Source organism: Streptomyces sp. NPDC037083 (assembly GCF_055606485.1).
The window spans coordinates 56,534-99,744 of record NZ_JBVJSQ010000020.1; the positions used below are offsets into that span (position 1 = coordinate 56,534).

The following is a 43,211-nucleotide window of genomic DNA, read 5'->3' on the forward strand; positions in this document are numbered from 1 at the left end:
GTCGCCGTCAGTGGCCGCGAGAGCCTTGTCATCGCCGCCCTGGGGGGAGTCGATCCAGTAGCCGGGAGGCACGAGGTCGCTCATCAGTGAGCCCTTCTCTTAGTCGTGGTGGGCGGCGGCCGACGTGTACTTCAGGCCCGCGTCTTCCTTCGCGGCCATGTCCTGGCCGTACACGCGGGCGACCATCGCGGCCGCGAGCTTGGCTGCCTCCAGGGCCAGACCGCACTCGGACGCGCACCGTTCGGCCAGCTGCTTCAGCCTGGCCGCGGAGTCGGCCAAGTCCGAGATCAGCTCGGTGACCTCGGTGCTGACGTTGTGGTCGCCGATCAAGTCGGCGGCCATGTCCCGCAGGGCATCGGCCACCTTGTCCAGGGCCTCTGCGAGAGCTTCGGCCCGCTCCTGGTCGAAGGCCGCCTGGATGGCGATGGTCGCCATCTCCATCAGGTACTGGTCGAACGTGATGTCCGTACGGTGCCGGGTGGCCAAATTGCCCCCGCCGGACGGCCTACTGACCTGCGAACTGCTCACGCTGCTCCCTTCGGTGCTGGTGGGTCGGCTAGTGGCAGCCGGTCGGCCGACGGCCTGATCGCTCTGATCGGGTGCGTCGGTCGCGTCCGGCCGACTGGTGCCAGGGCGTTTGATGACCCCCCGCCTGACGCGGGGTTGCCTGGGCGCGCGAGGCAGGCTGGCACGGCGGGCGGCATACCAGCCGAACGGGTCGGCTTCGTCGTCGACGATCACGGCGTCCGGGATGTTCTTGCTGGTGCCCGGCTGCGCCGGCGGGTGCGGGTTGCGTCGGTTCGAGCGGCCGTCGACCCACTCCACCGTCGGGGCGTCCGGCGCGCCGAACCGACTGCCCGCCGCGCGCGCACGCGCACGCTGCCCTGCTCGGTCGGTGCCCCAGGTGCCGCCGTTCCCGGTGCCGGCAGCACCAGAAGGCTGCCCGCGCCGGAACCAGCGGCGGCCCTTCGAGTCGTCCTTGGAGCCGCCATGCGGACCCTCACCGACGTCTTCCGCCTTGCCGCGTCCGTCAGCCGGATCATCCTTTCCAGCACCAGAGGCGCCAGGGGAGCCCTTGCCCTCGGCACCCTTCGGCTCGGCCCCCTTGTCGTTGGCGTCCTTGTTCTCGGCGTCTTTGTCCTTGGTCGGTTCTTCTTTCTCTGTGCCGCTCTTGTCACGCTTCGCGGCCTCGTCCTTCTCGGTGCGGCGCTTGTCCCAGCGGCGCTGCGCTTCCTCTCCCAGGGCCGCGCCCAGGGTGGTGTGGTCCTCAGCGGCCTTGGCGGCTCCCCGCTTCGCCTTTCTCGTGGCCCTGCGGTCGGCTTTCGCCTTGCGGTGTTCCTCCCGCTCCGTCTGTCGGTTGGCGCGGTCTTGGTCGCGGTCCTTGCTGCGGTCGGCGAGGCGGGCGGCTTGGTCGGCGCCGCGCCGTTGCTGGCGCGCGGTCTGGCGGGCGGCGGCACGCTCTTGCCGGCCGCGGACCCGTTCTGCTCGGGGAGTGGCGGCCGGATCCTTCGGCTTGCGGCCGTCCCCCTTCGATCCGCCCCCGGAGCCCGCGTTGTCCTTGCCGGAACCGCCTGAGTTGCCCTTGCCTGACCCGGGGCTTCCAGCACCGTTCTGGCGGCCTTTTCCGCCCCCCGGCGACTCGTTGCCCTTAGCCCCGCCCCCACGGCGGTTAGCAGCCCGATCAGGACCCTTCCCGGCGCTCTTGGGGGAGTTGCCGCCCCCGCCACCGCGCCGGGTGCCCCCGGATCCACTCGGTCCCGGGCCCCGGCCGCCGCCGGTGCCGCGGCCTGAGTCGCCGGAACTGCCGCCGCCTCCGCGAGAGCCGCCCCCACCGCCGGCCTTCGAGCGACCGCCCTTGTCGGCGCCCAGGCCGGAGCCGGACGCTTTCGTGTGGTCGGCTCCGGCTTTTCCGTGCGCCGCCGCCTTGTCACCCTTCGCTTTCATCATCGCCGCGTGGAATTTTCCGTTCTGCTCCATCATCGCGACTTCCTGCGCGGTGCGACCCTCCAGCAGCGCGGCCTTCCGCGCTATTTCCGCCTCACGGAAAGGCGCTTCACTTTCGTGATTGGCCCGCGCTCTTTCCAGTCGGAATTCGAGCCAGTCACCGAGACGGTCTGCGAGCGAACGAGGCTGCTCGTACTCACTCTCTTCATATTCGCCGTCGTCTTCACCGGATTCCGGCGCAGCGATTCCTTCCGACCGCAGCGCCGCCGACGGGTTAGGGGCAGCCGGAATCGTCGGCAGCTGCATCGCCGTCTCTTCCGGCCACTCCGGCGGCGCTGGGGGAATGTCTTCCGGTGGCGGAATGGTGTCGCCGTAATCCGGGATCGGCGGTGGCACGTACGTGGAATCACCGCTCCAGGGGCCCTGGACCAGGGTCCCGGTGCCGTCCTCATCGGACACGGTGCGCCTCCCTCCTGGGACTTGACAGAGCGTGGGGTTTTGTGTGCACGCGTGTGCACGTGCACGTGTGCACGCTTTACGCGCGCGAGGCCCCGCCGGAGCCCGGCGGGGCCTTCGTGGGTGACGTTCAGTGACGCGGGGGGTGCTTCGCCACGACCTGCTCCGCGTACTGCAGCAGGTCGTTCCAGATCCGTCCGTCGCCCTCTACGCGCTGGTCCAGCGCCGTGATGAACAGGCGGCAGATCAAAGCGAATCCGGAGTAGACGTCACCGCGACCAGCTTTGACGTCTTTTGCGATCCGGGATCGTGCCAGGCGGAGCCAGAATTCCATCAGCCCTGCCTCGCCGCGAGATTCGCGGGCTTTCGTCGCCTCTTCCTTCAGCCAGTTCTGACGCCGCTGAGCGGATCGTTCGACGCTGCTGAGGGGGCGGTTCACGCCGACTCCCCCTTACTGAGGTCGTAAATCGACGTAGGACCACCATAGCCGGAATTTGCGCTCTGCGCACCCTGCTGCGGCGGGTGGGGTGCGGCCTGGAGCGTCGGCGGATTCTTCTTCCGCTGCCTTTCGATCTCCTTTTCCTTCCTTCCCTTGAGCGTATTCACGACGGCTTCGTCGTGGGCGCGGCGCTTATAGGCGCTCTTTTCCAGTCCCTCGGTGAGGTTGTGCAGGTTCTTGAGCACGTTTCCGAGGGCTTTTTCGACGGGCATCGCACGCAGTCGGGCGTGGTACCAGCGGTCGCCCTCCACATTCGTGCCACGCAGGTGCACGCGGGTCTCGATCGCGAGGGTCTCCAGGTTCTTGCCGATGTCCAGCAGGACCCGCTGAACGTCGGCCAGGTACCGGGCGGTTGCCTCCGGGTTCTGCGCGACGTCGCGCAGAGGGGAGTGGTTCGGGTCGTTGGTGCTGTTCACGGCGGGGTTCCCTCCTGGTGTACTGGTGGGGCTGTCGACTGCTTCCGGCAGTCGCGGCGAGGGCCAGCCCGATTAGCGCGGGCTGGCCCTCACTGGTGTGTGCCGGACGGCGGATCACTTCAGGTACTTGTCGGCGTCCTCGGGACGCAGCAGGCCGGCCTGGGAGAGCAGCCGTACCGCGCGGGCCTGATTGACGGAGAGCTTGGTGCGGGCCTGGTAGAGGGTGACGAAGCCGTCCGCGTCACGCGGCAGGTTCTGTACGAGCGGCAGGAGTTCAGCGTCCGTCCGTACAGGCGTACCGGTACGGTCCGCTCCGGCCGTTGTGGTGGTTCCGGTTGCAGGAGAGGACGCTGTGGCCGTACCTGTACGGGCAGCTGGTACGCCGTCGTCGGGCTGTGTACGGACGCTGACCGTGCCGGTGCGTCCCTGTACGGCCGCGCTGGCCGTACCGGTACGCCCGGCCACCGCCGTACCTGTACGCGCCGCCCCCTCCAGGGTGGTGTGTACGCCGTCTGTACGGTGGCTGTACGCCCTGTTCAGCACCGCTTTGGTTCCGTCATCGTGCGGCGTGTGGGCCACGGTGTGTACAGGGTCCGTACCGTCCCGTCCGGGGCCCGCAGCGTCCGGCCGTACAGAGCCGTGAGCGGCGTACGGGTCGCGACTGGCTGCCCCTGTACGGCTGGACGGCACGGTGTCCGTACCGTCTGTACGCCGGTGTGTACCTGTACGGGCGGGCGTTCCGTTTCCGCTGTCCGTACCGGTACGGCCGCCCGCAGCGGCCGTACCGCCGTGGCTGTCCGTACCGTCGTTGTGCATGAGGGTGTGGACGCGCCAGATGACGGCCACGAAGATCAGCACGACGAACGTCGTCAGCTGCCACGGGGCCGACTGGCCCTCCTTGACGATGTGGGCCTGCTCGGACAGGTGGTAGGTCACGTTCGCCGACGCCATCAGCAGCAGCGCGTAGGGGATGTCCTTCTTGGCGCGGAACGCGGTGACGCAGTAGACATCGATGCTGACCGGCAGCAGCGGGGCGACGTACTGGTTGATGCCGACCATGCGGGCCAGCTCGTACTCGCCGGAGGCGGCGAGCCCGACGCCGGCGGCGAGCGCGATCCACGGGGCGGTCTTCCACGCCTTGCGGCTGAGGTTCTGCTGCCAGCCGCGCCAGCGGGAGTTGGCCCGCTTGGCCTCGCGGGCCTCATCGAGCAGCCGGCGGGCGCGGGCCTCATCGGCCTGCGCCCGGTCGGTGATGCCCTTCGCCTTGCGCTCCGCCTCGGTGGTGATGCGGCTCGCTTCCTTCTGGGCGGCCTCGCGCAGCTGCGCCGCGACGGTCTTGGCTTCCTCCCGCAGCCGCTCGCGCTGCTTGTCGCAAGCGGCCTTGAGCCCGGCGAGTTCGTCGGCGAGGGCCTTGCGCTTGGCGGCGGCCTCCGTGTCGAACTGGTCGGTGAGCTCGCGCAGCTTCTCGCGAAGCTCGGTGCGGGTCTGCTCCGCCTCGGTGTGCGCGGCAGCGACGTGAGCATCGGCCTCGCGGCGCCGTTCGGCGGCGGCCTCGACCGCGTCCGCGTACAGCGCCTCCGCCTCCGCCCGGCGGCCGTCGTACTGCTCAGCCGCCTTCGCTGCGAGCTGGGCGAACCGCTCGCGGGCCTGGTCGACCTCCCGCTGCGCCGCGGCGACCAGTTCGTCGGCCTGCTCCTGGGCGCGGGTCAGGATCTGGCCGGCCTCGATGCGGCGCTGGTCGACCAGGGCGCCGATCTCGGCGAGGTCGGCCTCCGCCAGACGGCGCAGCTCGGCAACCGCCTTGCCGGTCGCTTCGCGGTCGGTGGCGGCCAGTTCGGTCAGGTCGGCGACCTGCGCGCGGGCCTCCGTCACCAGCCTCTCGGCATGGTCGCGGGCTTCCGCCAGGAGCCGGTCGGCCTCGCCGCGCGCCGCCTCCAGGTCGCTCGATGCCACCGCGCGCTGGGCGGTGGCCGCCTGGTCGGCGTCGGCGGTGATGCCCGCGGCGCGGGTCTGCGCCGCGGTCATCAGCACGGTGACCTGCTCGTGGGTGTCGGCGACGGTGCGCGCGGCCGCCCTCTCGGCTTCCGCCTGGAGGGCGGCGGCCTGCTCGCGCGCGGTGTCGATGACGTCGGCGGCCCGGTCCCGGGCGTCCGCGACGCGGGCCAGCGCCTCGAAGTCGACGGCCTCCGTCTCCGTCTTCGTGGTCCCGGCCGGGGCCGGGGAGGCGTCGGGGGTGGGAGAGGCGGTGGGCTGCGAAGCTGGACGGGTCGCCGCCGGCTTCTTGCGGGCGGGGCTCCTCTTGCGGGCGGTTCGTGTGGCGGCCACGCCGCCTCCTTCCAGATCGGGTGCCGCCCGGGTGGGCGGCGGTTCACGGGTGGTTCGGTCAGTCGCGCTGGGCGAGCAGCTCCGGCCGCTAGTTGGCGGTCGCATGCTGCTGGGTGAGCCAGGCAAGGGCGGCCGCGGTCATGTCGTCGGCCGCGCCAGCGGTGTTGGTGTGGCCGGCCTGCCCGGTCCAGAACAGCTCCGGGTCGCGGTACAGGACGAACTGGCCCCGTTGGAACTTGATCGCGGGGGTGGTGCTCTGGGCGCTGTAGCGCACGGCAACTCCTTGGCGGCTCACGTGGGCCGGACTGTCCGGCTCCCCGTCACCGCCCGACCGGCCGCCACGGTGGTGGGCGGTCGGTGCGGGCGGATCAGGCAGCCGTCAGGCCGTGGCCATGAGAGGCCGGCGCGGGGCGATATCCCGGCCGTCGGGGAGCAGCTCGCCGGTGTCCTCGAAGAGCAGGAGGCCGTTGCACAGCAGGCTCCAGCCCTGCTCCGGGTGGCTGGCCACGACGTGCGCGGCCTCGCGGTCCGAGCTGGTGGCCGACGGGCACTTCGGGGTGTGCTTGCACAGCGAGTCCGGCAGCCGGGTGGAGCCGGTGGCGGTCGTCGCGGTGTTGAGCTGGGTGCTGCGCTGCATGAGCTCTCCTGGCGGGTGAAGCGGGGCCCGGGACTTTCCCGGGCCGGAGGCGTGCGAAAGGCCAGCCGCCCGTCGTGCGGGCGGCCTGGTCGAACAGCGCGGTGTAGCGCGAAGTTGGATTCAGGTCCCGCGCTGCGGGTCAGCCTCGCGTCTTCTTCTGCTGAGCGAGGTAGGCGTCCTGGAGCCGTTCGAGCGACTCGGACAGGCGCTGGCCGGTGCCGCATCGCGCGTCCGGCGAGCACCCGGTGCAGGTGTCGCCGTGCGCGCGGTTGGCGGCCGCGGCCTTCATGTAGCGGTCGTACAGGGATTCAGCCATGGGTGCCGCGGCCGAAGTCGTGCTGCTCGTTGGTCCGGCGGACCGGGCCCTCCAGCCGCTTCTGGTCGGCGTCCGTCATGCCGTCGCCGCCTTACTGGCCTGGAGCCGGCTACGGGCGGCGCGGCGCTTCATCGAGCGCCGTTCGTCCTCGGACAGTCCGCCCCAGACGCCCTCGCTCTCCCCGGACTCCAGCGCCCACTGCAGGCACTGCTCCATGACCGGGCAGCGTCGGCAGACCGCCTTGGCCTCCTCGATCTGCAGCAGCGCCGGACCGGTGTTGCCGATCGGGAAGAACAACTCGGGGTCTTCCTCCCGGCAAACGGCGCGGTGCCGCCAGTCGACGCCGGCCTCGGAGGCGGCCATGTGGGCAGCGGAGAGGCTGACGAGGTCCTGAATGTCCTGCATGGGGTCCTCCGTTGAGATCGCAGATGCGGGCAGCCCCAGGAACGCGGAGTCCCTGGGGCTGCGGGGGGATGGGGGCGGCTGGGCGCGGTGATCTCCGGCTCCGCCTGGGGCGGTGGTGCTGCAGTGGCAGAAGCTGACCTTCCGACCGTCCGCCCCGTAAGACAGCTGGTGTTACTCAGCCCGGAGGCGGCACCTGATCTGCTTGCCGAACGGCGACGGCTCGACCGTCCAGTGATCGGTCAGCAGGTCGAGCAGGTGCAGACCGCGTCCGGACATCGCCTCGGCGCTGTCTAAGGCGACGTCGCGGCGGTCCGGCTGACCCGGCACGGCGTCGTGAACGATCACCTCGACGCCGGACGGGACGGCGTACACCTCGGCGATCAGCAGGACGGGCTCGTTCTCCGAACTGGCCCGCAGCACGTTGCCCATCAGCTCGGACACCACGAGTTCGGCGGAATCAGCGAGGCCCGGGTCAGCGCCGTACGTCGTCGCCACCGCGCGGGTCAGCACGCGAACAGCGCTGAAGGCCTCCGGGGAGGCCGTCATCTCAGCGCAGAAGCCGCGCCGCTGCTCGGTCAACATCAGACCCGGCACCGGGTCGGGAACCACGAGTCGTTCGTCCACGGCCGCGGCGTGCAGAGTGCCGGTACCGAAGACCGTGACCGTCACCGGGTCCCACCCCTCTGGTCGTGCTCCCTGGCCCGGCGCAGCGCCTCGTCTTCCTGGCTCGGGTGCTCGTCCCCCTGCGCACCAAGCGGCGCGCGGGATGTCATCATGTTCCTCAGCAAGGTCGTGTTCCTCTCACGCGATGAACTCAGCGACCGACAACGGCCCCGGGGCGCAATCCCGGGGCCGTCATCGTTTTGCGGGCGATCCTGCTGCCCTCCGCCATCGCCGCTCGTCACACGGGCGGCGATCACGGGTAACGCAGGATCGGGTTCAGGTCTGCGGGACCTGCGCCCTGCGCTGGGTGTCCGTACGGGTCACAGCCCGCTGCACCTGGCGCCACTGCGCAGCACGCTGGCGGGCCTCAAGTCGCTCCGCCTGCTGCTCCTTCTGCTGCCTCTGCTCCAGTTCAAAGCGGGAGGAGGCCTGCGTCTCACCAAGCCAAACCTCCAGTTCGCGACCCGTCTCGCACCGGCCGCCGCTCTGGCACTTCGCGCAGGCATCGCGGTGAAGCGCAACGGCGGTGCGGGCCCGTTCCAGTACGGCGGGCATTCGCAGCGTCGGTTCCTTGGGAGCCGTCGCCAGACGGCTGACGGCCGGCGGGGTCGCGGTCCGCGGCTTCCGGTTGACCCGGTTCGAGCGGCGCCCGGTCACAGTGGCGTCCGCTTCCGCAACCTTGCGGCCCCATTCAGCGAGGTCCACGTCGATCTCGACTCGGCGGGCGCTGCCCGGGCAGCGACGTCCGTTCTTGCCGCGCTCGGTGCGCTCCAGATGGTGGGGCCAGATGACGTTGCGGCGCAGCGGGTGCCACTCGTTGCAGTCCGGGCAGACGATGGAGCGGCGCTCGCCTTCGCGTAACTGGACGTTGAACACGGGGATCGTGCTGATTTTCAGGGCAGGGCGGGACGTATCGGGCTTCACGCAGACTCCCACGGGCAACGGCTTCGGAATGAGGGGAAGCGGGTGCAGTCTCCGCAGCTCAGGGCGCATATCCAGTCCTGAGCACGTGGACACCGCATCGCGTGCGTTGGGGTGGTGCTCCCGCTCGGTGAGGGATCTCGTGGTTCGTCACCTCGGACACGAGCGAGCTATTCAGATGTGAGCCCGGCGGTCCGGGCAGCTCAACGCCACATCGCATCGACAGAGCGTTATGGCTATCGCTATTTGACCCCGCCCTCTTGTGCGATGTCAATAGCGATAGCTATAACTCGGTGCACATGCTTGATGTCGCACGAGGGCCGGTTGATATGGCTAGCTCTAGACTTGGCCACGTCAACTCAGGGGAAAGGTGACCTCGATGCCCGTCTCGTACCGCGATATCGCCGCTGAACTGCGGCAACAGATCATCGAGGGGCGGTACCAGCCGGGCGAGAAACTGCCGATGTTGACGGAGCTTCAAGAGCAGTACGGCGCTGGCTACCAGACTGTGCGTAGCGCGATCGCGCTGTTGGAGCAGGAAGGCCTGGTCGTCGCGATCCGCCGACGCGGGACGATCGTGCGGGAGCGCCCCGAGAGACGAAGGATTACCAGGTCGCGGCAGGTCTACCGCGACCAGCTGGGCTACTACTTCGATCCCACGGCCCAGAGCTGGGCTGCTGTCCAGACCCCAACCGTTCGTTGGGGAACGGTTCCTGTCGACCTGGCCCCGGTCCTGGGGGTGGACGTGGGCGCCGAAGTCCTTATCCGCAACCGCGTCATGGGCGACCCGGAGACGAAGAGGGCCAAGCAGTTGGCCACTAGCTACCTCCCGGCAGACATCGCCCGGGGAACCCAACTGGCCGAGCGCGACACAGGTCCTGGTGGCATCTACGACCGGCTGGAGGAAATGGGCCACGGCCCTTTGCAGTGGGCAGAGTCGGTGAGCGCGCGCATGCCCTCTCCGGAAGAGGTCCAGCTGCTCGGCCTGCCCGCGGATGTGGGTGTTCCCCTGCTTCGCGTTGTAAGAGTGACCACCTCCCCCCGGGGGCGGGTAGTCGAAGTCAACGACACCGCCATGTCCGCTGAAGAGTTCGAGATCGGCTACTCCATCAGCCGCAGCCCCAGCGCCGAACTGAGCGAGGACGACCGTGAGCCGATCTGACAGCCGTATGGCGTTCCGCATGAGCTTCTCCGACCAGCGAGTTGGGTGGCGGGATCAACGAACACCAGCTTCCGGGTCTATGCCGTTGAGTGAGATGCCCCTGTGTGGAAGCGGTGTCGACTCACCGTCGCAATACGCGCCAGGTCGCCTGGTCAGGAACCGTTCGGGAGGTGTGTAGTGATCGCCGTGGAACAGTGGACAGGTGAGGAAGCGCTCCTCCTACGGTCGGTGATGCGCCTGTCCGTCCGCGCGTTCGCTCAGCGACTTGGGATCAGCCCTCGCACGGTCTCGCACTGGACAGAGAACCCGTCTGGCGTTTGCCGGCCGAGCATGGCTCAGATCCTGGACACGGCTCTCTCCCAGTGCACCCCGGAGGAGAAGGAAGCGTTCCGTGTCCGGCTTGCGGCACTGCGAGGGGACCATATTGGCGCAGCGACGGACGCGCGGCCGGCGCCTTGCACGGTGATTTCACACAAGTTCCTGCCCGTGTACTTAGGGGAGCCACTCAGTTCACTGTACGCAGCAGGAACCCCCCGCCCGACAGGACCCGGGGGGCTTGACCAGCGCGTTTTGCCAGCTGCTCACCCGTCTGCGCGAACGTCGACGGTCCACGTCTACGCCTGCGGAATCGCCCTCGTGCACTTGGAGGAACACCAACCCGTTGCTTCCCTCACCGAGTTGGCCGTTTGGCGCTACCGGTCTTACTTGACGGACCGATCTTGGGTGGGGCAACGCTTGGCTCACTTGCTGGAACAGCACCGGGCCAACGGACAGCCCAACTTGCCGTCGTCGGACCCGCAGTACGTGCTGTCCGTCTACGAGCTACGTGAACACTCCTGGACGGGGGCCGGGCTCGACACGGCGTTGCAGTTGCTGACCACGCCCTCCGTGCTCGTCAATCGCCAGGACCCAGAGAACATCACGCCCCTAGGCGCAGGCGTTGAGGACGCCAAATTCCGCGACGGCTGGGCGCACCCAGAAGCTGTAGCGTTCGACGGCGGCGCGTCGCGCGGAGTGTCTGGCTGGTCTGGGGTGGCCTACCACCCGCAGCCGGACGAGCGTGCTCTGACAACGAGCCAGATCGTTGCCCTAGAGCTGGACGTTCAAGCGCTGTGGGCCTTGTCCTCGCACATCCTGCACATGATCGAGGAAGGCAAGGACCCGGTAATGCCTGCGGAGTACGGGTGGCGCTTCCTGCGCGGCGCGTACGTCCGGCTTACTACGGCCCGGCCGACCGAGACGGCCCAGCACCGGGTGATGCGGGAGGCGATCCTCGCCACTAGCGAACTTCCTGATCGGCTGCGTGCCGCCCAGGATGCCCTTCGGGACAGCATTCAATGACGGTCATGGGAAGGCGGACTGGGTGGAACCTCGTTCGACGGCGCTGCTGGTCATCGACGTGCAGCAGGGCTTCGTCAACCGGCACAGTAGTGGCGTTCTCCCTGCGATCGTGCGGCTCGCTGAGGGTTGGCGGGCTGCTGGCGCTCCCGTGGTGTTGACGCGGTTCCACAACGAACTTGGCTCGCCGTACGAGACGATCACTGGCTGGACGAGGCTGCGCACGGCCGAGGAGCAGGCGCTCGTCGCTGAGCTCGCTCCCTTCATCAATGACGCCGCCGCAGTCATCGAAAAGGCCCAGTCCTCCGTCTTCACATCCGAGGGTGCCGAGATCATCCGGAATTCAGGGTGGACCGATCTCGTGCTGTGCGGCATCGACACGGATGCATGCGTGTACGACTCCGCGGTGGCTGCTTACCAGAGCGGCTATCGACCGTGGATCGTGATCGACGCCTGCGCCTCCAGCGGCGGAGCTCAGTACCACGACGCCGCGCTGCTACTCGCGGCGCGGAACATTGGAACCTCCCAGCTCATCACTAGCGAAATCGTCCTATCTCGAATCAGTGGAGCCCAGGGGGCACAGACGTGAACGCATCGCCGTACGACGCGGACATACTTGTGGTCGGCGCCGGGCCGGCCGGGGTGGCAGCCGCGCTCATGGCGGCCAGCCTGAACCTGCGGGCCCTTGTGGTGGAATCCGGCCCAGTGGGCGGCAAGCTGCACAGGGTTAGCGCCTTGGAGAACGTATCGGGCAACTGGTCGACCGGCCCTCAGCTGGCTGAGGCCCTGGCCGCAGATCTTCAGCGCCTACAGAAGGCCGGCCGATGCAGGGTCGTGCAGGGGCACGCGGTGAAAGCCAGCGGGCATGACGACCGAGCCGAACTCGCCCTTGCCGACGGACGCGTCCTCACTTCAGCGTGCATCGTGGTAGCCACTGGTGTGACCGAGTTGGCTCCGTCCGACCTGCAGTGGATAAGCGCTCCCGCCGACTTCTCGACTTCCCCCCTCTGGCGAGTCTCTCCGCAGGAGCTCACGGGTCGTACGTACGTCCTCGGTGCAGATCGTCCACTCGGGACCTGGCTGCGAGCGCACCCGGATTCGACGCCGACGCTGCATGTGCTGTGCCCACCGGCCGACGGATACAAGGCAGCCGAGGTCGAGAACGACGGTCGTGTACGACTGGTCCCTGTGTCGCACGCAGCGATCTCCCGGCCCCCGTACGGCGATGGCTGGACGATCGAGGTCAAGGGCCACGACGGGATCAAGACCGTCTACGCCGCTACGGCGGTGCTCAACAACCTCGGGAGCAAGCCAGCTGGTTTGGCCGGGCTGGTCTGTGGTGAGGACGGATACTGCCCGCCCAATCCGCAGCACCGGCGAATCCGAGTCGCGGGGGACCTGCGGTCTGCGCGCTTCCAGCGCATTGCAACCGCCCAGGGGTCAGGGGCCGAGGCCGTACTCGGTTACTACTACGAGATGGCGCTACGGACGACGAACGGAGCCGCCAGGTGATCCGCTCTGTCTCGGTGCGCTTCCGGTCCGTGGCCGTTGTGGTCGGCCGGCCTGAGAGCGTCCAGGGCGGCCAGGAGCGTGGCCGAGTCGCGGCTCCAGCGCTTGGGGGCGATCAGCTTCAGCCGCGGTGCCTCTGGCGGCGCCAAGACCTGGCTCTTGCAGTCGACGACGGGGACGAGGCCGAGATTGTGGGTGAAGAGCAGAACGGGCTTTTGCGCGACCAGCGAGCGGAGTTCGAGGCGAGCAACGGGTCCGAGGACGTGGACACGGCTGCCGAGCCGCTTGGGCCTTCCGATGACGACGAGTCCGTCGAGCTGGTCGACGAGCGTGTCCCAGGCGTAAGGCCGTCCCTCGAAGCTGGAACCGTAGTGAAGGAGCTCAACGCCGTCGGGCAGGTCCTCGGTGATGCGCTTGAGCCAGCGCTGCCAGTTAGCGTCGTTAACGGTCTTGGGTGCGGCGCTGACATAGACGCGGACCGGATCGCCGCTGCGACGCTGTGCGGCGAGGCGGTACATGGCCGCGACGTAGCGGCGCTGCTGCTCAGGGCGGGCGAAGGTCTCCACATCGAGGGGATCGTCATGCCTGGGCTTCTGCTTCGCGTGCATACCCTCATCATGCCCGGGCGGTGCCTGGGATGCGGAACGGGGCAGCTGACCGAAGGCTCTGGCGCTCCGTCAAGAGGCTCTCGATCACTGGCGACACGAGGGGTTCCGGGGTGTCGCTGGGGGATCTCAGAGGGGTACCGTGTCCCCTGAATAAGATCCATATGAACATGGTTAAGCCCCGCGAGGTGGAGCTCCGGGGCACGGCCGCAGACCTGTCTAGGGAAGGTCTCGACATGAAGCAGGGTACCCGTACCCTCCAACAGGCACACATCAAGGCACTCGCCGTGGCAGCGATGACTCGTACGTCGCTCCGGCTGGGTGCCTTCGATGTCTTCCCGCGCCGATCCGGCTGCGGGTGCACCTCTGCCCCGGAAGGGGGCGAGATGTCGTAGTCGTTTGCGGCGGCGCCCGTTGAACGGGTCTTCGAGCCGTCGGGACGCCTCGGCCACCTCGGTGATTAGCAGTCACCTCGGCTGATGGCGTCCCATCTGCCACCGGGTGGGCTTAGCAGGCCCTCCCGAAGGAGTCGACCAGGCAGTTAGCAGCTGTCCGGTCGGGTCGAACTCGGTTCTCCCCAGAACCAGCGCCAAAGGCGCCTTTTTCATGCCTCCAGAACCATCCAGGAAGGCACGACCTATGTTGCAGCATGCTGCTGCCCTTTGTCAGCCCACCCATGCCCGGTTGGCGCACTTTGTGCCGTCTATCCGATCACAGTTGCCCCTTCGGCCGGCCACTTCGCCGTTCCAGCGGACTAGTGCCGCCACCTGTGCGCGGTTCGCCGGGGCGTCCAAGTGAGCGCCACGGCTGTACCCGCCACCCGCCAACGATCACCGCGACGTCGTTGGCTGCACTCGGTACCGGAGATGGCAGAGCCGGCTGCGAAGCGCGGTCCAGGGCATTCCATGGCGCTCGGCCAAGAGGCTCGTTCCCGCTTGGTGACCGCCGTGCGGACGCTGCTGGACAGTCCGGGCCTTGAGGAAGCGTCGGACCCGGTGCGGCTGGCGGTGGTGGTGCTGGCTTCCCGTACGCCGTCCGAGACCGGTGTGGTGGAGATCCGGGCTCGTGAGCTGGGCCGGTGGCTGGGGCTGTCGGTGTCCAGGGTTCGGCATGCGGTCGTGCCGGGCCTGCGCCGTTCCGGTGTGGTGGATGTCGACACGCTGCCGGGCGAGTTCGGCGAGGACTGGGGTCTGACTTGCCGTGTCCTTCCGATGTGGGAGGCCCAGACCAAGGTCGGGCATCCGTTGCGGTTGACGAAGCCGGAGCTCGCCACCCTGCTGCGGCTGATGGAGGCCCTGATGGCACCGGGATGGGCGCACCGGGATGGGCGGGTGACACCGGCCGGGCTGCTGGGTGCCCGTACGGGGCATGGTGCTGCGACGGACCGGCTCGCTTTGCTGCTGCTGGTGCTGGAGGCGGGGGAGACGGGGCGGGTGCGGCTGTGCGGTGGCCGGGTCGATAAGCGCTACGGCCGACCGGTAGCGACTTTGGCCCGGCTGCTGGGGCGCTCGTTGTCGCAGGCGGAGCGGGTGTTGGAGAGGCTGGAGGGCGCCGGGCTGGTGAAGCGCCCGCGGCGGCAGACTGTGTCCGGCATGCGGCAGGCGGCGCGCCTGGTGGTGCCGGCGGTTGCGGCCGCGCACGGCGGACGCCAGGGAAGCGCGGGTGCTGCTGATGGCCTCGTTGGAGACCTCGCAGGTACGGCATGGCCTAGTGAGGACCTCCTTCCGCCGACAAAACCGCAGATCAGCGGTGCGCGTGAGCGGTACGGGGCTGACGAGGGAGACCTCGCGAATTCAGCATCCCTTCACACTGATCACTCTTCTGTGGCTGATGTGTCTTCTGAGGTAGCTGATGGTCTTGGGTTTTCCGGCTACGCCGATCCGGGGTTCTGTGGTCAGCCGGAGAGCGCGTACGCGCACGAGGGCCAGGCTGCGATGGCTGCGGATGCCTCGTCCCAGCGCGCGATCGGTGGGGATGGCCCGCTGCGCGGGGAAAACCAGGGAGAGTGCCCAGGTGGGGGATTGCCGACGGCGGGTTCCGGGAGCCGTTCGCGGCTGACGGTCGTGGGTGGTGCTCATGGACAGCAGCAACAGCGGGTTGACGACCTTGGCGATCTTCGTTTGCAGGTTGCTTTGGCTCCGGTGGCCCACCTGTGGAGGCAGCTCCGTCGCGGCCAGCAGACCGTTGCCGTTCGCGCTGCTGAGCAGGCCCTTGGGGCCCTGTCCGGGATCGTGGACCCGATGGCAGCACCGCGCGTGCTCGCGGCCCGGCTCACCGACCGGCTGGAGGAAGCCGGGGGAGAGGCCCTGGTACGCGATCCGATGGGCTGGCTGCTCGGTCGGGGCCTGGTCCAGCGCCCTGCCTGCCCAGACCTGAGGTGCGACGACGGCATCCGCCTGGACACCGGCACCGACTGCCCGACCTGTGGAAACATCGTCCACACACGGCGCGCGCTGCGGGCCCGGGTTGCAGCCGCGGTCGAGGCCGAGATGCCGTGCAGTGATCCGGCCTCGCGCCGTGCCGAGACCGAGCGGCGCCTGCGCGAGGAAACCGCCCTCGAGGAACAGCGGGCGCAGATTCGCCGGGCCCGGGCCGAGCGCGAGGTTGAGCAACGTCAGCAGGCGATCGCGCGGCGCCGTGCCCTCGAGGAAGACGCGGAACTGGCCCGGAGGCAAGCGCCGTGCGCGGACTGCGGGCTGCCCGAATCCGCAGGCCTGTGCCCGATGTGCTCCTACCGGCGGCGCACCGAGGAACTAGTGCGGGAGGCGGTCGACCTCGCAGTCGCCGTGCGGGCTGACCTCCTGGACGCGGCCGCGGTCGACGAGCTCACCCAGCAGTGCGAGACGGACACCCGTAGGCTCCTGACCTTGGCGTGCGAGCGAGCCTGCGGCCCGGACGCCGATCCGGCTTGGGCAGCGTTCACGTCGCCGCAGGTGGCGCAGCAGATCCTGGACGAGCGGCGCGCGGCCGCGCTGCGTCGACTGCTCGGTTCGCAGGAGGCGGTGACGGAGGCCGACGCGGCGTACGAGGCGTGCCTTCGGCGCCAGGGCCGAGGCCGAGGCCGAGGCGCCGAGGCTGCTGCCGAGGAGGCCGCGGACGCGGCGGGCCGCCGCACCGCCGAATTCCTCCTCCGCCAGCGCCTGGGCCAACTGCACGCTGCCCGCCAGCACGTGGCCGTGGCACCTTCCCCCGCGGGCGCGGTGCTGGTGGATGCGGCGGCGTAACTATGGTGGCTCAGCCGGCGACGTCCCGGTCGCTGCCGCCTCGCCACTGGTGCAGCACAGGGGCCGGTGGGTGCCTGCTAGGCACCCACCGGCCCCTGGCCTGGATCGCCGAGAGGACCGGGCCGAAGGGCGGCCGCAACTACAAACGCTGCCAGCGGTGCGCCTCGGCCGTGTATGCCCGAGGGGCCCGGCACCGATGCCCGGCTGGTGACGGCAGCACATCGGCGGGCCGGTTGAGCTGTCCGCCGCGGCGAAGGCCGCCGCCGGCCGCGCGGCCGAGCTGCTGGACGCCGTACCCGTCGCCGCCGACGTCCCAGCGCCGCTGCTGACCGAGTGGCGGTGGTGGGCAGCCAAGTACCTCCAAGGCGCCATCGCCGCCGAGGAGATCATGGGAAAGGACGGTGAACCTGACCGGGTGCTCGCAATGGTGACGGCCGCCGCCGCGACACTGCTGCCGACGAAGGAGACCGCCGGCCGCGCAGCGGCGGCCGAGGGCGTGCTGCGGCTGGTCGACCAGGCGCACTGGGCCGAGGGCTGGCTCCACCAGCTCACCGGACGCCTCCCCCGACCCGTGCCCGCCGACGACCTGGAGAACATCGCGTTCCTGCTGGGAGAGGTCCTCGCCGACTGGGCCCAAGGCACCGCGCAGGCAGTGGCCGAGAACCGGGGCAACGGCCACCCGGCCCCCACGACCGCCGAGATCACCCGCAGCCTCACCCGGGCCGTGCTGTCCATGACCGACGACGAGGTGTTCGCGCCGATCGCCCCATACACGCGCACCTACCGAGAGCTGAGGGTGCCCGTAGTGCCGGCTGGCAAGAGCCGGTATGGGCGGCTCGACGTGGTGATCTGGATGCCCGGCATCCCGGACATCGTCTTGGAGATCGACTCCGCCCCGAACGCGGCCTCCGCACAGAAGCTCGCCTTCGCCCGCGACGCCGGCGCCCACCCGCTCTGGGTCCGCTTCGGATCCGGCGGGATCGAGAAGATCGACGGGGTGACGGTCCTCGACATTCGCGACGCCGTCCGGGGCGTGTGCGAGGCAGGACGCGGCGGCGGGACGACCTGAACTAAGCAGGCATGGCCCCTACGGCCTGCCCGCTGATCAGGCCGGGGCATGCGACGACAGGCGGCGGTACACGGCGGCGCGCGCGGCAGGACGCCCTCGGAGGCGAGCTGGTACCTGACCTGCCGCCGGGCGATTTTGAGCGGCGCGTACCTCTTCACGATCTGTCGCGCCCGGTCCACCACGCCGGCCACCGCACCAGCCTGCTCGCCATGCGGTACATGCACCCCAATGACGATCATGCACGAGGGAGGTATCCACTTCCGGCCGAAGCGACTGCGGGACCTACTCCGGCGTGCCGGTTCGCCACGCATGGAGCGTAGCTCCTGCCTGCTCGCGGTCCCCTCGGGCGAACAGATCCCATCCCCCCACGAGCTGCAGAGACTCCTTGACACGTGCCGCGGGGTGGCCAGTCACGCTCTAGTGGTCGAGCGACCACTTCAGCGCTTGGCTCAACCAAGACGCGTATCGCCGCGGACTGAGATACCTGGCGATGGAAGGCTTGCACCCATCGGGCCTGCTCGGTGCACTCTCCGCACGCCCGAAAGGGCATCACTCCAGCCCGCTCGCGTCGAAGAGCAAGATCAGCGCCTAGCAACCGTCCGTGAGGAATCTGGCCCCGTGCCGATGTTGGGGCCACAACGCTGTCGCTTCTTGCCGAACGCCCCACTCCGCTCATCCCTCCCCGTCGGAGCCTGGGGACGGCTACCTTGGTGGGCATGGCCAGGGAAATCCGCATCGAGATCGATGAAGAGCAGTACGAGCAGCTGAAGCGCGAGGCGCACCAGCGGCACGAGGATCCGGATGTGTACGCCAGCCGCGTCCTGGCCGACGGCCTGAACAAGGCGCGGTTCCTTCAGGGCTGCGCCGAGTTCCTGGCCACGCCGGGAATGCGCGAGGAGTTCGCCAGCCGGTTCGGCCCGCAGCCCGGGCCCAGCGCTACCGCTGCGTGAGGATGGACCTGCCGCAGTGGACCTGACCATTGATCTTCCATGGCTGCTGGAGCTTGCCCGTACTCAGCTGGGCGACCCGGACGTGACGGATTGGGGAGCCCTCGAGGCTGCCCGCGCCCGGCACTGTTTCCGTGTGATGGACGGCCTTGTCTACGACCAGCCCCACCATCGCGCCGCCGCGCTGTTCCACTCGCTGTGCCGCGTCCCGGCGCTGCAGCACAGCAACGCCCTGTTCGGCATCACCGTCGCGGCTGGCTACCTGCACGCCAGCGGCCGGCCGGCCCGGTTTGCGGCCAAGGAGGCAGCTGACCTGGCCGAGCAGGTGACGGCCGGGGACGTTGACATACGGGCCCTCGCCGACACGCTCAGGGAGTGGACCGAGCGGGCCTGAACCCAGGCTCGGTACGGGAGAGACCATGGGATCTCCGCCCGGGGCAGGAGTCATGCCACCGCTTCGCGCAGCTGGCCCGGCTTGGTCTCCACGATCTGCACGTCACTGCATCCAGCGTCTTCGAGTCCTCGCTTACGTCTCCCGGCGCTCGGCTGGTCATAGGCGACGGCGGAGGAGTGCGGGGTGCCGTCCGGGTCGATCCAGGTGAGCGTGAAGTTCTGCATCGTGATCGTCATGCGGTCATCATCGCCGTCGGCACTGACAACGCCCCGCTCGCGCTCTCTTCCATGCCGATTGTGGGGCCTGAACTCGGCGCAACGTCCGGCACTTACCTATCGGCCTCCACGCTTTGCCCCAAGCGAGGCCGGCCAGACCCACGCGCACACGAAGCGGAGCTTAGGCTCCGTCCGGTGGAGACGTTCTGGATCACCGTGATAGCCGTCCTGTGGGGTGCTGGCGCGGGCCTGCTCATACCCCGCGCCGCGTACCGGCTCTCCGTGCCGCCCGAGGAGCCGTGGCGGGCAATGTGTCCTGACGGACACCCCCTCACCGGGATCACCGGCGGTTGGCTGGGGCGGGCCCGGTGCACCGGTGGCGACTCCTACGGCCCGGGCACTTCCCCCGTCGCCGCCGTCTCCGCCGTCGTCTGCGCTGTTCTGGCGGCGGCCACCGGGGCCCGTCCCGAGCTGGTGGTCTGGCTGCTGCTCGCCCCGGCCTGCGTACTGCTCGCCGTCGTCGACTTCGCGTCACACCGGCTGCCCGACGTACTCACCCTGCCACTTGCCGCGGCAGCGCTCGTGCTCCTCGGTGTTGCCGCGGTGCTGCCCGACGCTGGCGGCAGCTGGACGTCTGCGACGCTCGGCTCCCTCATTCTGGGGGCCTGCTACTTCCTGCTCTTCCTCATCAGCAAGGGCTTCGGGTTCGGCGACGTGAAACTCGCCCTCGTACTGGGCACTGTCCTGGGCTGGTACGGCTGGGCCATCGTCCTGATCGGAACCTTCGTGGGGTACCTGCTCGGCGCGCTGTACGGCACCAGCCTGATGCTTGCGGGCCGCGCCGACCGTACGAGCAGGATCCCGCTCGGCCCGTTCCTGCTCGCCGGGACGTTGGCCGGCGTACTTCTGGGGTCACGTGCCTGCTGAACCCAGGGTTCCCGGAGCACAAGGGCCGCTGGATCGGGTGCCCGCCCGTTCCAGCTATGCGGCGGTGAGCTGGAGGAGTTCCGGCACCCCCTGGGCGGCCCGGTAGGGCTGGAAGCGGGGGAGAAGGTCGTCGACGAGCTGCACGCAGCGGGGTGCTCCGATGCGACGTGCCAGGATCAGGGATTCGGTGGCGGCGGCCGCGGCGGGTTCGGGTTCCTTCAGATCGAGGTAGCTCGCGGCACGGTAGGCAAGGAATACACCACGGGTTTTATCGCGGGCTGGGGGCAGCAGGCCTTCGCCTTCGGTGATGAGCTGGTGGGCGCGACCGATGTCGCCGAGGTCGAGGAGGGTTTGGCCGGAGTCCACGGCGAGGTCGGCGTCTGATACCCAAGCGCACCAGGCGGGCCGGTCGGTGCCGGCGTCGCCCAGGTGTTTCTCCGCCGCGGCAAGGGCGCGCAGCGCGGCACGTCGTTCGCCCTGGGCGGCGAGAGTGCGGGCGAGGCGTAGCTGGAGGAGGCTACGGGCGGCGGGGTTCTGGGCGCGGGTGAGGGCGTGTTGGAGGATGTGGGCTGCCGTGGCGTGCTGGCTGCGCCAGGCGGCCTGGTAGGCGAGGTCGCTCAGGAGGCCGGCGCCCATGTCCCGGTCGCCGACGGCATGGGCGTTGTGCAGGCCGGCGATCCAGTGCTGGCTGGCGTGTGTGTGGTGGCCCAGGTCGAAGCGGTGCCAGGCGACCGTTTGGGCCAGGGAGGCCGCGAGGGTGTGCAGGCGCCGCTTGATGCCCGGCGTGCAGCGGCCGCCTTCGAGGAGGTCGGTGACGGTGGCCAGGTGGGCGTCCAGCAGGGCCGGGGTGTGCTGCCGTTGTTCGGTGGGGAGAGCGGCCAGGTGCCGTGTGGAGGTCTCCAGGAAGGCGACGAGGTCCTCGCCGACCGGTTTACCGTCCTGGGTCTGAGCGAGCGTGTCGTGGGAGCCGCTGGCCCAGTCTGCTGCCAGGGCGGACAACGCGGTGCCGGTGATCGTCAGGAAGTTTCGGCGTTCCATTGCGGTCAGCAGGGCCTCTCTGAGGGCGGGCACGGAGCTGTGGGGGCCGAAGGGGGTGACCCCGTTGGCGGTGAGCGGCAGCCAGTGCGGCCAGTCATCGGCCCGGACGATGCTTGCGGGCCAGTCCAGGGCCTCGGCGATGTACATCTGGGATTCCGCGTTCGGTTTGACCCCGCGCTGCCATTTACGCACCCGTGCTTCGTCCGTTCCTGATTGCAGGCCACGGCGACCAGCCGCGGCATGGATGCCGGCCACGAACTCGTCCATCGTCTTGCCAGCCGCATGGCGGGCAACTGCGAGCGGGTGCGGGGAGGATGCTGCCACGACAGCAGTCAAGCACTCAGCGCTCGTGAGCGGTTACTGCTCGGCATAACGGGACCCCCTGCGGGACCCCCCTCAAACTGTCGACGGCATCGAACAGTTGAGCCCATCTTGGATGTGGAACGAATCGCCGCCGGGTGACAAGGCCCAGCGGCGGCCCTGCCCGCCCGGGCCCGTGCGCGCCCGGCAGGAGCCAGCCGTCACCACTCCTTTTTCGGCGAGGTCACAAGTGACAGATGCCCTGGTCTTCGCACCCCACCCAGATGACGAGACGCTCGGGTGCGGGGGAAGCATCGCCCATCTCACCGCGATGGGCCGCACCGTGCACATCGTATTCCTGACGTCGGGGGAGCAGGGCGTTCGCGGCGCCACTCCGCAGCAGGCGGGAGCGGTGCGCGAGCGTGAAGCCGAGTCAGCGGCGGGCAAGTTGGGCGTGGCCGCCGGCAACGTCCACTTCCTTCGTCTCCCGGACGGCGGTCTCGACCCGGGGGAGCGGAACCAGTTCCTGAGCGTGCTGGGCATCCTGCGTCAGATCCGCCCGGAGGTCGTCTACATCCCTCATGCGGCCGACGCCGCCCACGATCACCAGCAGGCCCACCTGCTGGTGTGGCGCGCGCTGGAGAAGGGCGCGAGCCGCAGCTACCCGGACGCCGGACCACGGCACTGGGTCGCCACCGTCCTCGGATACGAAGTCTGGTCGCCGATCTGCGTGCCCGCGTTCTTCCAGAGCCTGCAGCCATCGGACGTCGAGGCCAAGCTGTCCGCGCTCGCCTGCTACGCCACCCAGGTCAAGGGGGAAGGGGAGGCGGACTACGCCGGGCCGGGTGGACTGGCGCTCGCCCGGTTCCGCGGCGCGATGACCACCGGCAGCCACCGCGAAGCCTTCGCCGTCCTGCGGCTCGGCGCCCTGCCCTGGCCGCCCTCGTGCGACCAGCCCCCGGAGTGATCCCTCCGGTCGCCGGCCCCGGCAAGCGGCCGCCGCCACCCTCGGCCCTCCCCGAACTCCGCAGAGGAGCACGCATGACGACGCCTCACCCTCCCACCGCCGCGTCACCCTTATCGGAGCTCCGCCTGCCCGGTGGCGCTGGGGAACGCGATGGCTCGTGGCCTCCGGTACTCGGGGCCCTGGCGGTCTTCACCTCTCCCGGCCGGCTCCAGGACGCCGGGCTGGCCGCAGCCGCGAGCGACCTGCTGGCGGCGGAACGGTCCCGCCAGACGATTGAGCACCTCACCCGCCGCCGTCCTGGGTTGACCATCGAGGACGCCTACCGGATCCAGTGGACCAACGTCCAGCAGCGGCTGGTCCACGGCGCGCGGATCGCCGGGCACAAGGTGGGGCTGACCTCGCTGGCCATGCAGCAGCAGATCGGGGTGGACCAGCCCGATTCCGGTGTTCTGCTCGACGACATGCTCCTGCCCCACGGCAGCACCCTGCCTCTGAGCCAGCTCGTGATGCCTCGGGTGGAGGCGGAGATCGCCTTCCGTGTCGGCTCGGACCTGCACGGCCCCGACATCGACGCGCACGCGGTGCGGGCGGCGGTCAGCGAGGTGCTCCTCGCACTGGAAGTGATCGACACCCGTTACGGCGACTGGCGGATGACGCTCCAGGACAGCGTCGCGGACAACGCCGCCGCGGCCCGGGCCGTGCCAGGACCGGAGATTGCGCTGCGCGCCGGTCTCGATCTCGACTCCGAGATGATCACCGTGCGTGTGGACGGCGAGGTCGTGGTGAGCGCGCCCGGCTCCGCTGTTCTCGGCGGCCCGCTCAACTCCGTGGTGTGGCTGGTCCGGCAGCTCGACCGCTACGGCGCCGGCCTGCGCCGTGGCGACCTGGTCCTGGCGGGGGCCGTGCACGCCAGCCTCCCGCTGCGCCCGGGCACCGTGATCGAGGCCAGTTCGCCCCACCTGCCGCCCGTCAGTGTCCGGGCCGTGTGACCCGGACACCTCTGCACACCCACATGTTCGTCCTCTTCACCTTTCGAGGAACGTGATCATGACCACCAAGTCACTGAACGTCGCGGTCCTGGGGGCGGGGCTGATCGGCCTCGACCTGGTCGAGAAGCTCCAGGCCTCGCCGTACCTGGACTGCCGCCTGGTCGTCGGACGCGACCCCAAGACGCTGGGCCTGCGCCGCGCGGCAGACGTGGGATGCGCGACCTCGGCGGGAGGGGTGACCGCGCTGGTCGATGCCGGCCCCTTCGACGTCGTCTTCGACGCGACGTCCGCGGCCGCGCACACCGCCCACGCGGCTGCCCTGTCGGGCGCGGCGCCACTGCTGGTCGACCTCACCCCGAGCAGCCTGGGCATCGCGGTGGTGCCCGCCGTCAACGGCTTGGACGCCGCGGACTACGGCCACATCAACCTGATCAGCTGCGGCGGGCAGGCCTCCATCCCTGTCCTGCACGCCATCACCCGCGACATCGCGGCCACCTACATCGAGGTGGTCACCACCGTCGCCAGCCCCACGGTGGGACGTGCGACCCGTCTCAACCTGGACGAGTACATCGCCACCACCCAGGCCGCGATCCGCACGTTCACCGGTGCCGAGCAGGCCAAGGTCCTCGTCAACATCAGCCCCGCCGTCCCGCCGCCGCCGTTCCGGGTCGCGATGACCGTCCAAGCGCCCGGCCTTCAACCGGCGCGCGTCCATGCCGCGCTGAAGAACGCCGAACGGCAGGCACAGGCGTGGTGCACCCCCGGCTTCACGATCACCTCCTGCCACGTCACCGACGGGCAGGCCACCGTGGCCGCCGAGGTGACCGCCACCGTCGGCCGGCTGCCCGCACACGCCGGGAACCTCCACATCATCAACGCCGCCGCCGTCCTCCTCGCCGAGCAGCGCGCCACCGGAAAGGCCCTGTGACCATGACCAGCACACCCATCGCACCCACCCGGATCCTGATCTACGACCCGACCCTGCGCGACGGCCACCACGCCGTACGCCACCAGCTCGACGCCGGACAGCTGCGCGCCTACGCGGCGGCCGCCGACGCGGCCGGCGTCCCCGTGGTGGAGGTCGGCCACGGCAACGGCTTAGGGGCGTCGTCGCTCCAGATCGGCCGGGCCCGCCTCAGCGACGACGAGATGCTCAGCACCGTCCGCGACGCCCTCACCCACAGCAAGATGGGCGTCTTCATGGTCCCGGGCTGGGGAACCTCCGACGACCTGCGCAACGCCGTCGCGCACGGCGTGGACGTCGCCCGGATCGGCGCGCACTGCACCGAGGCAGACATCACCGAACGGCACCTGGGCGAACTGCGGGACATGGGCGTTCAGGCGCAGGCCGTGCTGCTCATGAGCCACATGGCCAGCCCCGCCCAACTCGCCGCGCAGTGCGCCCTGATGGCCGGGTGGGGAGCGCAGGCGGTCGGCATCATGGACTCCGCCGGCTACTACCTCCCAGCCGACGTGAGCGAGCGGATCAGCGCGATCGCCGCGGCGGTCGACGTGCCCGTCATCTTCCACGGGCACAACAACCTCGGCATGGCCGTCGCCAACTCGGTCGCCGCGGTCACCGCGGGCGCCACCGTCATCGACGGCTGCGCACGCGGCTTCGGCGCCGGGGCCGGCAACACCCAGCTGGAAGTCGTCGTGGCGGTCTTGGAGCGTCTCGGCTACGCCACCGGCATCGACCTCAAGGCACTGTTGCACGCGGCGGATATCGCCCACGAGCAGCTGATGCCCGCCCCTCCGATCATCGACTCGGTGAGCCTGGTCAGCGGACTGGCCGGGGTGTTCTCCGGCTTCAAGAAGCCGGTCCTTCAGGTCGCCGAACGCGAGCAGGTCAATCCGGTCGACTTGTTCTTCGCGCTCGGGCAGCGCGGTGTCGTCGCCGGACAGGAAGACCTCATCGCCAAGACCGCCCTCCATCTGAAGACCCGGGCGGGAGCATGACCAGCCCCCAGACGGGCCGGGCCGCCGTGATCTGCGGGCTCGGCGCCGTACTCCCACCCCGGGCGGTGCCGAACGAAGAACTGTGCGCCGTACTGGACACGAGTGACGAGTGGATCCGCACCCGGACCGGGATTAGGGAGCGGCGCATCGCGGACCGTGGGGTGTCCACCGAGGACCTGGCGGTCGCCGCCGCCACCCGGGCACTGCAGTCCTGCGGCACCAGCGACGTCCACGCCGTGGTGCTCGCCACCACCACCCCCGACCACCTGATGCCGGCCACCGCCCCGTCGGTGGCCGCCCGACTCGCCCTGAGGGGTGTAGCCGCCTTCGACGTCGCCGCCGTGTGCACCGGCTTCGTGTACGCCCTGGCCACCGCCGCCGGCCTCATCACCACCCAAACGGCCCGCAGGGTCCTGGTCATCGGAGCGGACCGTATGTCCCGACTGCCGGCCGCCGACGACCGCACCACCCGCCCCTTGTTCGCCGACGGCGCCGGGGCCGTCGTGCTGCGCTCCGGCACCGCCACCGAGCCCGGCGCACTCGGACCGATGGTGCTCGGCAGCGACGGCGCCCGCCGCGACCTCCTCGTCGTCCCGCACGGCGGACACATGACGATGCAGGGCCCGACTCTGTTCCGGCACGCCGTCGACCGGATGTCCGCCGTCACCCGGCAAGCGGTCCAGCTCGCGGGCTGGCGCCTCGCGGACGTCGACCGGATCGTCCCCCACCAGGCCAACGCCCGCATCACCGCCGCCGTCGGCCGCCACCTCACGATCGACGCCGACCGGCGGGTGCAGAACATCGAGTACGTCGGTAACACCGGTGCCGCATCCATCCCCCTCGCCCTGGCCCAGGCGTCCGCGGACGGCACCCTCCAGCCCGGGCACCGCGTCTGCCTGACCGCGTTCGGCGCCGGACTGACCTGGGGCGCCACCACCGTCACCTGGCCCGACCTCAAACCGGCCGCCCACCCGCACCACGACACCGCCATGGAGCGCACATGACCACCTACAAGGCGAACCCGAAGCTGGTCCGGATCCTTGTCGAGGACCTGGGCATCAGCGAGGACGACCTGCGCCCGGACGCCAGCCTCAACGACGCCGGCCTTGACTCGCTCGCGCTCGCCGAACTCGCCGAGCTGCTGCCCGAGCGGCTCGGCGTCCACCTCGGCGACGACGTCCTGAACAAGGCCTCCACCGTCGCAGCCCTGAACACGCTCATCGAGCAGCAGCTCGCCACGCAGGAGCAGCAGTGAACCGGCCCGCACCGCAGCCGCTGAGGGCCTGGCTGATCACACCCGCGCTGAACGCCGACCGGTTCGAGAAGGCCAAGTCGTACGGTGCCGACGTCGCCCTGGCGGACCTGGAGGACTCCGTCGCCCCCGCCGACAAGGCGACCGCCCGGGCGACCGCCGCCCGCTTCCTGCACCCGGCGGCGACCAGCAGGCCAGTGCTGGGACTGCGCGTGAACACGCCCGTCACCGCCGACGGCATACGAGACCTCGCCGCCATCACCGGCTACACCCACCAGCCGGGCATCGTCCTGGTCCCGAAGGTGGAGTCCGCCCGTGACATCGAGGTCGTCGCCGGCGCCCTGGACACCGACCAGCACGCACCCGTCATCTACGCACTGATCGAAACACCGCGCGCCATCGACCGGCTGCCCGCGATCGTGACCGCCGACCGGCTCGGCGGCCTGCTGTTCGGGGCGGCCGACTACGCCGCCCTCACCGGCTGCGCCCGCACCTGGGAGGCCCTGCTGTACGCGCGGTCCGCCGTGGCCAACACCGCCAGCGGGGCCTGCATCCCGGCGATCGACAGCCCTTACTTCGACGTCCGCGACCTCGAGGGTCTGCGCCGGGAGGCCGAACGCGCTCGGGCCCTCGGCTTCCAGGGCAAGGGAGCCGTCCACCCCCGGCAGATCCCCGTCATCACACAGGCGTTCACCCCGTCCGAAGACGAGATCGCCGCAGCCCAGGCCGTCGTCGCCGCCGGCCACCAAGCCTCCGCGGCCGTGACCACCGTCGGCGGCCAGATGGTCGGCCCGCCCCTGGTCGCCGCCGCCCAAGCCGTCGTCGACCAGGCCGCCGCGTCCGCGTCACCCGCCTCCCGCAGCTGAAGGAGCTACCCATGAACACGAGCACCGCCACCACGACCCCGCAGGGCTACCGGGAGGTCGGCAAGTCCCGCTTCAGGGAGAACGTCGGAGCCGGGCTCACCGACTTCGTCGTCGGCCAGATCTTCGAGCACCGGCCCGGACGGACCGTCACCGAGACCGACCACGTCCTCAACCTCGCCCTGACCGGCAACGTGGCACCGATCCACTCCGACATCGAGTTCTGCGAGCACCTCGGCAGGGACCGGGTGCTGGTCTGCGGCATGGTCACCCTCGGGATCGTCATGGGCGCCAGCGTCCGCAGCACCAGCGGCCTGACCACCGCCAACCTCGCGCTCGACGCACTGCGCCTGGAACACCCCGTGTTCGTCGGCGACACCCTCTACGCCCAGACCGAGATCACCGAAGCCCGGCAGTCCCGCAGCCGCCCCGAATACGGCGTCGTCACCTGCAACATCAGCGGCTTCAACCAGGACCACCAGCGGGTCATCGTCTTCCAGCGGACCTTCTTCGTCCCCGCCGACGCCCCCGCCGTCCGCGACGCCACCAACTACTAGGAGCAGCTCATGGGTGAGACCATCACCGTCGTCCCCGCCGACGAGACCCTCCTGACCGAGTACGACGCCCTCGCCACCCGAGCCTTCGGACGCCGCGTCGACGACGTCACCCAGCTGGCCCAGCACGCCGACATCCGCGTCGCCCTCCACGACGGCCGCGTCATCGCCGGCGGGCTGAGCATGCTCATCGCACAGCACTTCGGCGGCCGCCCGGTCCCCAGCGCCTGCCTCGGCTCAGGATGCGTCGCCCCCGAACACCGCGGCGACCGCCTGACCGTCCGCATGCTCAACGACCGCATCCGCCCCCTCCAGGAGCGTGGCGCAGTCCTCGCCACCCTGTGGACCTCCTCCAACGGCTACGCCCGCCGCATGGGCTGGGAAGCACCCGTCCCGGTGTTCTCCTGGTCCGTGCACGCCGACGCCCTCAAACGCGACTTCGCCCCCGGCGACCTCACCATCGAGCACGGCATCACCCCGGGCAGCGAGGAACTCCAGCGGCGCCTCGCCCCGCGCTGGAACGGCACGCTCCTGCGACCCCCATGGTGGACTGCCCACAAACAGCGCCAGCACGACCTGACCTACTACCGGTTCAACCGCCCCGGCCAGCCCACGGCCGGCTACCTGTCACTGGCCACCCGCCGACACGACAGGCACGGTGCACACCTGGACGTCCACGACTTCTGGGCCGCCGACGACACCGTCGCCTCCGCGATGCTCGCCTTCCTCGGCCGCCACAACAGCCGGATCCCCACCATCACCTTCCACCGCACCAGCCTCCCACCCCACCCACTGCTCCTCCACGGCCTCCACCGCTACGGCGACGCCACCGCCGAGGCCTGGCACCCCTGGATGCTGCGCATCCTCGACCTGCCCGAAGCCATACGGCTGCGCGGCTGGCCCACCGACCTGAACACCACCCTCCCCATCGGCGTCGAACAGGGCAACGGCCATACCGACCGCTACCTCCTGCAGATCGCGCACGGCGCAGCCGAACTCCAGCCCACCACCACCGAACCCCGGGTCACGCTCAACCGTCGCCAGGCCACTCTCTGGTACGCCGGCGGCTACCGCAGCACCGTCGCCGCCGCCATGGCCGGGGTCCGCGCCACCGACGAACAGAGCCTGGCCACCCTCATCCGAAGCACCACGGAACACGAACTTTGGTGTGCCGAGCACTTCTGACCCGCCACCCGGTCAGGAAGCACCACCCAGGGTTCGACTTCTCTAAACGAAACTGACAACCCCGTGTGAACGGGGTGTCCTGTGTGACAGCCTGCGGCGGTGACCCAGCCTTCAACGCCCCCGCCCGTTGACGTCATCGAGGCCACCGAGCTCCGCCTCGTCGAAGAGACACCGCCGCAGCTGTCCGCCGAACACCGAGCGGCACGAGACCGCGTCTGGGACGAACTGGCCAGCCACAACCGCGCCCTCTTCGACGGTCCCGTCGTCGCCTGCACCAGCCTCACCCGGCCCCACCCGCACGAACTCCTCCTCGGCTGGGCCCGCGTGACCTACCGCAACTTCGCCCTGCGCCGGGTGCCCCGCGCCACCGCCCTGCCGTCCCTGTTCGTCGACGTCCTCCAGCCCACCGACGACGGAGCCCTGCTGGTCGCCCAGATGTCGACCGCCACCGCCCACCCCGGCCGCTGGCATCTGCCTGGCGGATCGGTCGAGCCCCCCGACGCCGGCGAGCTCCTGGACACCGCGTCACTGCGCCACAACGCAGCGCGCGAACTTCTCGAGGAACTCGGCGTCGACGCCGCCCCCGACGACCTGACGCTGTGGGCCGTCACCCGCGGCAACTACGGCAACATCGGCATCCACTTCGCCGCCCCGCCCCAGCCCAAGGCGGTCCTCAACGAACGGTTCGCCGCGGTCATCTCCGCCACCACCGCCGTCGGCCAGGCCCCCGAACTCGAACAGATCACGTTCCTCCGCAGCCCGGCCGACCTCACGACCCTCGCCGGCCCGCACGCCGACTACCTCGAACCCCTCGTCGACCGTTACGCACGGATACTCCTGTAACCGCATGTCGTGCCAGGCCCACCTCCGCCCGTGTCCGGGGCTGGAACCTGCGCACGAAGCCCGGTTCTCCGGCTGATACACCGAAACCGTCCCGATCCGGGCCGGGGCGACCACCGGGGGCTCGAGAGCACTCGCCAGGCCAACCGCCATCATGTCGGCCGCGTCCCGGCGGTCGGCAAGGCTCACCGCCTCCCGGCTCGCCAGCTCTCTTACGGATCACTTGGTGGCAGTTCGATCTCAGGGCCTGCTGGCGCCAACGGGACCGCAGCCTGCGACGATGCGCTTGTGAGTTATGACCTTGCGGTGTGGGACGGCGACCGTCCACTCAACGACCGCCAAGCGGGCTTGACCTACGACGAGCTCTACGAGCGCTACCTGGAGTCGGACGATGTCGTCGTGCCTCCGGCGCCGCGCATCGTGGCGTATGTGGAAGCGCTCGTCGCGCGATATCCGGACGACGTCGATCACAGTGTCGTCTGGGCGTCCCAGCCGGTCATCGAGGAGGCATCGGGCCCGATCGTGTACCTGCTCATGTCCTATGGCAAGGCGGAGGAAGTGTCCGAGTGCGCCGCTACGCTGGCTCGCGAGCACGGACTCGTCTGCTTCGATCCGCAAGGAGAATGCCTCCGGCCGTGATCTGCTGGTTCGTTCAGCGGGCGGACCAGAGGAAGATGCCTGCGATGAGGAGCCCGGCGTGGTGGACCGTGGCGGTCTTCTCGTAGCGGGTCGCGATGCCGCGCCACTGCTTCAGCTGGTTGATACACCGCTCGACCGTGTTGCGTTCGAGACACTGCCTAGCCTCGGCGTCAAGCAGCACTGATCGTGCAGGCAGAGCCCCGTAGGCTGCTCCGACGCGGAACGGCGTGATCTTCAGCGTTGGCACTCATGACAACAAGCCCGGCACGGATATCAGTGACGACCGCATGGGCTGGCCCTGGCGATCTGAGAGCGGGAAAGCCCAAGGCAACCCTGGGCAAGCTGCCCCCGACGGCGGCCTGCCCACTCCGGTCGGTGCGCGCTGAGGCGGGCAAGCCTGGGCGGATATCCCGACCGTGGCCGGTGGAGGAGGACGTGGTGCGAGGTTTCGAGACGGGCGAGACGGTCGTACGGCGCGACGTGCACCGCTCGGGCCGGGTATGGAGTGAGCAGGCGCTGCGGGTTCTCACGGACACCGACGAGGCGCTGGTGACCGCCTGCGCGCCCGGGGCAGAGGCCCGCTGGCCCGCCCTGTACGCGAAGGCCCGCGAGGACAGGGACCGCTCGGTGCGCACGGAGGCGTTCGAGGCGATGGCGACCGGCCGGTGGGAACTCGCGGACGCGGTGTGGCAGGAGACCGACCTACTTCTGTGGAAGCCTCCGGCGGCCTGGTTCAGCGTCAACGCCTTCTTCGTCCCCGACGGCGCCGGGCGGCGACTGCGAAACTGGTACGTCAACTTCGAGCACCCGACGCGCCGTACTGAGGCTGGGTTCGACACCTTCGATCTCACCGTGGACCTGGTCATCCACCCCGACCTCACCGGCTGGGAGTGGAAGGACGAAGACGAGTACGCGCACGTGCGCCGCCTTGGCATCATCTCCGACACCGAGCACGAGGCCGTCGACGACGCCCGTGCCCAGGTGCTGGCGATGCTCGCCGACCGTGCAGGTGTCTTCGCGCACGCGGAGTGGTGGGCGTCCTGGGCGTGGGAGCCGGCCTGGCCTACGCCGCGCCTACCCTGGCCCACGGTGGCCGCGGAGAGGATTACACCAGAGGGCGGCTGATTGTGCTTCTACTGCTCCGATCCCGCGGGGTCCGGCGAGCAGGGTTCCCGCGCAGACCTGGGGAGTGGTCGTGGAGGCTCATCGCGTCGTGACGGCCCCACCGAGCCGATGCGGCCAGCGCGGTGAGATCGAGACGGCCGGCGCCGGAAGGGAAGCCCCGTGAGCTTCCCCGCCTACACGGCGATCCGCCTCCGTCAGCTGCAGAGGGCGTCGAGGGCGCCGATACGGATCAGGCGCTGTGCGAGCGGCAGGGATGAGCGGGCGCGCAGCCACAGATCCTGCAGTCCGGTGTAGGGCTGGCCGGTCGCAAGGCGGGCGGTCTCCGCCTCGCTGATGCCCTTGACCGTGGAGAACGACAGACGCACTCCCCAGCCGTGCCCGGTCTGCTCCACGCTGTGCTGTTTGCGGGAGCGGTTGACGTCGACGGGCAGCACGGCGATGCCGTGGCGGCGGGCGTCGGCGACGATGACCCGGCGCGGCCACATGCCCGGATCAGTGCGCCCTCGGGCCGGTTTGGAGCCGGCTGCTGTTTTCAGGCCGAGCGTGGCCTGCGCGCCGACGTCTTCTTGGCCGCGGTCTTCTGCGTTGGCTGCTTCGCGGCGGTCTTCTTCGCGGCCGTCTTCTTCTTCGGCTTCGGCAGCTCGTGCACGTCTGTGTCCTCGCCGCGGGACGCCTTCACCTTGGCCACGGACTCGGTCAGGGCCGCCATCAGGTCGAGGACCTGACCCGGCTGTTCGGGCTCCGGCGCCTGCGGGAGCGGCTTGTCCTGCCGCTTCGACTCGATGATCTTCGCCATGGCCTCGGTGTAGGTGTCCTTGAAGTCCTCGCCCTCGAGGTCGTCGCGGGCCATGGTCTCCATCAGGGCGAGCGCGCCCTCGATCTCGTCGTCGGACACCTCCACCGGCGGCGGGAGCAGCTCGGCGGGGTCGCGGATCTCGTCGGGCCAGCGCATGGCGTGCAGCACGATCACGTCGTCCCGCACCCGGAGCAGGCCCAGGCGCTCGCGGCCCGACCACGCGTACTTGGCCACGGCCACCTTCGACGAGCGCTCCAGCGCCTGCCGCAGAAGCTTGTAGGACTTCGCCGCGACCTGCCCGTCGGGTGCGAGGTAGTAGCCCTCCGCGATGCGGATCGGGTCCACGGAGTCCAACGGCACGAACGCCTCGATCTCGATGGCCTTCGCCGTGGGCAGCGGCAGGTCGCGCAGCTCCTGATCGGAGATGGGGATGACCTGGGTCTTGGTGAGCTCGTAGCCCTTGCCGATCTCCGCGTTCGACACCTCGCGGTCCTCGACCTCACACACCTTGCGGGTGCGGATTCGCCCCATGTCCTCCAGGTGGTACTGGTGGAACTGGATGCTGTGGTTCTCGGTAGCGGACTGGACGTGGATAGGCACCGTGACCAGGCCAAACGAGATGGCACTGCTCCAAATGGTTCGGGGCATGGCTGATCTCCGCGACGGCCCCGAGCACCACCAGCCTAGGAGCGGCCGCGGCGACCCGCACAGCGGGCCGCCGCATCTGCAAAGGCCGTCAGGAAGGCGGTCAGGACCAACCGTGGGGACCAGGTCGTGCTGAGCGCGGCGGCTCACCGGCGTGCTCGACGCCGTTCACTGCGCTGGGACGCTCACCAGCGCTTCGGGTAGGTAGGCGGAGCGGATGCTGAGCTGCCAGCCGTGTGCGGTGTGGGCGAGGGCGGCCATGTTGACGGCTCCCACCGGCAGCAGGCTCCTGGCGGCCGGATCGGCGTCGACGCTTTCGCGGTGCGCGACGAGCCGATTGTGGAGGGCGTGCTCGAAGGTGGCCTGATCGTCGTCGAGCAGGACGCGCAGGAGTCGCTGGTCGGGCGTGAGCGTGCCAGCCGCGTCGAGCTGCTGTGCCGCGCGCGTGCGGTGGCCTGCGTCCGGCTTGGCCAGCGGCGCCGGGCCGGGGTAGGCCCCCTCGGGGACGTCGAGGTAGCCGCACAGTGCGTCCATCTCGGCGAGATCGGCGGGTTCGGAGACCGACTCGCGCTCCGAGTAGGGAACGCCGTCCCGGATGGCCGGCGCGTAGTCCCGGAGCAGTGTGGGGCCGATGAACCGGTCTTTGTGTCCTATCAGTCCGCTGATGACGGACCACTCGAACGCGTCGGTCCACGTCCGCGCCGTGGTGGCTGGGTGGGTCGGCTCGTACCTCTCCTCGTAGTGCAGCCCTTGGTTGCTGAGGGTCTTCGTCGTCAGTGGGAGGGGGATCTCGAAGTCGCCGTCGGGGAAGCAGGCGAGGCTCAGCACGCCCATGGCGCACTCGGCGGCGGTGAGCAGGGCGGCGCGCGAGTCGGGCCGCTGCAGGGCGGGGTCGGACACGGTGCGTGCGCCGAGGTGGTCGGCCAGTTCCTCACCGAGTTCCCTGAGCCCTTGCCGTAGCGGCATCGCGCTCCACACCATGTCGTGCCACCGGTCGAAGGCCCGGCCGTCCATATCGTCGAGGGCCTGCTCGATGCGCTGTTGCGTCACGGCGTGACGGGTCACTTCGTTGATCGTCATGCGGGCCATCCTGGCAGTGACCACCGACAGCCCAGTGCCCATCCGGCCTTCACCAGCCAGACCCCGCTGCATCCCTGGCGATCGATCCGCCCCTCCACCTGTTCGCACGTCTGTGCGATTTCGAGTTATGGTGGATGCCTGAAGAGGACGCAGGTCAGGGAGGGGCGAAGGAGAGACGGGAGGCTCGGGCCGTGGATTTACTCATCTGCGAGTGGCCTCCGGTTACTCCGCCCGCTACGGCGCCTCCCTCCCCGGCGCTCTCGTGCAGCGGGCCGTCGAGCGCGGGATGACGACGCTCGCGCTGACCGACCGGGACACCGTCGCGGGCACGGTCCGCTTCGCCACCGCCGCCGCGGCCGCCGGCATCCGCCCCGTCTTCGGTGTCGACGTCGCCGTCGCCCCGCTCACCTCGCCCGACCCGGCCGCCGGCCGGCCGCGTACTCCCGTGCGCGGCGGCGCGCACGTGATGGAGCCGCCGTTGCGGATCACCCTGCTCGCGCAGAACGCGGCCGGGTGGGCGCGGCTGTGCCGTCTGGTGTCCGCCGCGCACGCCGAGGCCAGCAGTGCGCCGCCGACAGTGTCCTGGTCGACCTTGCGCGCGTACGCCGACCAGGACCTGGTGGTGCTGCTCGGCCCGGCCTCCGAGCCGGTGCGGGCCCTGTCCGCCGGCCGCCCCGACGTCGCCGAGCAACTGCTCGCGCCGTGGCGCGATCTGGTTGGACAGCAGCTGCGGCTGGAAGCGGTGTACCTGGGACGGCAGGGCACCGGTGCGGGCTCTTTGCGGCTGGCCGCGCGCACCGTGGGCCTGGCCGATCAGCTCGGGGTGCGGGCGGTGCTGACGAACGCGGTCCGCTACGCCGACCCCGCACAGCACCGGCTGGCCGACGTGCTCGACGCGGCCCGGCTGCTGCGGCCCGTCGACCGTCGGCATCTGGACGGCGACGAACGCTGGCTGAAGGGCCCGGCCGCCATGACGGCGGCCGCCGACCGCCTCGCCCGGGCCGTCGGCAACGACCCCGCCCGGGCCATGCGTCTGCTGGCCGAGACCGAGGCCACCGGCCAGTCCTGCACCCTCACCCCGGCCGACCTCGGGCTCGGGCGCCCCCACTTCCCCGAACCCGCCGTCGTCGGCGCCGGCCCCGAGCGCGGTTCAGCAATGCGGCTGCTGCGGCAGCGGTGCGAGACCGGGATGGTCGCCCGCGGCCTGGACACCGACGAGCCTGCGGGGCGTTTCCCCTTGAGCGTGGACACCCTGATCATTGGATCACGATGATCCATAGGACAGGAGTTCCCGTTGGGGACGTCGAAGTACTCGCCTGAGTTCCGGGCCGATGCCGTCGCGCTGTATCACTCAAGCCCGGGTGGGTGAATCGCCCCGGGTTTGATGGAGACATCGAAGACCCGGAAGGATGCCGATCATGGCAGCGCCCAAGAAGTACTCCGACGAGTTGCGTGAGCGTGCGACGCGGATGGTGATGGAGGCCCGCAAGGACCCCGCCGGCCGGACCGGTGCGATCCGGCGGATCGCCGAGCAGCTCGACGTCCATCCCGAGGCCCTGTGAACCTGGGTGAAGCGGGCAGAGCCGACGAGGGCCTGCGTGAGGGCACCACCAGCGCCGACGCCGCCCGGATCGCGGAGCTGGAGCGCGAGGTGAAGGAACTACGCCGGACCAACGCCATCTTGAAGTCCGCCTCGGCTTTCTTCGCCGCGGAGCTGGACCGTCCACTGCGCTGAGGGTCGCCTACATCGACCAGTACAAAGGGGAGTTCGGCGTCCAGCCGATCTGTGCCGCTCTGAAGGGGACGGACGCCGAGATCGCGCCGAGCACCTACTACTCCGCCGCTGCCCGGCCGCCCTCTGCCCGCAGCCTGCGTGACGCGGAGCTCACCGAGGAGATACGCGTGATCCATGCCGACAACTACGGTGTCTACAGCGCCCGCAAGGTCCATGCCGCGCTGCTGCGCAAGGAGTGGACGGTGGCCCGCTGCACCGTGGAACGGCTCATGCGTGCCGACGGCCTGCGCGGCGTGAGCAGAGCCAAGGGCCCTCTACGGACCGGCACGATGCCCTCCACTCGATCGCGCAACCACCAGCCGCCGGCCGGGCGCAGCGCCCGCCGGAACCCATACCGGGCGGCCGACTGGAGACCGTGCGAGACATAGGAGGCAGCGCAAAAAAACAGCGGCCCGTGTCATCCAGGTTCGTGGTGGGTGGGTTTAAGAGGATGGAGAGGCGCCCTCCACCCTGTTCATTCCCATCCGCAAGGAGTTCCGTCCATGACACGGATCAAGAAGTATGTGGCGGCCACGGCAATCGCGGCCGCGGTCGTAGGGGCGCCCACGATGGCCCAAGCCTTCGCGTCTCCCGCTAAGGCCACAGTTGCGGCCGCCAGCAAGACCGGGGCAGTTTCGTCCGCAAGGGCTGCCAAGGCGGTGTCGTCGGTGCGGGTGGTGGCGCCGGGTGAGCGGGTGCAGGCCGCGCCGAAGGTGCAGCTGTGGCTGACCAAGGACGGCATGCACTGGTCCACCCCCACCCAGGCCAACCAGTTCCGCAGCGTCGTCGACGGCAACCTGGACATGAGCCAGCCCGGGGTGAGCCTGCAGTTCGAGCCGGTCGAAGGCCGTTACTTCCTGTCCGGCGTTTACCACGGCAAGGGCGACGCGGCCAGCGTGCAGGTCGTCACCGACAAGGGCACGGTGACCGGCCGCGTGGTCCACCTGGCCGGCCAGCCCGGCTGGGGCGCCTGGTACGCCACCAGCCCGCTGCCCACCGGGCCCAAGAAGAAGGACTTCAAGCACAACTTCGTCCACAGCGTCACCGTCCAGGACACCGCAGGCCACACCATCGCCACCCTCACCCTCCCCTAACCGCGTGCGACTCTGGTGGGGCCCGGACACACCGGGCCCCACCGCACGACACGCCTTTACCCATCACCTTGAGGAACGAGCAATTGTGACGGACGAGAGTCATGGCGAGTTCGCCGATTTCGCCGCGGCGGCCTGGCCTCGTTTGGTACGTACCGCGCACATGCTCACCGGCGACTTCCACGAGGCAGAAGATCTGGTACAGACCACGCTGACCAAGATGTATGCCCGCTGGCGGCGCATCCCCCGCGACGAGGTCCATGCCTACCTACGCCGGGCCCTGGTCAATAACAATCTCAGCCGGATCCGCAAGAAGCGTGTGGCTCATCTGCTCATGCCGTTCCTCCCCGAGACGGTGCACCGGGCGCACGACGGACACGCCGAGATCACCGAGCACCGCGCAGCCCTCACCCAGGCACTGGCGACCCTGCCGACCCGACAGCGGACCGTGATGGTGCTGCGCTACTTCGAGGACCTGAGCGATCAAGAGATCGCGGCAGTGCTGAACTGCTCACTGGGCACGATCAAGACCCATGCGCGGCGTGGCCTTGCCGCCCTGCGCAGCCACCCTGCCCTCGCCTCCGACGCCTTCCCTTCCGGAGCCCACTGATGAGTTCCCGCCCCGATACCGAGCGGCTGCGGCAGCTGTTCACGGACGCCGCCTACGACATCACCCCCTCCCCAGTGCCGCTGGCCGCCATCGAGAAGGCAGGCCGCACCCGGCAGCGACGTCTCACCACAGGGCTGGCCACCGCCTGCGGACTGCTGCTGATCCCATTGGCCGCCACCGCCGTCCACATCGCCACCCCTTCTTCCCAGACCGTCGGGCAACCAGCCGCTACCGCGTCGTCGGTGCGGGTGGTGGCGCCGGGTGAGCGGGTGCAGGCCGCGCCGAAGGTGCAGCTGTGGCTGACCAAGGACGGCAAGCACTGGTCCACCCCCACCCAGGCCAACCAGTTCCGCAGCGTCGTCGACGGCAACCTGGACATGAGCCAGCCCGGGGTGAGCCTGCAGTTCGAGCCGGTCGAAGGCCGTTACTTCCTGTCCGGTATTTACCACGGCAAGGGCGACGCGGCCAGCGTGCAGGTCGTCACCGACAAGGGCACGGTGACCGGCCGCGTGGTCCACCTGGCCGGCCAGCCCGGCTGGGGCGCCTGGTACGCCACCAGCCCGCTGCCCACCGGGCCCAAGAAGAAGGACTTCAAGCACAACTTCGTCCACAGCGTCACCGTCCAGGACACCGCAGGCCACACCATCGCCACCCTCACCCTCCCCTAACCGGCAAGCCCGCGTCGCGCGTCTGTCACCCATGGGCCGCTGCTCACCCTGCCGGATTCATTGAGCACTGGCAGCGAAGTGCCCTGCCCATTCCCGGCCGACTGGCCCACTCACACCCGAGGCTTCCGTATGCCCCGCTTCTTGAGTCAGTTCACGCGACAGCCACAGCATCGTCGACCACGCCGTACCTCTCGCAACCCCGCAGTAGCGCCAAGACGGCCTCACAGGCGATGGCTCAGACGACTAGCCATGCTGCTGTTGGTGCTGGCCGTGGGCTTGAGCGGGGCGGTGATTGCGGCATACGTCATGGTGGATATCCCCGCCCCACATCCGGAGGCGGTGGTGCAGAGCACCGTGTTTCTTGATGCGGACGGCGACTACCTGGGGCGGAGGGGCCCGGTGGACCGGCAGGACGTGCCGCTGACCCGGGTACCCCGGCACGTACAGGACGCGGTGATTGCCGCGGAGAACCGGTCGTTTCGTACCGACTCCGGCATCGCACCCACCGCCATCGCCCGCGCTGCATGGGCCACAGTGACTGGCGGCGCCCGCCAGGGCGGTTCCACCATCACCCAGCAGTACATCAAGAACGCTCTGCTGTCCCCGGAGCAGTCGCTCTCCCGCAAGGCCAAAGAGGCCTTGATCGCGGTCAAGCTGGACCGCACCCGCCCCAAGAACGAGATCATGCAGGGTTACCTGAACACCGTGTACTTCGGCCGCGGCGCGGCCGGTATCCAGGCCGCTGCCCGCAACTACTTCGGAATCGACGCCGACCAGCTCAGTCTGGCGCAGGGCGCCACCCTCGCGGCCATCATCAACCTGCCCTCGTACTACGAACGGGCCGGGGCCAACCCGAACGTCACCGCCACCCTGCAGGGTCGCTGGGAATGGGTACTCAACGGCATGGCCCAAGCGGGTGCCATCACCTCCGGTCAGCGAGCCCGCGCGGTGTTCCCGGCCTTGCGCTTCTACCCGCCAGGCCAGACCGAGGGACAGCGCCAGTACCTGCTCGACGCGGCCACCGCCGAAGCTACCAACCGGCTGCACATCAGCCCAGATGAGCTGGCCCGCGGCGGCTACACCGTGCACACCACCTTCGACCTCACCCTCCAAGACCAGGCAACTCAGAGCATCCAAGACCAAACCGATATCATCGACCGTACTCATCGCAAACCAGGCAAGACTCGGCTGCACGCCGCGATCGTCGCCATAGTCCCGGGAGACGGGGCGATCAGGCTGCTATATGGCGGCGCCGACTACGCCCGCCAGCCCTTCAACGACGCCCTCCATGGCGACATCGAAACCGGCACTGCGCTGGATCCCCTGCGCACCGCCCAGCTCAAACCCCCGTTGGACCAACTCCGGCACGATGCCACCGCCACCCCCGTCCAGGTGACCGCCGCCTACACTGCTCTGGCTGCCCACGGCCGTTACGCCACCCCCTACACCATCACCAAGATCACCCGCGGTGGAAAAATCGTCTACATAGCGCGCCCGACCACCCACCCAGCAATCACCGGAGCCACGACCGAAGTAGCAGCCAGCGGCCTGTTCACCCCGGACTACCGCGCCGCACGTCACACTGGTGGAGCCGCTGACCGTACCGCCTGGTCCGCCACCTACAGCTCCCGACTCGCCCTCAGCGTTGCCCTGTTCGCCGAACATCCCGCCGAGGGTAACCACCCCGCCGCCCCCGCCCTCCTCACCTCACTCACCGGCAGACACCCGCAAGCGGCGGCTACTCAAATCGCAGCAGACATATGGTCCAGCCAAGCGCCTTCGCAGCGTTGACAGATTGGGCGAATCCGGCCCCTTCCGCGGGCCATTCGACCAGCAGCCAGCAGTCGGGCAGGACACTGTCCCACCAGCCCTGTTCGGCCGACGCCGCGGCTTTGATGGGGCGCTCGACTGCTTTGCCGGCCGGGCGCATGCGCACGGCCGGCAAAGCGGGAGCGTAACTGCCTGTTCTCTATCCGCTCGTGCGGTCGGGCAGGTTCGAACGGGGGCCTGGTTCGGGTGAGTTGTCCGGGGCGGGTGCATGAAGGAAGGGCCTCTTGGTAGCTCGCGGATGTCGAGTCCAGCGAGAAGCAAGAGGCCCTGTTGTCGAAGTGTCGCGTGGTCGTGGTCGCCGAGTCCAGTTCGTCCACTCGTGGGTGTGACTGCCTCGCCCACAGGTTCGGGAACGTGGTCGACCGGCCGCAGCGCCGGCCCCGATACGGCTCGGACATGAGCGATGCCGAGTGGGCCGTGGTGAGGGACCTGCTGCCGGTGCCGGGCTGGCTTTCGGGCCGCGGCGGGCGTCCGGAGGGCTACTGCCACCGGCAGATGATCGACGCAGTGCGCTACCTCGTCGACAACGGCATCAAGTGGCGGGCAATGCCCGCGGACTTCCCGCCCTGGCCGCGCGTCTACGCCTTCTTCGCCCGCTGGCGGGACACGGGACTGGTCACCGAGCTGCACGACCGGCTGCGGGAAGCCGTCCGCGCCGGCGAAGGCCGCAGCACCGAGCCGAGCGCGGGGGGCGTGGACTCGCAGTCGGTGAAGGCAGACGCCACCGTCACCTTCGGCTCACGGGGCTTCGACGCGGGCAAGAAGATCAACGGTCGCAAGCGGCACCTGCTCACCGACACACTCGGACTTCTCCTGGCGGTGCTGGTCACACGCGCGTCCGTGACCGACCGGGACGGCGCCCGGTCCCTTCTGCCAGCGGCGGCCGGCCGCTCTCGGCGGCTGGCCCGGGTCTGGGCCGACGGCGGCTACACCGGCCACCTCACCGACTGGACCAGCCAGCACCTCGGCCTCGTCCTCGACATCGTCCGCCGCAGTGAGGACGTCCGAGGCTCCCAGGCCCTCCCCGCCGCTGGGTCGTCGAACGGTCCTTTGCGTGGTTTCTGCGCAGCCGCCGCCTGGTCAGGGACTACGAACGCCGCCCCGACACGAGCGAAGCCGTCATCCGCCGGTCGCTGACCGCCCTGATGAGCCGCCGCCTGGCCGCACGATCTCGTCGGCCTGCACCCCTGACGGCAGGGTGAACCTCCCGGGCTTCGTCTCCACCAGCCAGCCCCGCTCCACCAGCCTCTTCAGCCGTGCTCTCGCACCCTCGACGCGTGAGGCCGAGGCACTGTCCCAGCCAAGCACCAACGGCCGCCCGCCGGGCACCCAGCCTGTCGTTCCCAGCCTCGGCCGCGGCTGCCATCACCGCCTGGTAGTCCACCGACAGGTCTTCGACCCCGGCCGCATTCTGTCGATGCGGCACCGCACGGCGCGGGCCCACCGGCCTCCTCGACGACGGGCCAACGACTGTCTCGGCCGGCTTTTCCTCCTTGGCGAGCGCTTCCAGATACTGCTCGAGGCCGATCGTCCGAAGCTTGAGAACCTCCTCGGCATCCGCCAAGGCTGCCCGCACCCGCTTCAGTTCGGATTCGAGCTCATCCACCCGCACGGCAGCGGCCTTCCGCCGCGTTTCCAGGACCGCCCGCATCGACGGCATCCGCCACCCCCACCGACTCGATCAGCAGCGAGTCGAGACTCCCGCCACAGCCGCAATCTCATGCCTGACCAGCGGAATCCGCACACGGCATTCGGAATAACGTCATTCCCTGGGCGCGGCTTCCCGACTCTGCTGTTCACAGAGGCAGCGTTATGCCAAGTTCCTGCATGGCGGTAGATGGGGGCCCGCCTTCAGAGCGTTCCGTCTTGTATCCCTTGATCCGGGGTTCGAGCGTACGGGGGTCGACTGCTTCAGCGGGGGCGCTCTTGGCGTAGAGGCCTTCGGGCTGGCTGTCGCGGTCGTGGGGCAGGAGCCAGAAGACGCGGCGGCGGAAGGTGCCGGAGGCGCGGGACGGTTTGGCGGTGGGCGCCAGGAGGGCGTAGCCGACCATGCGGCCGTCGCGGTGGTAGGCCGGGCGGCCTTTGCGGGTGGGCAGGCGGTCCAGGCTTTGGCGGACGTAGCCGAGGTGGTCTACGTCTTCCAGCCAGACGATGTCGGCTTCGTGGCTGATCTCGTCCTCGGTGATCAGGGAACTCATGTGCTGGGGTCCCTCTCCTGGTCGGTGAGCAGGCCGATGCCGGGGTAGTGCTTGCGCTGGTTGGACAGGATCATCTGTTTGGGCGAGGCCAGTCCTACGAGTTCCCGGGTGCGGGAGGCGAACGCACGAGAGGACATGGCCGGTGCACCCTCGCTCTGGCACCAGAGTTTGTAGGCGGCGTAGAGCGCCGTCTGCGGCGCGCGCAGTTCGGCGCCGAGGGTGCAGCACTCCTCGTAGAAGCGCCCGGTGTGGTCCTCGGTCTCGGCGTACGTGCTGGTGGCGATCCGGACTCGCTCGGGGCCGGTCAAGTCCCGGTCGCCGGCGAGGTAGCGGCGGGCTCCGTCGATGAGCCAGCCCAGGATGCCGGGGCCTTCCTCGGTGACGAGGATGTCCGCCAGGTTGTCAATCTTGCGGTGGTCGGGAACGACCCGATCGAACGGGATCAGGCGCATGCGGCGCCAGAACGCGAAGCCACCGGTGCCGACCTCCGGGCGATGGTTGGCCAGCAGCCAGAGTTTGTGGGTGGGTTCGAAGCTGAAGAAGTCCTGCCGCATGCGGCGGGCCTTGATGCGGTCGCCGCCGGTCAGGAGCTTCACGCGGGCTTCGTCGAACTTGTCCCCTGGTTTGACCTCGGAGCAGACGATGACGCGCCGTCCGTGAAGTTCGGCGAGGTCGGTGGGGTGGCCTTCGTAGGGACGAGACATAAGGAAACCGGGCGGGCTGGCGTCCGCGTAGTCGCCCAGGAGCTTCATGAGCACGTCCAGCAGGACGGATTTGCCGTTTTTGCCGGAGCCGAAGAGGAAGGGCAGGACCTGGCCGCCGACGTCGCCGGTGAC

The 43,211-nt window shown here is 69.6% G+C and carries 47 protein-coding genes and 5 pseudogenes (1 of these 52 cut by a window edge); 31 read left to right on the forward strand and 21 right to left on the reverse strand.

Annotated features, from left to right (window positions below; genetic code table 11):
* The 11 genes from ACZ7DE_RS37750 to ACZ7DE_RS37800 all read right to left on the reverse strand — a co-directional run.
* Window positions 1-84: the start of a conjugal transfer protein TraB gene (locus tag ACZ7DE_RS37750; protein ID WP_470768918.1), read on the reverse strand. It extends 360 nt beyond the left edge of the window; only the first 84 of its 444 coding nucleotides appear in the window; its start codon is at window positions 82-84; its stop codon lies beyond the left edge, outside the window.
* Window positions 85-99: 15 nt separating this feature from the next.
* Complete coding sequence (locus ACZ7DE_RS37755; protein WP_470768919.1) at window positions 100-2,403, reverse strand: ATP/GTP-binding protein; 2,304 nt, start codon at window positions 2,401-2,403, stop codon at window positions 100-102.
* Window positions 2,404-2,530: 127 nt separating this feature from the next.
* Complete coding sequence (locus ACZ7DE_RS37760; RefSeq protein ID WP_470768920.1) at window positions 2,531-2,839, reverse strand: hypothetical protein; 309 nt, start codon at window positions 2,837-2,839, stop codon at window positions 2,531-2,533.
* A complete protein-coding gene (locus ACZ7DE_RS37765) occupies window positions 2,836-3,315 on the reverse strand; it encodes a hypothetical protein (RefSeq protein WP_470768921.1) in 480 nt (159 codons plus the stop codon). Before ACZ7DE_RS37765 ends, ACZ7DE_RS37760 begins: the two co-directional genes overlap by 4 nt.
* A 114-nt stretch (window positions 3,316-3,429) precedes the next feature.
* Window positions 3,430-5,640: a hypothetical protein gene (locus ACZ7DE_RS37770; RefSeq protein ID WP_470768922.1), complete on the reverse strand. Its 2,211-nt coding sequence runs from the start codon at window positions 5,638-5,640 to the stop codon at window positions 3,430-3,432.
* Window positions 5,641-5,728: 88 nt separating this feature from the next.
* Complete coding sequence (locus tag ACZ7DE_RS37775) at window positions 5,729-5,914, reverse strand: hypothetical protein (RefSeq protein WP_470768923.1); 186 nt, start codon at window positions 5,912-5,914, stop codon at window positions 5,729-5,731.
* 105 nt (window positions 5,915-6,019) lie between these two features.
* Window positions 6,020-6,211: a DUF5999 family protein gene (locus ACZ7DE_RS37780; RefSeq protein ID WP_470768963.1), complete on the reverse strand. Its 192-nt coding sequence runs from the start codon at window positions 6,209-6,211 to the stop codon at window positions 6,020-6,022.
* A gap of 205 nt (window positions 6,212-6,416) precedes the next feature.
* Window positions 6,417-6,593: a hypothetical protein gene (locus ACZ7DE_RS37785; protein ID WP_470768924.1), complete on the reverse strand. Its 177-nt coding sequence runs from the start codon at window positions 6,591-6,593 to the stop codon at window positions 6,417-6,419.
* A gap of 75 nt (window positions 6,594-6,668) precedes the next feature.
* A complete protein-coding gene (locus ACZ7DE_RS37790; protein ID WP_470768964.1) occupies window positions 6,669-6,956 on the reverse strand; it encodes a WhiB family transcriptional regulator in 288 nt (95 codons plus the stop codon).
* A 213-nt stretch (window positions 6,957-7,169) separates the two neighbouring features.
* Window positions 7,170-7,667: an ATP-binding protein gene (locus tag ACZ7DE_RS37795; protein ID WP_470768925.1), complete on the reverse strand. Its 498-nt coding sequence runs from the start codon at window positions 7,665-7,667 to the stop codon at window positions 7,170-7,172.
* A 270-nt stretch (window positions 7,668-7,937) separates the two neighbouring features.
* Complete coding sequence (locus ACZ7DE_RS37800) at window positions 7,938-8,585, reverse strand: hypothetical protein (RefSeq protein WP_470768926.1); 648 nt, start codon at window positions 8,583-8,585, stop codon at window positions 7,938-7,940.
* Window positions 8,586-8,961: 376 nt separating this feature from the next.
* On the opposite strand from ACZ7DE_RS37800, the gene ACZ7DE_RS37805 reads away from it, so the two are divergent.
* From ACZ7DE_RS37805 to ACZ7DE_RS37820, 4 genes are all read left to right on the forward strand, one after another.
* Window positions 8,962-9,744 (forward strand): GntR family transcriptional regulator, encoded by a 783-nt coding sequence (locus ACZ7DE_RS37805; RefSeq protein ID WP_470768927.1) that lies wholly within the window; start codon window positions 8,962-8,964, stop codon window positions 9,742-9,744.
* A 744-nt stretch (window positions 9,745-10,488) separates the two neighbouring features.
* The gene (locus tag ACZ7DE_RS37810) at window positions 10,489-11,085 is read left to right on the forward strand and encodes a hypothetical protein (RefSeq protein ID WP_470768928.1); all 597 of its coding nucleotides are present in this window, start codon (window positions 10,489-10,491) and stop codon (window positions 11,083-11,085) included.
* Window positions 11,060-11,671 (forward strand): cysteine hydrolase family protein, encoded by a 612-nt coding sequence (locus ACZ7DE_RS37815; protein ID WP_470768929.1) that lies wholly within the window; start codon window positions 11,060-11,062, stop codon window positions 11,669-11,671. The genes ACZ7DE_RS37810 and ACZ7DE_RS37815 overlap by 26 nt, the downstream gene beginning before the upstream one ends.
* Complete coding sequence (locus ACZ7DE_RS37820) at window positions 11,668-12,594, forward strand: FAD-dependent oxidoreductase (RefSeq protein ID WP_470768930.1); 927 nt, start codon at window positions 11,668-11,670, stop codon at window positions 12,592-12,594. The genes ACZ7DE_RS37815 and ACZ7DE_RS37820 overlap by 4 nt, the downstream gene beginning before the upstream one ends.
* On the opposite strand, the gene ACZ7DE_RS37825 is transcribed toward ACZ7DE_RS37820, so the two are convergent.
* A complete protein-coding gene (locus tag ACZ7DE_RS37825) occupies window positions 12,552-13,199 on the reverse strand; it encodes a hypothetical protein (RefSeq protein WP_470768931.1) in 648 nt (215 codons plus the stop codon). The genes ACZ7DE_RS37820 and ACZ7DE_RS37825 overlap by 43 nt on opposite strands.
* 944 nt (window positions 13,200-14,143) lie before the next feature.
* Here ACZ7DE_RS37825 and ACZ7DE_RS37830 point away from each other — a divergent pair.
* The 4 genes from ACZ7DE_RS37830 to ACZ7DE_RS37845 all read left to right on the forward strand — a co-directional run bounded on the left by ACZ7DE_RS37830 (window position 14,144) and on the right by ACZ7DE_RS37845 (window position 18,830).
* Entirely contained in the window at window positions 14,144-16,420 is a 2,277-nt protein-coding gene (locus tag ACZ7DE_RS37830) for a hypothetical protein (protein WP_470768932.1), read from the forward strand.
* A gap of 388 nt (window positions 16,421-16,808) precedes the next feature.
* Window positions 16,809-17,489, forward strand: a complete 681-nt coding sequence (locus tag ACZ7DE_RS37835; RefSeq protein ID WP_470768933.1) for a hypothetical protein — start codon at window positions 16,809-16,811, stop codon at window positions 17,487-17,489.
* A 716-nt stretch (window positions 17,490-18,205) separates the two neighbouring features.
* On the forward strand, window positions 18,206-18,439 hold the full coding sequence (locus tag ACZ7DE_RS37840; protein ID WP_470768934.1) for a hypothetical protein: 234 nt from the start codon (window positions 18,206-18,208) through the stop codon (window positions 18,437-18,439).
* A gap of 16 nt (window positions 18,440-18,455) precedes the next feature.
* Window positions 18,456-18,830, forward strand: coding sequence for a fic family toxin-antitoxin system, toxin component (locus tag ACZ7DE_RS37845; protein WP_470768935.1), 375 nt, complete (start codon window positions 18,456-18,458; stop codon window positions 18,828-18,830).
* A gap of 50 nt (window positions 18,831-18,880) precedes the next feature.
* Here the strand turns inward: ACZ7DE_RS37845 and ACZ7DE_RS37850 are convergent, their stop codons facing one another.
* Entirely contained in the window at window positions 18,881-19,066 is a 186-nt protein-coding gene (locus ACZ7DE_RS37850; RefSeq protein ID WP_470768936.1) for a hypothetical protein, read from the reverse strand.
* A gap of 174 nt (window positions 19,067-19,240) precedes the next feature.
* On the opposite strand from ACZ7DE_RS37850, the gene ACZ7DE_RS37855 reads away from it, so the two are divergent.
* Window positions 19,241-19,972, forward strand: a complete 732-nt coding sequence (locus tag ACZ7DE_RS37855) for a prepilin peptidase (protein WP_470768937.1) — start codon at window positions 19,241-19,243, stop codon at window positions 19,970-19,972.
* Between the two features lie 54 nt (window positions 19,973-20,026).
* Here ACZ7DE_RS37855 and ACZ7DE_RS37860 read toward each other — a convergent pair whose 3' ends face one another.
* A complete protein-coding gene (locus tag ACZ7DE_RS37860) occupies window positions 20,027-21,157 on the reverse strand; it encodes an XRE family transcriptional regulator (RefSeq protein WP_470768938.1) in 1,131 nt (376 codons plus the stop codon).
* Between the two features lie 403 nt (window positions 21,158-21,560).
* Here ACZ7DE_RS37860 and ACZ7DE_RS37865 point away from each other — a divergent pair, with 403 nt between their 5' ends.
* The 11 genes from ACZ7DE_RS37865 to ACZ7DE_RS37915 all read left to right on the forward strand — a co-directional run bounded on the left by ACZ7DE_RS37865 (window position 21,561) and on the right by ACZ7DE_RS37915 (window position 30,558).
* Window positions 21,561-22,277: a PIG-L deacetylase family protein gene (locus ACZ7DE_RS37865; protein ID WP_470768939.1), complete on the forward strand. Its 717-nt coding sequence runs from the start codon at window positions 21,561-21,563 to the stop codon at window positions 22,275-22,277.
* 302 nt (window positions 22,278-22,579) lie between these two features.
* On the forward strand, window positions 22,580-23,266 hold the full coding sequence (locus tag ACZ7DE_RS37870) for a 2-keto-4-pentenoate hydratase (RefSeq protein WP_470768940.1): 687 nt from the start codon (window positions 22,580-22,582) through the stop codon (window positions 23,264-23,266).
* A 58-nt stretch (window positions 23,267-23,324) separates the two neighbouring features.
* Window positions 23,325-24,194 (forward strand): acetaldehyde dehydrogenase (acetylating), encoded by an 870-nt coding sequence (locus ACZ7DE_RS37875; RefSeq protein WP_470768941.1) that lies wholly within the window; start codon window positions 23,325-23,327, stop codon window positions 24,192-24,194.
* A gap of 2 nt (window positions 24,195-24,196) precedes the next feature.
* Window positions 24,197-25,225 (forward strand): 4-hydroxy-2-oxovalerate aldolase, encoded by a 1,029-nt coding sequence (gene dmpG / locus ACZ7DE_RS37880; protein WP_470768942.1) that lies wholly within the window; start codon window positions 24,197-24,199, stop codon window positions 25,223-25,225.
* A complete protein-coding gene (locus ACZ7DE_RS37885) occupies window positions 25,222-26,229 on the forward strand; it encodes a beta-ketoacyl-ACP synthase III (RefSeq protein WP_470768943.1) in 1,008 nt (335 codons plus the stop codon). The genes dmpG and ACZ7DE_RS37885 overlap by 4 nt, the downstream gene beginning before the upstream one ends.
* Window positions 26,226-26,480 carry an acyl carrier protein gene (locus ACZ7DE_RS37890; RefSeq protein ID WP_470768944.1) on the forward strand — a complete coding sequence of 85 codons (255 nt, stop codon included), beginning with the start codon at window positions 26,226-26,228 and terminating at the stop codon, window positions 26,478-26,480. Before ACZ7DE_RS37885 ends, ACZ7DE_RS37890 begins: the two co-directional genes overlap by 4 nt.
* On the forward strand, window positions 26,477-27,343 hold the full coding sequence (locus tag ACZ7DE_RS37895; protein ID WP_470768945.1) for an HpcH/HpaI aldolase/citrate lyase family protein: 867 nt from the start codon (window positions 26,477-26,479) through the stop codon (window positions 27,341-27,343). Before ACZ7DE_RS37890 ends, ACZ7DE_RS37895 begins: the two co-directional genes overlap by 4 nt.
* 11 nt (window positions 27,344-27,354) lie before the next feature.
* Window positions 27,355-27,897 (forward strand): MaoC family dehydratase, encoded by a 543-nt coding sequence (locus tag ACZ7DE_RS37900; protein ID WP_470768946.1) that lies wholly within the window; start codon window positions 27,355-27,357, stop codon window positions 27,895-27,897.
* 9 nt (window positions 27,898-27,906) lie between these two features.
* Window positions 27,907-29,079: a GNAT family N-acetyltransferase gene (locus tag ACZ7DE_RS37905; RefSeq protein WP_470768947.1), complete on the forward strand. Its 1,173-nt coding sequence runs from the start codon at window positions 27,907-27,909 to the stop codon at window positions 29,077-29,079.
* A 99-nt stretch (window positions 29,080-29,178) separates the two neighbouring features.
* Window positions 29,179-29,922, forward strand: a complete 744-nt coding sequence (locus tag ACZ7DE_RS37910; protein ID WP_470768948.1) for an NUDIX hydrolase — start codon at window positions 29,179-29,181, stop codon at window positions 29,920-29,922.
* Window positions 29,923-30,207: 285 nt separating this feature from the next.
* Complete coding sequence (locus ACZ7DE_RS37915) at window positions 30,208-30,558, forward strand: hypothetical protein (protein ID WP_470768949.1); 351 nt, start codon at window positions 30,208-30,210, stop codon at window positions 30,556-30,558.
* Window positions 30,559-30,571: 13 nt separating this feature from the next.
* On the opposite strand, the pseudogene ACZ7DE_RS37920 reads toward ACZ7DE_RS37915, so the two are convergent.
* Window positions 30,572-30,703, reverse strand: a pseudogene (locus tag ACZ7DE_RS37920) (IS5/IS1182 family transposase); the annotation flags it as partial.
* A 293-nt stretch (window positions 30,704-30,996) separates the two neighbouring features.
* Between ACZ7DE_RS37920 and ACZ7DE_RS37925 the strand changes: the two are divergent.
* On the forward strand, window positions 30,997-31,683 hold the full coding sequence (locus ACZ7DE_RS37925; protein ID WP_470768950.1) for a ribonuclease FAU-1 family protein: 687 nt from the start codon (window positions 30,997-30,999) through the stop codon (window positions 31,681-31,683).
* A gap of 203 nt (window positions 31,684-31,886) precedes the next feature.
* On the opposite strand, the pseudogene ACZ7DE_RS37930 reads toward ACZ7DE_RS37925, so the two are convergent.
* From ACZ7DE_RS37930 to ACZ7DE_RS37940, 3 genes and pseudogenes are all read right to left on the reverse strand, one after another.
* Window positions 31,887-32,177, reverse strand: a pseudogene (locus tag ACZ7DE_RS37930) (helix-hairpin-helix domain-containing protein); the annotation flags it as partial.
* 38 nt (window positions 32,178-32,215) lie between these two features.
* Window positions 32,216-33,127, reverse strand: coding sequence for a non-homologous end joining protein Ku (gene ku / locus ACZ7DE_RS37935; protein ID WP_470768951.1), 912 nt, complete (start codon window positions 33,125-33,127; stop codon window positions 32,216-32,218).
* 165 nt (window positions 33,128-33,292) lie between these two features.
* Window positions 33,293-34,204 (reverse strand): immunity 49 family protein, encoded by a 912-nt coding sequence (locus tag ACZ7DE_RS37940; RefSeq protein ID WP_470768952.1) that lies wholly within the window; start codon window positions 34,202-34,204, stop codon window positions 33,293-33,295.
* A gap of 211 nt (window positions 34,205-34,415) precedes the next feature.
* Between ACZ7DE_RS37940 and ACZ7DE_RS37945 the strand changes: the two are divergent.
* From ACZ7DE_RS37945 to ACZ7DE_RS37990, 10 genes and pseudogenes are all read left to right on the forward strand, one after another.
* Window positions 34,416-35,429 (forward strand): annotated as a pseudogene (locus ACZ7DE_RS37945) (PHP domain-containing protein); the annotation flags it as partial.
* Between the two features lie 193 nt (window positions 35,430-35,622).
* The gene (locus ACZ7DE_RS37950; RefSeq protein ID WP_470768953.1) at window positions 35,623-35,766 is read left to right on the forward strand and encodes a hypothetical protein; all 144 of its coding nucleotides are present in this window, start codon (window positions 35,623-35,625) and stop codon (window positions 35,764-35,766) included.
* The gene (locus ACZ7DE_RS37955; protein WP_470768954.1) at window positions 35,763-35,939 is read left to right on the forward strand and encodes a hypothetical protein; all 177 of its coding nucleotides are present in this window, start codon (window positions 35,763-35,765) and stop codon (window positions 35,937-35,939) included. Before ACZ7DE_RS37950 ends, ACZ7DE_RS37955 begins: the two co-directional genes overlap by 4 nt.
* A 134-nt stretch (window positions 35,940-36,073) precedes the next feature.
* Window positions 36,074-36,367 carry an IS3 family transposase gene (locus ACZ7DE_RS37960; RefSeq protein ID WP_470768965.1) on the forward strand — a complete coding sequence of 98 codons (294 nt, stop codon included), beginning with the start codon at window positions 36,074-36,076 and terminating at the stop codon, window positions 36,365-36,367.
* Between the two features lie 114 nt (window positions 36,368-36,481).
* On the forward strand, window positions 36,482-37,072 hold the full coding sequence (locus tag ACZ7DE_RS37965) for a hypothetical protein (RefSeq protein WP_470768955.1): 591 nt from the start codon (window positions 36,482-36,484) through the stop codon (window positions 37,070-37,072).
* Between the two features lie 85 nt (window positions 37,073-37,157).
* Complete coding sequence (locus ACZ7DE_RS37970) at window positions 37,158-37,679, forward strand: SigE family RNA polymerase sigma factor (protein ID WP_470768956.1); 522 nt, start codon at window positions 37,158-37,160, stop codon at window positions 37,677-37,679.
* Window positions 37,679-38,347, forward strand: coding sequence for a hypothetical protein (locus ACZ7DE_RS37975; protein WP_470768957.1), 669 nt, complete (start codon window positions 37,679-37,681; stop codon window positions 38,345-38,347). Before ACZ7DE_RS37970 ends, ACZ7DE_RS37975 begins: the two co-directional genes overlap by 1 nt.
* Before the next feature lie 249 nt (window positions 38,348-38,596).
* Window positions 38,597-40,138: a transglycosylase domain-containing protein gene (locus ACZ7DE_RS37980; protein ID WP_470768958.1), complete on the forward strand. Its 1,542-nt coding sequence runs from the start codon at window positions 38,597-38,599 to the stop codon at window positions 40,136-40,138.
* A gap of 435 nt (window positions 40,139-40,573) precedes the next feature.
* Window positions 40,574-41,119, forward strand: a pseudogene (locus tag ACZ7DE_RS37985) (IS5 family transposase); the annotation flags it as partial.
* 134 nt (window positions 41,120-41,253) lie between these two features.
* Complete coding sequence (locus ACZ7DE_RS37990; RefSeq protein ID WP_470768966.1) at window positions 41,254-41,379, forward strand: hypothetical protein; 126 nt, start codon at window positions 41,254-41,256, stop codon at window positions 41,377-41,379.
* On the opposite strand, the pseudogene ACZ7DE_RS37995 reads toward ACZ7DE_RS37990, so the two are convergent.
* The 3 genes and pseudogenes from ACZ7DE_RS37995 to ACZ7DE_RS38005 all read right to left on the reverse strand — a co-directional run.
* A pseudogene (locus ACZ7DE_RS37995) lies at window positions 41,324-41,837 on the reverse strand (hypothetical protein); the annotation flags it as partial. The gene ACZ7DE_RS37990 and the pseudogene ACZ7DE_RS37995 sit on opposite strands and share 56 nt — an antisense overlap.
* Before the next feature lie 136 nt (window positions 41,838-41,973).
* A complete protein-coding gene (locus ACZ7DE_RS38000; RefSeq protein ID WP_470768959.1) occupies window positions 41,974-42,375 on the reverse strand; it encodes a DUF6009 family protein in 402 nt (133 codons plus the stop codon).
* Window positions 42,372-43,211: DNA primase family protein (locus ACZ7DE_RS38005; RefSeq protein ID WP_470768960.1), on the reverse strand; the 840-nt coding region annotated here is incomplete at its 5' end. The genes ACZ7DE_RS38005 and ACZ7DE_RS38000, both read right to left, overlap by 4 nt.

Excerpts from the sequence above, each read along its gene's own strand:
- ACZ7DE_RS37785 (WP_470768924.1), bottom strand. The coding sequence starts at position 6,593 with ATGGCTGAATCCCTGTACGACCGCTACATGAAGGCCGCGGCCGCCAAC.
- ACZ7DE_RS37885 (WP_470768943.1), top strand. The coding sequence starts at position 25,222 with ATGACCAGCCCCCAGACGGGCCGGGCCGCCGTGATCTGCGGGCTCGGC.
- ACZ7DE_RS37905 (WP_470768947.1), top strand. The coding sequence starts at position 27,907 with ATGGGTGAGACCATCACCGTCGTCCCCGCCGACGAGACCCTCCTGACC.
- ACZ7DE_RS38000 (WP_470768959.1), bottom strand. The coding sequence starts at position 42,375 with ATGAGTTCCCTGATCACCGAGGACGAGATCAGCCACGAAGCCGACATC.
- ACZ7DE_RS37815 (WP_470768929.1), top strand. The coding sequence starts at position 11,060 with ATGCCCTTCGGGACAGCATTCAATGACGGTCATGGGAAGGCGGACTGG.
- ACZ7DE_RS37860 (WP_470768938.1), bottom strand. The coding sequence starts at position 21,157 with ATGTACATCGCCGAGGCCCTGGACTGGCCCGCAAGCATCGTCCGGGCC.
- ACZ7DE_RS37825 (WP_470768931.1), bottom strand. The coding sequence starts at position 13,199 with ATGCACGCGAAGCAGAAGCCCAGGCATGACGATCCCCTCGATGTGGAG.
- ACZ7DE_RS37965 (WP_470768955.1), top strand. The coding sequence starts at position 36,482 with ATGACACGGATCAAGAAGTATGTGGCGGCCACGGCAATCGCGGCCGCG.
- ACZ7DE_RS37940 (WP_470768952.1), bottom strand. The coding sequence starts at position 34,204 with ATGACGATCAACGAAGTGACCCGTCACGCCGTGACGCAACAGCGCATC.
- ACZ7DE_RS37850 (WP_470768936.1), bottom strand. The coding sequence starts at position 19,066 with ATGACGATCACGATGCAGAACTTCACGCTCACCTGGATCGACCCGGAC.
- ACZ7DE_RS37900 (WP_470768946.1), top strand. The coding sequence starts at position 27,355 with ATGAACACGAGCACCGCCACCACGACCCCGCAGGGCTACCGGGAGGTC.
- ACZ7DE_RS37840 (WP_470768934.1), top strand. The coding sequence starts at position 18,206 with ATGGCCAGGGAAATCCGCATCGAGATCGATGAAGAGCAGTACGAGCAG.
- ACZ7DE_RS37790 (WP_470768964.1), bottom strand. The coding sequence starts at position 6,956 with ATGGCCGCCTCCGAGGCCGGCGTCGACTGGCGGCACCGCGCCGTTTGC.
- ACZ7DE_RS37805 (WP_470768927.1), top strand. The coding sequence starts at position 8,962 with ATGCCCGTCTCGTACCGCGATATCGCCGCTGAACTGCGGCAACAGATC.
- ACZ7DE_RS37835 (WP_470768933.1), top strand. The coding sequence starts at position 16,809 with ATGGGAAAGGACGGTGAACCTGACCGGGTGCTCGCAATGGTGACGGCC.
- ACZ7DE_RS37975 (WP_470768957.1), top strand. The coding sequence starts at position 37,679 with ATGAGTTCCCGCCCCGATACCGAGCGGCTGCGGCAGCTGTTCACGGAC.
- ACZ7DE_RS37950 (WP_470768953.1), top strand. The coding sequence starts at position 35,623 with ATGGCAGCGCCCAAGAAGTACTCCGACGAGTTGCGTGAGCGTGCGACG.
- ku (WP_470768951.1), bottom strand. The coding sequence starts at position 33,127 with ATGCCCCGAACCATTTGGAGCAGTGCCATCTCGTTTGGCCTGGTCACG.
- ACZ7DE_RS37875 (WP_470768941.1), top strand. The coding sequence starts at position 23,325 with ATGACCACCAAGTCACTGAACGTCGCGGTCCTGGGGGCGGGGCTGATC.
- ACZ7DE_RS37890 (WP_470768944.1), top strand. The coding sequence starts at position 26,226 with ATGACCACCTACAAGGCGAACCCGAAGCTGGTCCGGATCCTTGTCGAG.
- dmpG (WP_470768942.1), top strand. The coding sequence starts at position 24,197 with ATGACCAGCACACCCATCGCACCCACCCGGATCCTGATCTACGACCCG.
- ACZ7DE_RS37980 (WP_470768958.1), top strand. The coding sequence starts at position 38,597 with ATGCTGCTGTTGGTGCTGGCCGTGGGCTTGAGCGGGGCGGTGATTGCG.